Genomic DNA, 56,148 nt, shown 5'->3' with positions numbered 1-56,148 from the left:
TTGAAGGTCCCTGGCGGTCTGGGGCAACGCCACGGTGCTCTGTCGGCCTGCAACGGACACACCGATTGCAGCCGCCCGAACAATGGTTCCCATGGCGCTGGCGCGATTGTTGTTGTGTTCGCCTGGCTGACGATAGCCCAAGGGGATAGGGGCGGGCGGACACTGCTCAGGGTGGTGAAGCAGGACCGCAGGGCGTTTCAGCGAAGCGGACTGACCGTGGAGCGCCGAGTGCGGGTAGCAGGCGGGACGGCAGGGCTGGGTAAGCGTTGCCCGAGTATAGCTATCGGGTTGCCGTCCATACCAGTACCTTGCTGGCGCAATTGTCTTCAGTTTCAAGGATTTCCAGGCGATAGCGGCCGATTTTCAGGCACACCGCACTTTCCGGGATGCTTTCCAGCGCTTCGGTCACCAGGCCGTTAAGGGTCTTAGGCCCGCCATCGCACGGCAGATGCCAGCCCAGGCTACGGTTGATCTCCCGCAGCGAGGCCGTGCCATCAATGACATAGGTACCGTCAGGCTGCTTGTGGACATGGGGGTTGCCCAGGCTCTGGTCATCTTCGAACTCGCCGACGATTTCCTCGAGGATGTCCTCCAAGGTGACGATCCCCAGTACTTCACCGTACTCATCTACCACCACGCCCAGGCGCCGCTGCTGCTTGTGGAAATTGAGCAACTGCAGGTTCAAGGGCGTGCTTTCGGGCACGAAATAGGGCTCGTAGCACGCCTGGCGCAGAGCTTCGAGGGTCAGCGCGGCCTGGGGCAACAAGTGGCTGATCAGCTTGGTGTTGAGGATGGCTTCGACCTGGTTGATGTCGCTGTGGTACACCGGCAAGCGGGTGTGACGGCTGACGATCAGTTGCTCGATGATGCGCTCGATCGGCTCGTCGAGGTTGATGCCATCGACCTCGTTGCGCGGCACCAGAATGTCGTTGACGGTGATCTTGTCCAGGGACTGGATGCCGTCGAGCAACCCCCGTCGTGGGGTTTCCGGGTGCTCGTCGTCCTCGAAATCGTCGGCTTGCTCGGGGTGCAGGGCGACTGCGGCAGGCTGCTTGCGCAGTGGGCGTAGTAACAGCTTGGCGCAGCCGTCGAGTATACCGGCCAGCGGTTGCAGCAGTACCAGTGGAGGCTTGAGCAGCGCACCCAGGCTGACGAAGACCTGTGGGTTGCGTCTGGCCAGGCGACGAGGCAGGTACTCGGCGAACACCAAAAGAGCAGCAGCGGCAGCCAGGCCTGCCTGCCACAGGCCAGCGTCACCACCGTGACGCAGCCCGATCAGGCAGGCCAGCGCCAGTACCAGCCATTTGCCCAGGCTGGCGCCCAGGACCAGGGCAGGGCCCGAAAGCTTGGGTTGGCTGTCCTTCTCGCCGCCCGACACCATCGTGTGCAGGCGTGCGGTCTCGATGGCGGTGAGCAGTGCAGACCACAGCAGGGCAATTGCCGAGGTGCCGAGAAGCGGTGCGTACGGCAGGATGTTCATGAAAGGCCGTCAGATGTGCAGAATGAATTCGCGAACCAGCTTGCTGCCGAAATAGGCCAGCATCAGCAGGCAGAAGCCTGCCAAGGTCCAGCGGATGGCCTTGTGGCCCCGCCAACCCAGGCGGGTACGCCCCCACAACAGTACGCTGAACACGACCCAGGCCACGCAAGCCAGCAACGTCTTGTGCACCAGGTGCTGGGCGAACAGGTTGTCGAGGAACAGCCAGCCGGACACCAGCGACAGCGACAGCAGGCACCAGCCTGCCCAGAGGAAACCGAACAGCAGGCTTTCCATGGTTTGCAGTGGCGGGAAGTTTCGAATCAGGCCAGAGGGGTGCTTGTGCTTGAGTTGATGGTCCTGCACCAGCAACAGCAACGACTGGAACACGGCGATGGTGAACAGGCCGTAGGCCAGGATCGACAGAAGGATGTGAGCAAGGATGCCCGGTTCCTCATCGATCAGCGGCACGGTGCCGGGCGGCGCGAATTGGGCCAGCAGCGCGGTGACCGCACCGAGTGGGAACAATAGCACCAGCAGGTTCTCCACAGGGATGCGCAGGCATGCCAGCAAGGTCAGGGCGATGACGGCTACGGCGATCAGGCTGGCGGCACTGAAGAAATCCAGGCTCAGGCCAAGCGGGGTGATCAGCTGAAAGAACAGCGCACCGCCCTGGGCTATCACCGCAATGGTGCCCAACAGACCGGGGAGCCGTTTGTCGATCTTGCGGCCCTTGGCCAGGGATGAACCCTGGTAGACGGCTGCGACGATGTAGAGCGCAGCGGCAATCAGGTTGGGGATGAGGCTGGGAGAGGAGACCATAAGTCCTGGTGGGCGAGCCTTAAAGAGACAGAGTTTGGCATAAACCGCGCCGCTCTAGGAAGACTGACGGGCGCGCAAGGCGGCGGCGGTGCAGGCACCGGGCAAACCCCGTCGCGACCGGCGAGTGCCGCTTAAGGTGTGCGCGGTCGCTTCACTTCGCTATAATCGCCGCCTTGCTGTGCCTGGCGGGTGTGCATTTCCCCGCGGGCGCCTGACAACCTCGGCTTTTACTGGGCCAGAAAGGATCATCATGTTCGAAAACCTGACCGACCGCCTGTCACAGACGCTGCGCCATGTCACCGGCAAGGCCAAGCTGACCGAAGACAACATCAAGGACACGCTGCGCGAAGTGCGCATGGCCCTGCTCGAGGCCGACGTTGCCCTGCCGGTGGTGAAGGATTTCGTCAACAGCGTCAAGGAACGTGCCGTCGGCACCGAAGTGTCGCGCAGCCTCACCCCAGGCCAGGCCTTCGTCAAGATCGTCCAGGCCGAACTCGAAAGCCTCATGGGTGCGGCCAACGAAGATCTGGCGCTCAATGCCGCCCCGCCTGCCGTGGTGCTGATGGCCGGCCTGCAAGGTGCGGGCAAGACCACCACTGCCGGCAAGCTGGCGCGCTTCCTTAAAGAGCGCAAGAAAAAGAGCGTGATGGTGGTGTCTGCCGACGTCTATCGTCCGGCGGCTATCAAGCAGCTCGAGACCCTGGCCAACGACATCGGCGTCACCTTTTTCCCGTCTGACATCAGCCAGAAGCCGGTCGCCATCGCCGAAGCCGCCATCCGCGAAGCCAAACTCAAGTTCATCGATGTGGTGATCGTCGATACCGCAGGCCGTCTGCACATCGACGCCGACATGATGGATGAGATCAAGGCCCTGCACGCCGCGGTCAAGCCCATCGAAACGCTGTTCGTGGTCGATGCCATGACCGGTCAGGACGCCGCCAACACCGCCAAGGCGTTCGGCGAAGCCCTGCCGTTGACCGGCGTTGTGCTGACCAAGGTCGATGGTGATGCGCGTGGCGGTGCGGCGCTGTCGGTGCGCGCCATCACCGGCAAGCCGATCAAGTTCATCGGCATGGGCGAGAAGAGCGAAGCGCTCGAACCGTTCCACCCCGACCGGGTGGCCTCGCGCATCCTGGGCATGGGCGACGTGCTCAGCCTGATCGAGCAGGCCGAGCAGACCATCGACAAGGCCAAAGCCGACAAACTCGCCAAGAAACTGAAGAAAGGCAAGGGCTTCGACCTCGAGGACTTCCGTGACCAGCTTCAGCAGATGAAGAACATGGGCGGCCTGGGCGGGCTGATGGACAAGCTGCCGAGCATTGGCGGCGTTAACCTGTCGCAGATGGGCAATGCCCAAGGCGCCGCCGAGAAGCAGTTCAAGCAGATGGAGGCGATCATCAACTCCATGACCCCGGCCGAGCGCCGCGATCCCGACCTGATCAGCGGCTCGCGCAAACGCCGCATCGCCTTGGGTTCCGGCACTCAGGTGCAGGACATCGGCCGGCTGATCAAGCAGCACAAGCAGATGCAGAAAATGATGAAGAAGTTCTCCAGCAAGGGCGGCATGGCCAAGATGATGCGTGGGCTCGGCGGCATGCTGCCGGGCGGTGGCATGCCCAAGCTGTGAAGTTTTCCGGGGCAGGTCATTTTTGGGCCGGCCCCTCACCCCGCGCAAGCGGGACAACGGTCGCGATTTTCGCGGCTTACGCAGCAAGTCTGGACGGTCGGGCAAGTGCCGACCGAAAAAGTCATTTGCAAATGTCCGTGTATTCCTTGAGAATATGCGGCCTTTTGGGCACCCGTGTGCCTATTTGGCATTCAGATTTGCAGTACCAACTGCAGCACCGACTATAGGAACGATGTTCACATGGTAACCATTCGTCTGGCCCGTGGCGGCTCGAAAAAGCGCCCTTTCTACCACCTGACCGTGACCAACTCGCGTAACGCCCGTGACGGCCGTTTCGTTGAGCGCGTAGGTTTCTTCAACCCGATCGCTGCTGGCGCCGAAGTTAAGCTGTCAGTCAACCAAGAGCGCGTCACCTACTGGCTGAGCCAGGGTGCACAGCCGTCTGAGCGTGTTGCTCAGCTGCTGAAGGACGCTGCCAAGGCTGCCGCCTGAGCAATATGAACGCGACGCCAGAAAAGGCTGACGACCTCATCGTCGTTGGCAAGATTTTTTCGGTTCACGGCGTTCGCGGCGAGGTGAAGGTGTATTCCTTTACCGATCCGATTGAAAACCTGTTGGATTATCCAAGCTGGACGCTTCGGCACGAAGGCAAGGTAAAGCAGGTCGAGCTGGTCAGCGGTCGTGGCTCCCAAAAGGGCCTGGTCGTAAAACTGAAAGGTCTCGAGGATCGTGACGAAGCCCGTCTTCTGAGCGGTTACGAAATCTGCATTGCGCGGAGCCTTTTGCCCAACCTGGCCGCCGATGAGTACTACTGGTACCAGTTGGTAGGTCTGAAGGTCATCAACCAGGACGAACACCTGTTCGGCAAGGTCGATCACCTGTTGGAGACCGGTGCGAACGATGTAATGGTGGTCAAGCCGTGTGCAGGCAGCCTGGATGATCGCGAGCGTTTGTTGCCCTACACGGCGCAATGCGTGCTCGATATCGACCTGGATGCAGGCGTGATGCGGGTTGAGTGGGACGCGGACTTCTAACCGATGGGTAACCTTCGCGTAGACGTCATCACGTTGTTCCCCGAGATGTTTTCGGCCATCACGGAGTACGGCATTACCAGCCGCGCGGTGAAACAGGGGTTGCTCCAGGTAACGTGCTGGAACCCGCGGGACTACACCACAGATCGTCACCATACGGTAGATGATCGGCCGTTTGGCGGTGGTCCTGGCATGGTGATGAAAATCAAGCCTCTGGAAGATGCCCTGGTCAACGCCAGGCAGGCAACCGGAGCTGCGGCGAAGGTGATCTACCTCTCGCCACAAGGCCGCAAGCTGACTCAGCAGGCGGTCAAAGGCCTGGCCGAACAGGAATCATTGATCCTGATCGCCGGTCGTTATGAAGGCATTGACGAGCGTTTCATTGAAGCTCATGTCGATGAGGAGTGGTCGATTGGCGACTATGTGCTTTCCGGTGGCGAGCTACCGGCCATGGTACTGATCGATGCGGTTACACGGCTGCTGCCCGGAGCTTTAGGGCATGTGGACTCGGCGGAGGAAGATTCTTTCACCGATGGTCTGCTTGATTGCCCGCACTACACCCGACCTGAGGTGTATGCGGATCAGCGTGTTCCCGACGTGTTGCTCAGTGGCAACCATGCACACATCCGGCGTTGGAGAATGAAGCAGTCCCTTGGTAGGACCTTCGAACGACGCGCCGATCTTCTGGAAAGTCGCTCGCTTTCTGGAGAAGAGAAGAAGCTGCTCGAGGAATACCTCCGCGAGCGGGACGATAGTTAAACGTATCGATGGTGGATCACGATCCATCTTAGGAGCACAGCATGACCAACAAGATCATCCAGCAGCTCGAAGCCGAGCAGATGAGCAAGGAAATCCCGACCTTCGCACCCGGCGACACCGTTGTCGTCCAGGTTAAAGTGAAGGAAGGTGAGCGTTCCCGTCTGCAGGCGTTCGAAGGCGTCGTTATCGCCAAGCGCAACCGTGGTCTGAACAGCGCCTTCACCGTGCGCAAGATCTCCAGCGGCGTTGGTGTAGAGCGTACCTTCCAGACCTTCAGCCCACAGATCGACAGCCTGGCCGTGAAACGTCGTGGTGACGTGCGTAAAGCCAAGCTGTACTACCTGCGCGATCTGTCCGGCAAAGCCGCTCGCATCAAGGAAAAACTGTCCTGAGTACAGTTTGCCCGGCGGCCCAGGTCGCTTAGCGAGAAAGAAGCAGCCTTCGGGCTGCTTTTTTGCGTTTTGAACTCCGTACAGGTGACAGCCATGACCACCCGAGACCAGGAAATCCAGCGCCGCACCGAGCTTTCGGTCACCCGCGTGACCAAGGCGGTGTTCCCCAACACCACCAACCATCACAACACCTTGTTCGGTGGCACGGCCCTGGCGTGGATGGACGAAGTGTCCTTCATCGCGGCCACGCGTTTCTGCCGCTTGCCGTTGGTGACCGTTTCCACCGATCGCATCGACTTCAAGCACCCAATCCCGGCGGGCTCGATCGTCGAGCTGGTGGGTACGGTAATCAAGGTAGGCAACACGAGCTTGCAGGTACAGGTGGATGTCTTCGTCGAAAACATGTACCTCGATGGCCGAGAGCGGGCGATTCACGGCGTCTTCAGCTTCGTTGCCATCGACGAAGACAAGCGTCCCGTGCCGGTGCTGGAAGCATCGAAACCCCAAAAGTGAACGGATGTCCAACATTTGGGGCGCAGCTCAAAAGCTGGGGCCGCTGCGCGGCCCATCGCGGCACTAGGCCGCTCCTACACGAAATTCGCTAGCCTTCACGCCGTTGCCGTTGCCGTTGCCGTTGCCGTTGCCGTTGCCGTTGCCGTTGCCGTTGCTTTTGCTTCTAAGCGCGCGGTAGTCCAGGCGCCGCAGATTGCGACTTCAGGAGGCCGAGCGCAGGGCTTGCGGAGGGAGGTGACGGGCATGGATGCCCGTCAAGCGCTGGGCCCCAGGATGGGGCCTGCAGCGCGGTCCTCCCGGGAGCAAGCCCGCAGCGAGGGAACCCCGGAGCGCAGCGCAGGGGCCGGATGATAGGAGCAGGCGGTTTTTGCTCACTTTTTGACAAGACAAAAAGTGAGCCGCCGTAAGGGCGGAAAGGTGACTGTGCGCCACCCTCGCCAACGAATACCAACTTGCCATACGCGCCCACACCCTCGTCCCAGCGTCCCAGCGTCCCAGCGTCCCAGCGTCCCAGCGTCCCAGCGCCCAGCCAATCAGGTGTTCAGCCGATCACAGCGAATGCCTGAACTCACCACCCAGCCCTTCACCGCCGCGGCCCATAAAAACTCACGAGCCTCGATAAGCAATCCAGGGTAGCCCACCCAGCTACAGACAACCCGCCAACCGCTATGAAACACTACGCCCCCCAAAGCCGCCAACAGCTCCCAGCATGCCCGCCCTGGACCACCCGCTCATCGACCAATTCCTGGACGCCCTGTGGCTCGAAAAGGGATTGTCCGACAATACCCGCACCTCATATCGCAGCGACCTGGCCCTGTTCAACGGCTGGCTCCAAGCCCGCTCGGTCAACCTCCCAGACGCCGGCCGCGAACTGATTCTCGACCACCTGGCCTGGCGCCTGGACCAGGGCTACAAGCCGCGCTCGACCGCGCGATTCCTGTCCGGGCTACGCGGTTTCTTCCGCTACCTGCTGCGCGAAAAGCTCATTGCCATCGACCCGACACTCCAGGTGGACATGCCCCAACTGGGCAAGCCGCTACCCAAATCGCTGTCCGAGGCCGACGTGGAAGCCTTGTTGCAAGCCCCGGAGCTTGGCGAGGCTATCGGCCAGCGTGACCGCGCCATGCTCGAAGTACTGTATGCCTGCGGCCTGCGCGTGACCGAGCTGGTCAGCCTCACGCTCGATCAGGTCAATCTGCGCCAAGGCGTACTCAGGGTGATGGGCAAAGGGAGCAAGGAGCGGCTGGTGCCCATGGGCGAGGAGGCGGTGGTGTGGCTGGAGCGCTACCTGCGTAACGGCCGTGCCGAGTTGCTCAACGGCCGCCCCAGTGACGTGCTGTTCCCCAGCCTGCGCGGCGAGCAGATGACGCGGCAGACCTTCTGGCACCGCATCAAGCACCATGCCCAGGTGGCGGGCATCGACAAAGCCTTGTCGCCGCATACCCTGCGACACGCGTTCGCCACGCACCTGCTCAACCACGGTGCGGACCTTCGCGTGGTGCAGCTGTTGCTGGGCCACAGCGACTTGTCGACCACGCAGATCTACACCCACGTGGCAAAAGCACGGTTGCAGCAACTGCACGCCGAGCACCATCCGCGCGGATGAATGTTTTTCATGTTCGGCCAACCGACAGTCTGCGGCGGCTTCAAGCCAGGCGTGATGTGGTAGGCTTGGGCGGTTAGCACCAAGGGCCGCCCAGTCACCTCGTCGTTTTGCTCAGGTGACGCTCTGCGGCCCCTGTCCGCCCTCAGGAGTATCCATGCGCGTGACCCCGTTTTTCGCCGCCGCCGCCTTGGCGCTGGCCAGCACCTTTGCCGTGGCTGCGGCGCCCGATACACCCGTCGGCGCAGAGCAGGCCATTCGCAAGTCATTGCAGAACCTGTCCCTGGAAGTGCCCGTTGAAAGCGTGGCCAGCAGCCCGGTCAGCGGCCTGTACGAAGTCAAGCTGCAAGGCGGGCGCGTGCTGTACGCCAGCGCCGATGGCCAGTTCGTGATGCAGGGTTATCTGTTCCAGATCCAGGACGGCAAGCCCGTCAACCTGACCGAGAAAGCCGAGCGCCTGGGCATTGCCAAGCTCATCAACGGCATTCCGGCAGGTGAGATGGTGGTGTATCCGGCCAAGGGCGAAACCAAGTCCCACATCACCGTCTTTACCGACACCACGTGCCCGTACTGCCACAAGCTGCATGCCGAAGTACCCGAACTCAACCGCCGCGGTATCGAAGTGCGTTACGTCGCCTTCCCACGCCAAGGCCTGGGCTCGGCCGGCGACCAGCAATTGCAGGCGGTGTGGTGCTCCAGCGACCGCCGCAAGGCCATGGACAAAATGGTCGAGGGTGATGAAATCAAGGCAGCCAAGTGCACCAACCCGGTCAGCAAGCAGTTCCAGTTGGGGCAGTCGATCGGCGTCAACGGTACGCCGGCCATCGTGCTCGAAAACGGCCAGGTGATTCCGGGTTACCAGCCTGCACCGCAGGTCGCCAAGCTGGCGCTTGCCAAGTAATACAGTTCAATACGCCGTCGTCATGGGGTGACGGCATGTTTCACGGTCGGCAAAGGTGTCGGCCGTTCAATGGGGAGTTCACAGTGAAACCGGTCAAAGTAGGCATCTGTGGGTTGGGGACCGTCGGTGGCGGAACCTTCAATGTACTTCAGCGCAACGCCGAGGAGATTGCCCGCCGTGCCGGGCGCGGTATTGAAGTGGCCCAGATCGCCATGCGCTCGCAGAACCCGAACTGCCAGATTACCGGTACCCCCATTACCGCTGATGTGTTCGAAGTCGCGAGCAACCCCGAGATCGATATCGTCATCGAGCTCATTGGCGGCTACACCGTAGCCCGCGACCTGGTGCTCAAGGCCATCGAAAACGGCAAGCACGTGGTCACCGCCAACAAGGCGTTGATCGCCGTGCATGGCAACGAAATCTTCGCCAGAGCCCGTGAAAAGGGCGTGATCGTCGCCTTCGAAGCGGCGGTGGCCGGTGGCATTCCGGTGATCAAGGCCATTCGCGAGGGCCTGTCGGCTAACCGTATCAACTGGCTGGCCGGGATCATCAACGGTACTGGCAACTTCATCCTCACCGAAATGCGCGAGAAAGGTCGCGCCTTCCCGGATGTGCTGGCCGAAGCCCAGGCGCTTGGCTACGCCGAGGCCGATCCGACGTTCGACGTCGAGGGCATCGACGCGGCGCACAAGCTGACCATCCTGGCGTCGATCGCGTTCGGCATTCCGCTGCAATTCGACAAAGCCTATACCGAAGGCATCACCCAGCTGACCACGGCCGACGTGAACTACGCCGAAGCCTTGGGCTACCGCATCAAGCACCTGGGCATGGCACGCCGTACCGCCGAAGGTATCGAGTTGCGCGTGCACCCGACGCTGATTCCGGCTGACCGCCTGATCGCCAACGTCAATGGGGTGATGAATGCCGTGATGGTCAACGGCGACGCCGCCGGCTCGACGTTGTACTACGGCGCAGGCGCAGGAATGGAACCGACCGCTTCCTCGGTGGTAGGCGACCTGGTGGATGTGGTCCGTGCCATGACCTCTGACCCGGAAAACCGTGTGCCCCATTTGGCGTTCCAGCCCGATTCGCTGTCGGCGCACCCGATCCTGCCAATCGAAGCCTGCGAGAGCGCTTATTACCTGCGTATCCAGGCCAAGGACCACCCAGGTGTGCTGGCCCAGGTGGCGAGCATTCTGTCCGAGCGCGGCATCAACATCGAATCGATCATGCAAAAGGAAGCCGAAGAGCAAGACGGCCTGGTGCCGATGATCCTGTTGACCCACCGCGTGGTGGAGCAGGGCATCAACGACGCCATCGTCGCCCTCGAGGCCCTGCAGGATGTGGTGGGCCAGGTCGTGCGCATTCGCGTCGAGCAGCTCAACTAGGGTTGGCCTGAACAGCCTTGTGACGAGCGTCCGGCAAGGCTGTTTGCGTACCTGCGTGACCAAGTACCAGGGCTTGTTGCACAGAGCCCCAGCGACACCCTCGACGCTGCAGCTAGATGCAGCGTAGGGGCTTTAGAACACCCTATAGTCACGGCAAGCCAAGGCATGCCGCCCAGGTTCGAGGCCACTGGCCCTTTCCTGCTGCGGGCAAACGAGGCTTGCCGCTCAAACCAAAGGTTTGTCCCATGCGCTATATCAGTACCCGCGGCCAGGCACCGGCCCTGAACTTCGAAGACGTATTGCTCGCCGGCCTGGCTACCGACGGTGGCCTGTACGTCCCGGAAAACCTGCCACGTTTCACCCAGGAAGAAATCGCATCCTGGGCGGGCCTGCCGTACCACGAGCTGGCATTCCGAGTCATGCGCCCGTTCGTCGAGGGCAGCATCGCCGATGCCGACTTCAAGAAGATCCTCGAAGAAACCTACGGCGAATTCGCCCACGCTGCCGTTGCCCCGCTGCGTCAGCTCGACAGTAACGAGTGGGTGCTTGAGCTGTTCCACGGGCCGACCCTGGCATTCAAAGATTTCGCTCTGCAACTGCTTGGTCGCTTGCTCGACCATGTGCTGGTCAAGCGCAACGAGCGCGTGGTGATCATCGGTGCCACCAGCGGCGACACCGGCTCCGCCGCCATCGAGGGCTGCCGTCGGTGCGACAACGTCGACATCTTTATCCTGCACCCGCACCAGCGGGTCTCGGAAGTGCAGCGTCGGCAGATGACGACGATCTTCGGCGAGAACATCCACAACATCGCCATCGAAGGCAACTTCGATGACTGCCAGGAAATGGTCAAGGCGAGCTTCGCCGACCAGTCGTTCCTCAAGGGCACCCGTCTGGTGGCCGTCAACTCGATCAACTGGGCGCGGATCATGGCCCAGATCGTCTACTACTTCCATGCCGCCCTGCAGTTGGGCGGCCCGGCCCGTTCGGTGGCCTTCTCGGTGCCAACCGGCAACTTCGGCGATATCTTCGCAGGCTACCTGGCACGCAACATGGGCCTGCCGATCAGCCAACTGGTGGTGGCCACCAACCGCAACGACATCCTGCACCGCTTCATGAGCGGCAACCAGTACGTCAAGGAGCAGTTGCACGCCACCCTGTCGCCGTCGATGGACATCATGGTCTCGTCCAACTTCGAGCGCCTGCTGTTCGATCTGCACGGTCGTAACGGTGCATCGATCGCCGAGTTGATGGCCAACTTCCGCCAGGGCGGCGGCTTTAGCGTCGAACAGGACCGCTGGACCGAGGCACGCAAGCTCTTCGATTCGCTGGCCGTCACCGATGAACAGACCTGCCAGACCATCGCCGAGGTGTTTGAGGCGACCGGCGAGGTGCTGGACCCGCACACGGCCATCGGCGTCAAAGCCGGTCGCGAGTGCCGCCGTAGCCTGGATACGCCCATGGTCGTGCTGGGTACTGCACACCCGGTCAAGTTCCCCGAGGCGGTCGAGCAGGCGGGCGTTGGCAAGGCGCTTGAATTGCCCGTGCACATGAGCGACCTGTTTAGCCGCGAAGAGCGTTGCACCGTATTGCCCAATGACCTCAAGGCAGTACAAAGCTTCGTCAGCCAGCACGGCAATCGCGGCAAGCCGCTCTGACCTTGCAGGCTCCGGGTCGGACCGATCCGGAGCCTCAGCGGTTTCGATGGTTTAATTCAGACAAATCCTATTCTGGCCGATCGTCTTCGCGCCTAGATTAGCCGGTCCTCCCAGCAGGAGCGGCTCATGCAACAGCCCCATGTACTGATTCATCACGTGCGCCCGTCCCACCAGATCCTTCTGCACCAGGCCCTCAATGCCCAGGGCGTGTTTCAGGTGCGGATCTGTCAGGACAAGGCCGAGCTCGACGCGTGCCTTTCGAGCGCATTCTCCCCGGATTTATTGATCTTCGACCATGCCATGCCCACCCGCACGGGGACTGCGATGCTCAAGCGGTTACCGCCCACCTGCCCGGTGCTGTTCGTAGGCCAGGCAGGCGCCCGGCGGCGCAACCTGGCTGAACAGGCCCGCAGTTTTGGCTTGCACGTCATCGCGGAGTTGCCATGGCCACTGTCTTCCCCAGCCCTGCAAAGGGCGTTGCAAATACTGCCCAGCCCGTCCGAACGTGAAAGGTCGCAGCCCATGGAAGCACTGACGGCGCATTGAACAGCATGGAAGGTTAGAACTTTCCGCTTCGCTTGCAGGTCTGCTCCTTACAACTCATCAAGCAAGCGAGTAATCCGGATGGAACGAATCTGCAGACTGCTCAACCAAGCCCTCACCCCTTACCAGGCGCACTTGGGTCTGGCCGATAGCCACGGTAACCGGCAGTTGACCGTCCACGACCACCTGGCCAGGGTGGTATTGCAACGCACGGTCAGCGAGCGTCAATTGCAGGAGCAACGCCTGCTGGTGGATATGGTCGATGGTCTGCACCGTGATCTGCAGATCGCCGAAGGGCGGCTGCAGCCTTGCGTGATTGCTGCGTTGCAGCAGCGTCAGCAACCTCAGGGAACCTTTGCCTGAGCGAGTCATCAGATTGATCAGTACAGCCGGCCACTGCTTTGCTCCCGCATGGCCACTGCTGTCGCTGGAAGCTCAAGGGCTTTCGCTTGACCCCGGACGTTCTTCCCCAGCGTCCGGGGTTTCTTTTTATCTGGGTTGAGGGTTTGGAAGGTCGATCGACCCAGCGGCGTGGCGCTCGTCCTGTTCAGGGCGTTCGGGGTGTGCCGCCGCGTGGTCGTTGAAGAAGGCTCGGCTGTGTTCGAGGTAGTCCGCCTGCTGGGCGGGGTCGAGCCAATGCGCATATAGTTTTGGTAGCACCGTCTGGCGCAGCTGGGTCAAGACCTGATCGATGTGGGCCATGGCGGCTTGTCCCTGCGGGCTGGCCGAGCAGCCCACATGCAGGAATTGGTAGGGTTTCACACCCTGTACCGGGTGAAATTGGTAGTCAGCCGGCGATCCGCCTTGTTGCTGGATCAGATAGCGAACTTCCGGCCAGTAGCCGAGCACCAGGCGCAGTCGGCCCAAGCGTTGCATCTGCAGCAGGTTGGCGGTGGCCTGGGTGCCGTAGTGCCGGCTGACGGCGGCATCTGGCAGGTTGCTCAGCGTAGCGTCGATCACAGCCCCATAACTGCGCTCTGCCACTACACCGAGGCGTAGCGATGGGTCGCTCAGCAGGCCTTGAAGATCGACCTCATCACCGTCGAGGTGGGGCGCCACCAAGGCATGGTTCTGCTTGCGCACGACCAGGCCGCTGGTTTGCACGCCCAGCAACGGGATGGAAAAGCGTACATAGCGGGCGCGCTCGGCGGTCCATAGCAGCATCGGGTCACAGGTCAGGCTGCTGCTGTCCTGCAGCATCTGCAAGCCACGCGCACGATTGACCCGCACGATGCTGTGCGCATATTCGGGCATCTGCTGGATCAGCTGCGGTAACAGCTGGTCGATCACCCCATGACCTTTTTCCGGGCCGTCGGATACGCTGAACGGTGGCAGATCACGCACCAGCCACAGCAGCCGCTCCTGAGCGCTTGAGGGCACGCTGAGCAGTGCAGCCAGCACGGCGCCCGTCCATGCCAACCTGGCGGGGCGCAGGCAATGGGATAGCGACAGGCTCAGACAGCGCCCGCCTGGCGCAGGGCAGCGATGGCGGCCGCATCATAGCCCAGCTGGCCCAGCAGCTCGTCGGTGTGTTCGCCCAGTGCCGGCCCGACCCAGTCGGCAGAGCCCGGGGTGCCGGACAGCTTGGGGACGATGCCCGGCATGCGGAACGCCTTGCCATCGGGCAGGCGCGCCTGCAGGAACATCTCGCGCGCCAGGTACTGAGGGTCGCTGAACATGTCTTCAGCCGAGTAGATGCGGCTGGCCGGCACCTGGGCTGCGGTCAGGGCCTGCATCAGCTGTTCCAGCGGCAATCCGTTGGCCCAGCGATCGATGACCCCGTACAGCTCATCGCGGCGCAGGTCTCGCCCGTCATTGGTGGCCAGGCTCGAATCCTCGGCCAGGTCGCTACGGCCGAGAGCCACCATCAGACGCTTGAAGATCGCATCGCCATTGGCGCCGATCTGCACATGCTTGCCGTCCGCGCTGGTATGGATGGAGGAGGGCGTGATGCCCGGCATGATATTGCCCGTGCGCTCGCGGATGAAACCGAAGACGTCGAACTCCGGCACCATGCTCTCCATCATGGCGAAGATGGCCTCGTACAGCGCCACGTCGACCACCTGGCCAAGCCCCCCGTTGACCTCGCGATGACGCAGGGCCATCAGTGCGCCGATCACCGCCCACAACGCTGCAATGGAGTCGCCGATGGAAATACCGGTGCGCACGGGCGGGCGATCCTCGAACCCCGTGATGTAGCGCAAACCACCCATGGACTCGCCCACTGCGCCGAAGCCCGGCTGCTCCTTCATCGGCCCGGTCTGACCGAAGCCTGATAGACGCACCATGACCAGCCGCGGGTTGAGCGCATGCAGCACGTCCCAGCCAAAGCCAAGCTTTTCAAGCACGCCCGGACGGAAGTTTTCGATCAGGATATCCGCCTCGGCAAGCAGCTTGCGCAGGACCTCGCGCCCGTCGGGGTGCTTGAGATTGAGGGTAAGCGAGCGCTTGTTGCGCGCCTGCACGAACCACCACAGCGAGGTGCCCTCGTAAAGTTTGCGCCACTTGCGCAACGGGTCGCCGCCGTCGGGCGATTCCACCTTGACCACCTCGGCGCCGAATTCGGCGCAGATGCGCGCCGCGAATGGCCCGGCGATCAAGGTGCCGAGCTCGACCACTTTAAGGCCGGCGAGGGGTTTGCTTGACGTCGACATGGGGCATCCGTGGCAGCTGTAAAGAGCGGTGTTTTTATCACAGCTGCGATGCGGCAGATACTGCCGCGGCGCAACCGGGGACTGGATCGGTTAGACTGTGCGACTTTTCTTCAGGCAAGAAGCACCCCGACCATGGCCCAGCCGTCCACCACCTACAAATTCGAACTGAACCTGACCGACCTCGACCGCAATGTGTACGAGAACGTCAAGCAGACCATCGCGCGGCACCCTTCGGAAACCGAGGAGCGTATGGCGGTTCGTCTGTTGGCCTATGCGCTTTGGTACAACGAAAACCTGACATTCGGTCGGGGCCTGTCGGACGTCGATGAGCCGGCGCTGTGGGAAAAAAGCCTGGACGACCGTGTGCTGCATTGGATCGAAGTAGGCCAGCCAGATGCCGATCGCCTGACCTGGTGCTCGCGCCGTACCGAACGCACCAGCCTGCTGGCCTACGGTAGCCTGCGGGTGTGGGAAGGCAAGGTGGTGAGCGCGGTGAAGAACCTCAAGAACCTCAGCATCGCGGCCGTGCCCCAGGAGGTGCTCGAAACCCTGGCCACCGACATGCCCCGCAGCATCAAATGGGATGTGATGATCAGCGAAGGCACGGTGTTCGTGACCGATGACCGTGGCCAGCACGAAGTGCAATTGCAGTGGCTGCTGGGGGAGCGCGGCTGAACCTTCCCATGCGTATCGAACCCCGCCCGCTGCCCCCGACCCTGCCGTTTCTTGGCAACCTGCCACCCTTGCTGACGCGCCTGTACGCCGCCCGTGGCGTGCAAAGCGAGGCCGAACTGGACAAAAGCCTGGCGCGCCTGCTGCCCTACCAGCAGCTCAAAGGCATCGACGCGGGCGTCGACCTGCTGCTGCAGGCCATCGACCAAGGCCAGCGCATTCTGATCGTCGGTGACTTCGATGCCGATGGCGCCACGGCCAGTACCGTCGGCGTGCTGGGTTTGCGCCTGCTCGGTGCGGCCCACGTGGATTACCTGGTGCCCAACCGCTTCGAGTACGGATACGGCCTCACGCCGGAAATCGTCGAAGTGGCATTGCAGCGCCAACCACAGCTGCTGGTCACGGTAGACAACGGGATCTCCAGCGTCGACGGCGTCGCGGCGGCGAAGGCGGCTGGCCTCAAGGTGCTGGTGACCGACCACCACCTGCCCGGCGAGGCGCTGCCGGACGCCGATGCCATCATCAACCCCAACCAGCCAGGCTGCCCGTTTCCGAGCAAGTCGCTGGCAGGGGTCGGGGTGATTTTCTACGTCCTCATGGCCCTGCGCGCGCGCTTGCGCAGCCTGGGCCGCTACGACACCCAGCCGCAGCCGAACATTGGTGAACTGCTGGACCTGGTTGCCCTGGGCAGTGTTGCCGACGTGGTGCCGCTGGACGCCAACAATCGCATCCTGGTGCATCAGGGTCTGGAGCGCATTCGTGCCGGACGCGCCCGGCCTGGCCTCAAGGCGATTCTGGAGGTGGCCAAGCGCGACCACCGGCGCATCACCTCCACCGACCTGGGTTTCATTCTGGGCCCGCGGTTGAACGCCGCAGGGCGCCTGGACGACATGAGCCTGGGTATCGAGTGCCTGCTCTGCGAGGATCCTGCCCTGGCGTTGGACATGGCCCAGCAATTGGACGGCCTGAACCAGGACCGCAAGTCTATCGAGCAGGGCATGCAGCGCGAGGCGCTGGCCCAGTTGCGGGACTTGCCGGTCGAGTCGATGCCCTATGGGCTGTGCCTGTTCGATGCAGAGTGGCACCAGGGCGTCATTGGCATCCTCGCCTCTCGCCTCAAGGAACGCTATCACCGCCCGACCATCGCCTTCGCCGATGCCGGCGACGGCATGCTCAAGGGCTCTGCGCGCTCAGTGCCGGGGTTTCACATCCGCGATGCGCTCGATGCGGTGGCCGCGCGCCATCCACAGCTAATCAGCAAGTTCGGTGGCCATGCCATGGCGGCAGGGCTGTCCTTGCCCGAAGCCAACTACCCCGCGTTCGCCGAGGCTTTCGACCAGGAGGTGCGCCGCCAGCTGTGCGAGGACGACCTCACCGGGCGGCTGCTGTCCGATGGTAGCCTGGCGGTGGAAGAATTCCACCTGGACCTGGCCAAGGCGCTGCGCCAAGCCGGGCCTTGGGGGCAGCATTTTCCGGAGCCGCTGTTCCACGGCGTGTTCCAGCTGGTCGAACAACGCGTGGTGGGTGAGCGTCATTTGAAAGTCGTGCTCAAGAGTGAGTGCGGCACGGTGCGCCTGGACGGCATCGCCTTCGGTATCGACCGCGAGGTTTGGCCCAACCCGACCGTGCGCTGGGTGGAGCTGGCCTACAAGCTGGATGTGAACGAGTTTCGCGGCAATGAAAGCGTGCAACTGATGATCGCCCACATGGAGCCGCGCTGAGCCAGGAGCTGTGTGAAAAAAATTCGAAAAGAGGTCAGGCTGTATTCAACGCAGCCTCACCGCGTATCAAGGCTTTTTACGCAACGCCCAGGGCATCGCGGCCAAACCCCATGGAACCTTCCCCCTACCTAATCTGGTCTAGTCTGAACACAGACCGGTACCGGGCCAGGGATGCGTGGTTGACTGCCCGGGCCGGATCACTTTGCAGCCATTGGGAGGTGCCCTCATGAGCATGCTGCTCGAGCCTTACACCCTGCGTCAGCTGACCCTGCCGAACCGCATCGCCGTATCACCGATGTGCCAGTATTCCTCGGTCGATGGCCTGGCCAACGACTGGCACCTCGTGCATCTGGGCAGCCGTGCCGTCGGCGGGGCGGGCCTGGTCGTCACCGAGGCCGTGGCAGTCACGGCCGACGGTCGTATCACCGCTGAAGACCTTGGCCTGTGGGACGACGCGCAGATCGCCCCCTTGCAGCGCATCACCCGTTTCATCACCGCCCAAGGGTCAATCCCGGGTATCCAGCTCGCCCATGCCGGGCGCAAGGCCAGTACCTACCGCCCGTGGCTAGGCAAGCATGGCAGCGTCACGTTGGAGGAGGGCGGCTGGCAGCCGGTGGGGCCGTCGAAGATCGCGTTCGATCCTGAACACACCGTGCCCAGTGAGCTGACCCATGCGCAGATCCAGGAAGTAGTGCAGGCCTTTGTCGCCTCGGCCAAGCGCGCGCTGGAGGCGGGTTTCAAAGTGGTCGAAGTGCACGCGGCCCACGGTTACCTGCTGCACCAGTTCCTGTCGCCGCTTAGCAATCAGCGTCAGGATGAATACGGCAGCTGTTTCGACAACCGCATCCGCCTGACCTTGCAGGTGGTCGAAGCGGTTCGTGCGGTCTGGCCGGCCGAGTTGCCATTGTTCGTGCGGGTGTCGGCCACCGACTGGGTCGAAGATGGTTGGAACCCGGACGAAACCGTCGAGCTGGCCCGACGCCTGCGTATGCTTGGGGTGGACCTGATCGATGTGTCTTCGGGCGGCACGTCCAGCAATGCCGAGATCCCGACCGGCCCTGGCTACCAGACCCGCTTTGCCGAGCGCGTGCGCAAGGAGTCGGAAATGGCCACGGGCACCGTGGGCATGATCACCGAGCCGGCCCAGGCCGAGCACATTCTGCGCACAGGCCAGGCCGACCTGATTTTCCTGGCCCGGGAGCTGCTGCGCGATCCGTACTGGCCGCTGCATGCAGACGACGACCTGGGCGGCCACCAGGCCACCTGGCCGGCGCAATATCAGCGGGCCACCAGCCGGTCGAGCCCCATTCACGAATCGGACCTGCGCGACTAAGCGGCCCTGGATGCCGGCGGCGGGCCTCTAGGCACCGGCAAGCCGCCGCCGGCCTGCGACGATGCAACATCTGGAAGCAAATCCTCTGTGGCGTGATGTGGGGCAAGTCTTACTCTGGCTGCTGACTTCCCTGATGTGGAGATGCGCATGATGAATACCCGGGGTTTGCTTGATCAATTGCTCAAATCCGGCCAGCAACTGCTAGAGAAGCAGGCGGGCGGGGCCAAGACGGGTACAGGCGCCGGCGGGCTCGGCGGGTTGCTGTCAGGCGCAGGTGGCGGCCTGCTTGGCGGCGGTGCGCTGGGCGTGTTGCTCGGCAGCAAGAAAGCCCGCAAGTTTGGCGGCAAGGCGCTCACCTACGGGGGCCTGGCCGCGCTTGGCGTGCTTGCCTACAAGGCCTATGGCAACTGGCAGGCCCAGCAGGCCAACCAACAGGCCCCTACACCAGAGCCGCAGACGGTGGACCGCGTACCTGCGGCCCAGGTGGAGCAGCACAGCCAGGCGGTGCTGCGCGCACTGGTCGCTGCGGCCAAGGCGGACGGTCATGTGGATGAGCGCGAGCGTGCGCTGATCGAGGGTGAGTTCACCCGCCTGGACGGTGACCGTGAAGTGCAGCAGTGGCTGCACGCGGAGCTCGACAAGCCGCTGGACCCGGCCGAGGTGGCCCGGGCCGCCCAGACGCCGGAAATCGCTGCCGAGATGTACTTGGCCAGCGTGATGATGGTCGATCAGGAAAACTACATGGAGCGTGCTTACCTGGACGAACTGGCGCGCCAGCTGGGGTTGGCCCACGGGTTGCGCGAGGAGCTGGAAAAGCAGGCGCGGCAGGGATAAGCCGCGCGTGCAGCTTGGCCCAATCGGGAGGATCACTGCGGTGGCGGGGCGTTCTGTCAGAATTTGACGCGCAATTCTGTAGGACGCCTGGGCTATACTTCGGCGATTTTTCCTGCTCGTAGTGAATCCCTGAGGGCTGAATGTGAAGAACTGGACGTTGCGCCAACGGATCCTGGCAAGTTTCGCCGTGATCATCGCCATCATGCTGCTGATGATCGTGGCGGCCTATTCACGCCTGGTGACCATCGAATCTGCCGAGCAGGAAGTTGGGGCCGACAGCATTCCGGGGGTCTACTACAGCTCGATGATCCGCAGCGCATGGGTGGACAGTTACGTCACCAGCCAGCAGTTGGTCGGGCTTTCTGACCGGCGCGAGATCAGCTCAGCCGACATCGAACTCTTCAAGAGTTTCGAAGACCGGCTCAAGCAACACATGGCCAGTTACCAGACCACCATTCGCGATGGCGAGGACCAGGCCCGCTTCGACGCCTTCGTGAAGCTCGAACAAGCCTACATGCAGAACGTCAATCAGGTGCTCGATGCGTATCGAGAACGCAATTATGCCGAAGCCCAGCGCTTGATCGCCCAAGTGCTGACCCCCACCTGGGTCGAAGGGCGCAAGCACCTGAACGAGGTGATCGAACAGAATCGCTTGGCCGCCGACGCCGCCACCCGGGAAATCGTCAGCGCGGTGAACACGGCCAAGGGCAGCATGGTCGTGTCGCTGTTGCTGGCCATCGTGGCTGCCGGTATCTGTGGCCTGCTACTGCTGCGCGCCATTACCTCGCCCATGAGCCTCATCGTGACTGCGCTGGACAGGCTTCGCTCCGGTGACCTGAGCATGCGCCTGAACCTGGACCGCCAGGACGAGTTCGGTGCGGTTCAGGGCGGTTTCAATGAAATGGCCGAGGCCCTGGCCAATCTTGTGGCACAGGCGCAGCGCTCGTCGGTGCAGGTCACCACCTCGGTGACGGAAATCGCGGCCACCTCCAAGCAGCAGCAGGCTACCGCCACCGAGACGGCTGCGACCACGACCGAAATCGGTGCCACGTCGCGTGAAATCGCCGCCACGTCCCGCGACCTGGTGCGCACCATGACCGAAGTCACCTCGGCCGCCGATCAGGCGTCGAGCCTGGCCGGCTCCGGCCAGCAGGGGCTGGCGCGCATGGAAGAAACCATGCACCAGGTCATGGGTGCGGCCGACCTGGTCAACGCCAAGCTGGGCATTCTCAACGAGAAGGCCAGCAACATCACCCAGATGGTCGTCACCATCGTCAAGGTGGCCGACCAGACCAACCTGCTGTCGCTCAACGCGGCCATCGAAGCCGAGAAGGCCGGGGAATATGGCCGCGGTTTCGCCGTAGTGGCCACCGAAGTGCGCCGCCTGGCCGACCAGACGGCGGTGGCGACCTATGACATCGAGCAGATGGTGCGTGAGATCCAGTCGGCCGTGTCGGCCGGGGTCATGGGCATGGACAAGTTTTCCGAAGAGGTGCGCCGCGGCATGTTCGAGGTTCAGCAGGTCGGTGAGCAACTGAGCCAGATCATCCATCAGGTCCAGGCACTGGCGCCGCGGGTACTGATGGTCAACGAGGGCATGCAGGCCCAGGCCACCGGTGCCGAGCAGATCAACCAGGCGCTGGCGCAATTGAGCGACGCCAGTACCCAGACTGTGGAGTCGCTGCGCCAGGCCAGTTTTGCCATCGACGAGCTGAGCCAGGTCGCCGCCGGCCTGCGCGGCGGCGTGTCGCGCTTCAAAGTCTGAAGACGATGATCGACATGCAACCGCGCGCCGTGCCGGCAGGCCACGACAACGGCGCGCTGTACCTGCAGTTTCACCTGGGTGACCAGCGTTTTGCCCTGTCCGTGCAGGAGGTAATCAAGGTGCTGCCCCGTCAGCCTCTCAAGCCAGTGCTGCAAGCGCCGCATTGGGTGGCGGGCATTCTTGCCCACCGTGGCCAGTTGGTGCCGGTGGTGGACTTGGCTGCCTTGTGCATAGGGCGGCCGGCGCTGCAACGTACCAGTACCCGCCTGGTGCTGGTGCGCTATCGCAGCGCACTGCAACTGGGCCTGATTCTGGAGCACGCCACCGAAACCCTGCGCTGCCGTGCTGATGAATTCAAACCCTATGGCGTGGACAATGACCCCGCACCTTACCTGGGGCCGGTCCGCCAGGATGCCCAGGGGCTGGTGCAGCGCATCGAGGTCGACCAGGTGCTGCCCGAGGCCGTGCACCGTGTGCTGTACCCTGACGCACAGGGCGGGACCTGCGCATGAACGAGCGGCATTTCTTTCATTTTCTGCGTGAGCGCATAGGTTTGGACGTCGAGTCGGTGGGCGCATCGATGGTCGAGCGTGCCCTGCGTCAGCGCAGCGCGGCGCTGGGTGCCAGCGGTCTGGACGACTACTGGCTGCGCCTGCAGCAATCGCCGGCCGAGCAACAGGCGCTGATCGAAGCGGTCATCGTGCCGGAGACATGGTTCTTCCGCTACCGCGAGTCCTTCACTGCCCTGGCAAGCCTTGCGCACAAACGCCTGGCCGAATTGGCCGCCGCTCGCCCTCTGCGCTTGCTCAGCCTGCCTTGTTCGACAGGGGAAGAGCCCTATTCGCTGGCGATGGCGCTGCTCGATGCCGGCATCGCCCCGGCATCCTTCCTGATCGACGGTATGGACATCAGCCCTGCCTCTGTGGCCAAGGCCAGCCAGGGTCTTTACGGGCGCAACGCGTTTCGTGGCGACGACCTGGGTTTTCGCGAACGGTACTTCGATGCCATCGACGAGGGCCATCGTGTGCATGACCGTGTGCGCCAGCAAGTGACCCTGCACGTCGGCAATGTCCTTGATCCGGCATTGGCCAGCCGGGAGGGCCTCTACGACTTCGTGTTCTGCCGCAACCTGCTGATTTATTTCGATGTACCCACCCAGCAACGGGTGTTCGAAACCCTCAAGCGCCTGCTTCACCCCCAAGGCGTGCTGTTCATCGGGCCCGCCGAAGGCAGCCTGCTGGCTCGCCTTGGTATGCGTCCGGTGGGCATTGCCCAGTCTTTTGCCTATGTGCGCCAAGACGATATGGCTCAGCAACGACCGGCGCCGGCCGTGCCGATTCAACGCGAACCCATCAAGCCGTTGACCGGCTACCGGCCGACCAATGTCCCCCTGCCACGCATGCGCGGGTCTCTTGGGCCTGTGCCTGACCGGCAGGCCGTCGAAGCTACCGGGCTCGGTGCCCGCGAATTGCTGGCAAGCATTGCCGAGCATGCCAATGCCGGCAACAGCCAGCAGGCGCGTGATGCCTGCCAGCGTTACCTGCGCCAGTACCCCCCGTCGGCCCAGGTGTACTATTGGTTGGGTCTGCTCAGCGACACCGAAGGTGATTTGCAACAAGCGCAGGTTCACTACCGCAAGGCGCTGTACCTTGAGCCGCAGCACCCCGAAGCGCTCGTTCACCTGGCCGCGCTCTTGCAGGCCCAGGGTGACCAGGCCGGGGCCCAGCGTCTGCAAAGCCGTGCCATGCGTGCGGGTCGGGAGGCCGACCGATGAACGATGAGGCTGTGACCGACCTGCTCGCCGAAACCGATGTGCGCATCGATGACTGCTGGAATCGCATCGGCGTGCATGGCAACAAGCAATGCCCGCTGCTTGAGCGTCATGTCCATTGTCGCAACTGCGAGGTGTACGCCGCCGCGGCCACGCGTCTGCTGGACCGCTACGCACTGGTGCAGGACACCGACGCACAGCCGGACCTGGAAGCGGTCGAGCAGGCCTGTACAGGGCGCTCGATGCTGTTGTTCCGCCTGGGGGAGGAGTGGCTGGCGTTGCCTACGGCATGCCTGGCCGAAATCGCGCCCTTGCAGGCCGTGCATTCGCTACCCCATCAGCGCTCGCGCGTGCTGTTGGGCGTTGCCAATGTGCGGGGTGCCCTGGTGCCGTGCCTGTCGTTGCAGGAGCTGCTGGGTACCCCTGGCGGTGCGACTGAACAGCGCAACAATCGGGGCTTGCCACGCATGCTGATCCTGGCAGCCGAGGGTGGCCCGGTGGTCATGGCCGTCGAGGAAATCGATGGTATCCACCGGCTTGATCGGCCCACGGACCTTGCTCACGACGCCATGCGCTTCACGGCAGCGGTGCTGCAATGGCGCGGGCGCAGCGTGCGTGTGCTGGATGAGCAACAGCTGTTGTCTGCCGTACAGCGGAGCCTGTCATGACCCCTGAGCAAATGCGCGACGCCTCGTTGCTCGAACTGTTCAGCCTTGAAGCCGAGGCCCAGACGCAGGTACTCAGCGCCGGGCTTCTGGCCCTGGAGCGCAACCCTACCCAGGCCGACCAGCTGGAAGCCTGCATGCGCGCAGCCCATTCCCTTAAAGGGGCTGCACGCATCGTTGGCGTGGATGCCGGTGTCAGCGTTGCGCACGTGATGGAGGACTGCCTGGTGGCGGCCCAGGAAGGCCGCCTGCGCCTGAGCGCTGAGCACATCGACGCGCTGCTGCAGGGCACCGACCTGTTGATGCGCATTGCAACGCCCAGCGACACAGCCGCCCAGGACGATGTGCCTGGCTTCCTGGTGCTGATGGCCGCCGTATTGGAGCCCGGCAGGCCGAGCGCTGCACCTGCCGCCCCCGCGCAGGCCCGTCCACCCATGGCGCCGCCGCCGGTTGCGAGCCAGACACCGACCGCGCCGCCTGCACCGGCGTCTGAGCCGCCCGCCGATGCCGAGCCTGCGCCACGTCGCAAGGCCGGCAAGCGCACGGTCGAAGGGGGCGAGCGGGTACTGCGAGTGACCGCCGACAGGCTCAACAGCCTGCTCGACCTGTCCAGCAAGTCCCTGGTTGAAACCCAGCGTCTCAAGCCCTACCTGGCCACCTTGCAGCGCCTCAAGCGCATGCATGGCCAGGGCATGCAGGCGCTCGATGGCTTGCGCCTGCAACTCGAAGACAGCGGCCAGGGGAACGAGGTACTCGAAGCCTTGGCCCAGACTCAACGCTTGTTGGCCGAGACCCAGCAGATCCTGCGTCAGCAAGCGGCCGATCTGGACGAATTCGGCTGGCAGGCCAGCCAGCGCGCGCAACTGCTCTACGACACCGCCCTGGCCTGCCGCATGCGCCCGTTTGCCGATGTGCTGGCCGGGCAGAGCCGCATGGTGCGCGACCTGGGGCGCGCCCTGGGCAAACCGGTGCGCCTGGTCATCGAAGGCGAGAAAACCCAGGTCGATCGTGACGTGCTGGAAAAGCTCGAGGCTCCGCTGACCCACTTGCTGCGTAACGCGGTCGATCATGGCATCGAACTGCCAAACAGGCGGCTGTTGGCGGGCAAGCCCGAAGAGGGGCTGATCCGCCTGCGCGTCTCGCACCATGCCGGGATGCTGAGCCTTGAGCTGATGGACGACGGTGCCGGTGTGGACCTGGATCGCCTGCGTGCCAGCATTGTCGAGCGTGCCCTGTCTCCAGCCGAAACCGTCGCGCGCATGAGTGACGATGAATTGCTCACGTTCCTCTTCCTGCCAGGCTTCAGCCTGCGGGACACGGTGACCGAAGTGTCCGGGCGGGGTGTAGGGCTTGACGCCGTGCAGCACATGATTCGCGAATTGCGCGGGGCGATCGAACTGACCCAGACGCCCGGGCTGGGGTGCCGCTTCCACCTGCAGGTACCGCAGACCTTGTCGGTCGTGCGCAGCCTGGTCGTGGAAGTCGGCGGGGAAGCCTATGCCTTCCCCCTGGCGCATATCGAACACACCCTGGCGGTGGATGCCAACGACATCGTGCAGATTGAAGGGCGGCAGCATTTCTGGCATGACGGCCAGCACATCGGTCTCGTAGCGGCCAGCCAGTTGCTGCACCGGCCGGCCGGGCAAACCGACCAGGACAGCCTGCGGGTCGTGGTCATCCGCGAGCGCGAGCGCTTGTACGGCGTGGCCGTCGAGCGCCTGATCGGTGAGCGGGTGCTGGTGGTGATGCCGCTCGATCCGCGTCTGGGCAAAGTGCAGGACATTTCTTCAGGGGCGCTGCTGGACGACGGTTCGGTGGTGCTGATCGTCGATGTGGAGGACATTCTGCGCTCGGTCGACAAACTGCTCAGCACCGGCACGCTCGAGCGCGTCGAGCGCGGCGGTGCCGGCGTCTCTGGTCTGGCGCGCAAACGCGTACTGGTCGTCGACGACTCGCTGACGGTGCGCGAGCTGCAGCGCAAGCTGCTGGGCAATCGCGGCTACGACGTCGCAGTGGCGGTCGATGGCATGGATGGCTGGAATGCCCTGCGCGGCGACGATTTCGACTTGCTGATCACCGACATCGACATGCCGCGCATGGACGGCATTGAATTGGTCACCCTGGTGCGCCGTGACCAGCGCCTGCAATCGCTGCCTGTCATGGTGGTTTCCTACAAGGATCGGGAGGAAGACCGACGGCGTGGCCTGGATGCCGGGGCCGACTACTATTTGGCTAAAGCCAGTTTCCACGACGATGCGTTGCTCGATGCTGTAGTCGAACTGATCGGAGGTGCTCACGGATGAAGATCGCCATCGTCAATGACATGCCCATGGCAGTGGAGGCCTTGCGCCGCGCCGTCGCGCTGGAACCTGCCCATGAAGTGGTGTGGGTAGCCAGCAACGGTGCCGAAGCCGTGCAACGCTGCCAGGAACAGCAGCCGGACCTGATCCTGATGGACTTGATCATGCCGGTGATGGATGGCGTGGAAGCGACTCGCCGGATCATGGCCGATACCCCGTGCGCCATCGTCATCGTCACGGTCGATCGCAAGCAGAATGTGCACCGGGTATTCGAAGCCATGGGGCATGGCGCACTGGATGTGGTCGATACACCGACGCTGGGCGCTGGCGACGCCCGTGAAGCCGCCGCGCCATTGCTGCGCAAGATTCTCAACATCAGCTGGCTGATTGGCCAGCAGCGCCCGCCGACGCCTAGGCCGGTTGCCGCACCGCTGCGTGAAGCAAGCCAGCGACGAGGGTTGGTGGCTATCGGTTCATCAGCAGGTGGCCCGGCGGCCCTGGAGGTACTGCTCAAAGGGGTGCCAGCAGGGTTTCCGGCCGCGATCGTGCTGGTTCAGCATGTGGATCAGGTCTTTGCCGCCGGCATGGCCGAATGGCTCAGCAGTGCAGCCGGGCTGCCAGTGCGCCTGGCACGCGAAGGGGAGCCACCGCAACCTGGCCAGGTGCTGTTGGCCGGAACCAACCACCATCTGCGTCTGCTACAGAACGGGCAACTGGCCTACACTGCCGAACCGGTCAATGAAATCTACCGCCCTTCGATCGACGTCTTCTTCGAAAGCGTGGTGCGCTACTGGTCAGGCGAGGCAGTGGGGGTGCTGCTCACCGGCATGGGGCGCGACGGAGCACAGGGGCTCAAGATGATGCGCCAACGGGGTTTTCTGACCATTGCCCAGGACCAGGCCAGCAGTGCTGTCTATGGCATGCCCAAGGCTGCTGCGGCGATCGATGCCGCAGTGGAAATCCGCCCGCTTGAAGGCATAGCCGGGCGTCTGACGGAAGTTTTTGCACAATGACGAAGTGTAACGAATCATGCCGCCTGGCCGACCGTGTTCAGGTGACCAGCCATGAATGAGCTCCCCATCGAAGGGTTCGCCGCCGCCGATGAAAACTCGGCGATGGTGCTGCTGGTAGACGATCAGGCCATGATCGGCGAAGCCGTGCGGCGGGGCCTGGCCGATGAAGACAACATCGATTTTCATTTTTGCGCCGACCCGCACCAAGCGGTGCAGCAGGCCATGCGCATCAAGCCCACGGTAATTCTGCAGGACCTGATCATGCCTGGGCTCGATGGCCTGACGCTGGTGCGTGAGTACCGCAGCAACCCGGCCACCCAGGACATCCCGATCATCGTGCTGTCGACCAAGGAAGACCCGCTGGTCAAGCGCGCCGCGTTCGCGGCCGGGGCCAACGATTACCTGGTCAAACTGCCCGATACCATCGAGCTGGTGGCGCGCATTCGCTATCACTCGCGCTCCTACCTCACCTTGCTGCAGCGCGACGAGGCTTACCGCGCCCTGCGTGTCAGCCAGCAGCAGTTGCTCGATTCGAACCTGATGCTGCAACGGCTGATGAACTCCGATGGCTTGACGGGGCTGTCCAATCGACGCCATTTCGATGAGTACCTGGAGCTTGAGTGGCGACGGGCGATGCGCGAGCAGCAACAGTTGTCGTTGTTGATGATCGACGTCGATTATTTCAAGGCCTACAACGATACCTTTGGCCACCTGGCCGGAGACGAAGCGCTGCGGCGCGTGGCAGAGGCCATCCGTGGGTCGTGCTCGCGGCCCAGCGACCTTCCGGCCCGCTATGGCGGCGAGGAGTTTGCCCTGGTGTTGCCCAACACCTCCCCAGGTGGCGCCAGGCTGGTCGCCGAGAAACTGCGCCAGAGCGTGCTGGGCCTGGCGATCGAGCACATGGCACCGTCTGCCGGGTCGCACCTGACCGTCAGCGTGGGCTTGGCCACGCAGGTTCCGCCCATCGGCAGCCACTGCCGGCAATTGATCTCGGCGGCGGACAAGGGGCTGTACCAGGCCAAGAACGGTGGCCGCAACCAAGTGGGTGTCGCCTAGCAAGCCGGGGCAGGGGTGCACCTTTCTCGGCTGGCTGCACCCGGCGTCTGGTCGTCGACGACTGTCAGGCGGGTCTGCCGCCACGCGGCCGACTCGGTTATACTCGCAGGCTTTTCACCGAATTCGCACGAGTAGCCTGCCCATGGAAATCCAACCGATCCTGAACACCATCAAGGACCTCTCCGACCGCTCCCAGTCCATTCGGGGGTATCTTTGACTACGATCTCAAGCATGACCGCCTGATCGAAGTCAATCGCGAGCTGGAAGACCCCAACGTCTGGAACAAGCCTGAGTACGCCCAGGCCCTGGGCCGTGAGCGGTCCATGCTGGCGCAGGTCGTCGAGACCCTGGACAAACTGTCCAACGGGTTGGCTGACTGCAAGGACCTGCTGGACATGGCCGTCGAAGAGGGCGACGAAGGCGCTGTCGGCGACGTCGTGACCGAACTGCAAGGCCTGGAAGAACACCTGGCCCAGCTCGAGTTCCGTCGCATGTTCAGCGGCGAGATGGACATGAACAACGCCTACCTCGACATCCAGGCCGGCTCCGGCGGGACCGAGGCGCAGGACTGGGCCAACATCCTGTTGCGCATGTACCTGCGCTGGGCCGACAAGCGTGGCTTCGACGCTACCATCATCGAACTCTCCGAGGGCGAGGTGGCTGGCATCAAGGGCGCCACCGTGCACATCAAGGGCGAGTACGCCTTCGGCTGGCTGCGCACCGAGATCGGCGTGCACCGCCTGGTGCGCAAGAGCCCGTTCGACTCTGGTGCCCGCCGCCACACCTCGTTCTCGGCCGTGTTCGTCTCGCCCGAAATCGACGACAAGGTCGAAATCGAGATCAACCCATCGGACTTGCGCATCGATACCTACCGCTCCTCGGGCGCCGGTGGCCAGCACGTCAACACCACCGACTCGGCAGTGCGTATCACCCACGTGCCGACCAACACCGTGGTGGCGTGCCAGAACGAACGCTCCCAGCATGCCAACAAGGACACCGCCATGAAAATGCTGCGGGCCAAGTTGTACGAGCTGGAGATGCAGAAACGCAATGCGGCCTCGCAGGCGCTGGAAGACAGCAAGTCGGACATTGGCTGGGGCCACCAGATCCGCTCCTACGTGCTGGACGACTCGCGCATCAAGGACCTGCGTACCGGCGTCGAACGCAGCGACTGCCAGAAAGTGCTGGACGGTGACCTTGACCAGTACCTGGAAGCGAGCCTCAAGCAGGGGCTGTAAGCCACACCCTATCGCCGCGCCACCGGCCCCTTGCCGGTAGCGCGCGCCCTGCCCGCCAAGGGCAACGAATACCTGATGGAAACAAAGACGACATGAGCGACCTGAAGACCGAATCGCAAGACCTGCAACAGGAAGAGAACGCCCTTATCGCCCTGCGCAAGGAAAAGCTTGCCGCAGAACGCGCCAAGGGCAATGCCTTCCCCAACGACTTCCGTCGCGACAGCTACTGCAACGACCTGCAGAAACAGTACGCGGACAAGACCAAGGAAGAGCTGGAAGCAGCCGCGATCCCGGTCAAGGTAGCGGGCCGTATCATGCTCAACCGTGGCTCGTTCATGGTCATCCAGGACATGACCGGCCGTATCCAGGTCTATGTCAACCGCAAGACCCTGCCCGAAGAAACCCTGGCTGCGGTCAAGACCTGGGACCTGGGCGACATCATCAGCGCCGAGGGCACCCTGGCCCGCTCGGGCAAGGGTGACTTGTACGTCGAGATGACCCAGGTGCGCCTGCTGACCAAGTCGCTGCGCCCGCTGCCCGACAAGCACCACGGCCTGACCGACACCGAGCAGCGCTACCGCCAGCGCTACGTCGACCTGATGGTCAACGAAGAAACACGCCACACCTTCCGCGTGCGCTCGCAGGTCATCTCGCACATTCGCAAGTTCCTCATCGAACGCGACTTCCTCGAAGTCGAGACGCCGATGTTGCAGACCATCCCGGGCGGCGCAGCGGCCAAGCCGTTCGAAACCCACCACAACGCCCTGGACATGGCCATGTTCCTGCGTATCGCGCCTGAGCTGTACCTCAAGCGTCTGGTCGTCGGTGGCTTCGAGAAGGTCTTCGAAATCAACCGCAACTTCCGCAACGAAGGGGTTTCGACGCGCCACAACCCTGAGTTCACCATGCTTGAGTTCTACCAGGCCTACGCCGACTACCGCGACAACATGGACCTCACCGAGGAACTGTTCCGCGAGCTGGCGCAGCTGGTGCTGGGCTCTACCGATGTGCCGTACGGCGACAAGGTCTTCCACTTCGGCGAGCCGTTCGTGCGCCTGTCGGTGTTCGACTCGATCCTCAAGTACAACCCCGAGCTGACCGCTGCCGACCTGCAGGATGTCGACCGCGCCCGCGACATCGCCCGCAAGGCAGGGGCCAAGGTGCTGGGCCATGAAGGCCTGGGCAAGCTGCAGGTGATGATTTTCGAAGAGCTGGTCGAGCACAAGCTGGAGCAGCCGCACTTCATTACCGAGTACCCGTTCGAGGTTTCGCCGCTGGCCCGTCGCAACGATGAGAACCCTGCGGTGACCGACCGTTTCGAACTGTTCATCGGCGGGCGCGAAATTGCCAACGCCTACTCCGAGCTCAACGATGCCGAAGACCAGGCCGAGCGCTTCCTGGCCCAGGTGGCCGAGAAGGATGCCGGTGACGACGAGGCCATGCACTACGACGCCGATTTCGTGCGCGCGCTGGAATATGGCATGCCGCCAACGGCGGGCGAGGGCATCGGCATCGACCGCCTGGTGATGCTGCTGACCAACTCGCCATCGATCCGCGATGTGATCCTGTTCCCGCACATGCGTCCGCAGGCCTGAGTGAAGTCGAAAAAGCCGCCTTTTCAGGCGGCTTTTTCTTGCCCGAAGCTTTATGTTGTCATCACCGGCCCGCTCGCGATTCAATCCCTGGCCAAGTGAATCTACGATTCCAATGCCTGGGGCCAGATCGGACGCGAACGGGCATGCTCCGACCAGACACCGTACATGAGGTACTCCATGACAACCGCCATGGCTCAACAAGGGGCTGCCGGCATCGCCACCGCCGTTGCCGAAAGCGTGCGTTACCAGGGTCGCAAGACGGCCCGGCAAGGCAGCGAACAGCGCCGCCAACTGATTCTGGACGCCGCCATGCGCATCGTGGTGCGCGATGGCGTTCGGGGCGTGCGACACCGTGCCGTCGCCGCAGAGGCAGGGGTACCGCTGTCGGCCACCACCTACTACTTCAAGGATATCGAGGACCTGCTCACCGACACGTTCGCCCAGTACGTCGAGCGCAGCGCCGCCTACATGGCCAAGCTCTGGCTCAACACCGAAGCGGTGCTGCGCCAACTGCTGGCCCAGGGCGACGGCAGTCCCCAGGCACGGGCAAAACTGGCCGATGAAGTGGCGCGCATGATGGCCGATTATGTGCAGCGCCAACTGCTCACCCGCCGCGATTTCATGATGGCCGAGCAGGCGTTTCGCCAGGAAGCGCTGTTGTGCCCGCGCCTGGCCGAGCTGGTGTGTGCCCACGAGCAGATTCTGCTGCACGGTACGCGCCAGCTGCTGCAAGTCGTTGGCTCGCGGCAGCCGGAACAGGATGCACAGATGTTGACGGCGATTATCGAGCAGATGGAATATCAGGGCCTGCTCAAGCACGCCGAGGCGCAGGCCGATGGGCCGATGCTGGCAATGCTTACCCGATACCTGCAGTTGGTGCTGGCGTCGGATTGAGCCCGACCTTTTCGAGGAAGAAAACCTGATGAAAGCCTGGCGTGTGGTGCTGTTGACGCTGTCATTCCTGATGCTGGGCGGTTGTCTGGTGACGTTTTCCGAACCGCTGCCAGGCAAGTCCTCGGCACCCAGGGGGCTTGTGGGCAGCTGGATCACCAAGGGCGCCTGGGGCGAGCCGCTGAAGCTGGTCATCACGCGTGCCGACGCAGGGGCCTACAAGGCGGTAGCTACACCCAAGGGCAAATCTGCTCAAACCTATGTGTTCAACGTGGCCCAGCAGGGTAATCGCTGGTACCTGTCGGCGCGGGTGCCGGGCGAATTTGGGGGCAACTACGTGATCGGTGGTTTCGATATCGTCGATGGCAAGGAGCTGGTGGTCTATAACCTCGATGTGCAGCAAGTGCAGCAGGCCTTGGGCAGCAAGGAATTGAGCGGGCACAGCACCGAAGTGGCGCAGGACAACGGCGAGGGTGTGCTGGTCGACAGCCCGCCAGAGCGAGTCCTGGTCTACCTCAACGACCCCGCGAATTCGGACCTGTTCGTGGAGGCGGTGCGTTTCAAACGCGCTGGCAAGTGACAGGGCAGGTCTCGGGTGATTCGCGGGTGCGTCAACGGCGCGCGCCCACCCAGGCTGCTCGACACCTGAGTGGCCCGACACGAGCGGACATGGCTTGGCCTGACGGCCGATAAGGATTTCTTTGTGGACGAGTACCAGCAAACCATTCGCGCCCTGTCCGACCGTATCGTGGCCGCGCAAACGCCGATTCGCGTGCTCGATGCAGTCAAGTGGGACGATGGCATCCGCCGCGGCTTCTTCGAGGCCAAGGGCAAGGTGCCGCCTGCCGTGGACCGCGCCTATTATCAGGCGCGCTCACTGGGGTTCGACTCCAGCGCAGTGAAAGCGGAGTTCCAGGCCATCGAGCGTGACATCATCCGCCAGCTTGGCCAGTTCAGCCCCGTGGGGCAGATCATGAAACGCATGTGCCGCGAGTACCGCATGGTAGTGCGCATGCTCGAGGCCAGGGGCACGGAAGATTTCGGTCTGATTTCCCAGGAGCTGTACGGCGCTGCCTCCGACGTTTTCCATGCCGGTGACCCGACCCTGGCCGACCTTGGCCTGATGCTGTCGGACTACCTGAACAACATCGATGGGCGCGGCGACCTCAAGGACGAGCCGAAGAACCTGACGGCCAAGCAAGCGGTGGATATTCTCCAGTGCCGGTTGAACAAGGTGTTCGGCGAAGCCGAAGGGACCATCCGCGTGTTCGAGTCCGACGGCATCGTGGCCGATGCCGCCGCCGGTGCCGACTACATCAAGGTGCGTGCCGATGCCATGTTCAACGCGCGTGATGTACGGGCCTTGGAAGTCCACGAGGGGCTGGTGCATGTGGGCACCACACTCAACGGCCTGAACCAGCCCATCTGTACGTTCCTGGCCAAGGGCCCGCCTTCCTCGACGGTGACCCAGGAAGGCCTGGCCATCCTGATGGAAGTCATCGCTTTCGCCTCCTACCCCAGCCGCCTGCGCAAACTGACCAACCGGACCCGCGCCATACACATGGTCGAGGACGGTGCAGACTTCATGCAGGTGTACCAGTTCTTCCAGGAACAGGGCTTCGACATGGGGCAGAGCTACAGCAACGCCAGCCGGGTATTCCGTGGGTCGGTGCCCAATGGCTTGCCATTTACCAAGGACTTGTCCTACCTCAAGGGCTTCATCATGGTTTACAACTACATTCAGTTGGCCGTGAAGAAGGGCAAGCTGGAGCAGATACCACTGCTGTTCTGCGGCAAGACCACCCTCGAAGACATGCGCACCCTGCGCCAGCTCGTCGAGGAGGGCCTGGTGGAGCCGCCCAAGTACCTGCCTGAGCAATTCCGCGACCTGAACGCCTTGTCGGCCTGGATGTGCTTTTCCAACTTCCTCAACCACCTGAGCCTGGACCGTATTGAAACCGACTACGCGAACATCCTTTAACGGGCTGCGCCTGCTGACGGCAGGCATGCTGCTGGTGCTGCTGGGCGGGTGCAGCGGCTTGCTGTTCTACCCTGAGCGAGGCCAGGCGTTCACGCCTGAGCGGGCCAGGCTCGCCTACAGCGATGTCACCCTGGTTGCCGCCGACGGTGTGCGCCTGCACGCCTGGTGGCTGCCGGCCAAGCAAGGTGTGGCGGTCAAGGGCACGGTGCTGCACCTGCACGGCAATGGGGGCAATCTGCCCGGTCACCTGGGCGGCAGCTACTGGTTGCCGGAGCAAGGTTACCAGGTGCTGATGATCGACTACCGAGGCTACGGACTGTCCGAGGGCAAGCCGCGGCTACCTGAGGTCTATCAGGATATCGCTGCCGCCATGGCCTGGCTCGATCAGTCCCCGCAGGTCAAGGGCAAGCCTCTGGTGTTGCTGGGGCAGAGTCTGGGCGGTGCCATGGCCATCCACTACCTGGCGGCCCATCCCGAGCAGCGCGAACGCTTCAGCGCTCTGGTGTTCGACGGCGTTCCTGCCAGCTACCGAGCGGTGGGCCAGTACGCCTTGAGTACCTCGTGGATGACCTGGCCACTTCAGGTGCCCTTGTCCTGGCTGGTGCCCGATGCCGATAGCGCCATCGAGTCCGTCGGGCAGCTGACCAGCCCGCCCAAGCTCTTTTTCCACAGCATCGATGATGACCTGGTGCCGATGAACAATGTCATCCGCCTGTATCAGCAGGCGCCGCCGCCTCGAGTGCTGCAGTTGACCCGAGGTGGGCATGTGCAGACGTTCGCCGACCCCACCTGGCGCCAAGTGATGCTGCGTTTTCTGGATGATCCCAGCCATTTCACCGGCCTGCGGCGGCTTGCCGAAGTGCCCAATGCCAATGACGAGAAAAACCCGCAATGAGCGAAGAACGCAACGCCATACCGCTGATTCTGACAGGAGTCGGCAGCATCATCATGACGGTGGGGGCCCTGTGGTACTACGGTTACCTGCACTTCGCCAAGCCTGAGGATGCCTTGTTGCTCCAAGACTTCACCATGCTCAAGACGGTACCGGGCGAAGACTACAAGGTGTCATTGGAGCCGGCAGCGCAGGTGGCCCAGTGCGCCGAGGGTGTGCTGGTCCTGTTCGACACCCAGCAAAAAGGCCTCAGTGGCGTGCTGGTCGACAGTCGTAAGCGCGCCGTGCGCTGTGTGGGCGCAGATACGCCGCAGCAGGTGCGATAGGTCTTCGTGGCTAACCGGTAGCAGCAAAAAAGAACCCCGCGCTGGAGGAACGCTCCAGCGCGGGGTTCTTCGTCCTGCCGTGCGGCGTTACTTCATCGAAGAACGCGGTGCAACAGGCTGGTTGTCGTTGGAGATGGTGACTTCCACGCGACGGTTTTGGGCGCGGCCCGAGTTGCTGGAGTTATCCGCTACCGGATACTCCTTGCCGTAGCCTTGGGCAACGATGCGAGCTGGGTCTACGCCTGCGCGGACCAATGCCATGCGCACGCTGCCGGCGCGACGCTCGGACAGGGACTGGTTGTAGCTGGCCGAGCCGACGCTGTCGGTGTAACCCTCGACGATCACCTTGCGCTCAGGGTTTTCCTGAAGGAACTGAGCCAGCTTGGTGATGTTCGGGTAAGCGTTGCTCTTGAGCTCAGCCTTGTTGAAGTCGAACAGCACGTCGCCGAAGGTCACCAGGGTGCCGCGGTCGGTCTGCTTGGCGTTCAGGCTCTGCTGCAGCTTGGCGATCTGGGCGTCACGGGCGTCCAGCTTGGCCTGCGCGCGCAGCGCGGCGGCGTTTTTCAGGTCGCCTTCGGCAGTGCGCAGGGCGATGGTCTGCTTGGCCACTTCAACGCGCTGGTTGGTCAGGTAGGCCAGTTGGTCGACCTTCTGCTCGTCTTCACGGTCCATGTAGGCCTTGTCGGCCTTGTTCAGCCAGTCCTGGGCGTCCTTGGTTTCAAGGGCAGCCACTTTGCTGGCCTGCGGATCGCTCTGCAGGGAGGAGAAGTTGGTACGAGCCGCTTCCAGGTTGGCGTTCGGGTCGTGCGAGCAGGCAGCGAGACCGACGCTCAGGGCCAGGAGGGCGGGAATCATGACGTGTTTGCGCATAGTGTTCATCCTTTGATCGAGTGCGAAGGCTAAGGGAGACAGGGCAGGGCTCACTGAGCGCTGCGCAGGCCTTCCTCACGTACGTCCTGGGCGCCTTGACGGGCGTCCTGTACGGCCTTCTGGGCCTTGGCCGCCTGGGCCTTACGTTCGGCGAGACGCGCGTCCCATTCGGCCTGTTCGGCCAGACGCTTGGCTTCGTCGTACTTCTTGTCATGCATGGCGATTTCGGCCTGCTTGAACTTGTCCTGAGCGGCTTTCATTTCGACAGCAGCGTACTCGGTGCCGCCTGCGCTGACGGCAGAGTTCACGGCGGACTGGGTCACAGCGTACTGTTCGGTAGGCGGGTTGCCTGCACAGCCAGCCAGGACCAGGCTACTGCCCAGGGCCAGCGCGGCCAGCTTGAACCCGCGCACGTAAGTGGATGAAGGTTTGACAGTGCGGGTTTTCATGGTGGTCAGCTCCATTGGATCACTCCTGATAATGACGATGTCCGTAGCAGTCCATCGCTCATCCCCCGGACCGTTTTCATGCGCTTGAGCTCGATGGCGCACAAGTACCGGTGTGCAGGGTTTTAGCGTGATGGCTATTGGCTCCGACTGGAAGAATTTTCGAATAGTTCAGTAAAAAGTCCAGATTACGAGTAACTCTTTCTGACTAATCGGTCAGCTGCAATCCAGCGGAACTTTTGCCCGCCCAAGCGGTTTTGGTCCTGATCGGCACCCGAAATCGTGGCCATGCGAAGATCATTTCTCATCGTTCTCAGCTTCAGTCAGGGCATGCAGATGCTGACGTGAAAGGGCGAGAAAACGAGGTGTGGGCCCTACGTCCTCGTACAGGGGATCGCCTTCCTCATCGGTGGCGATGACCTGATGCCCCTGCACGTAGGGGAAGCTTGCCTCCAGCTCCTCCAGCGCCGCTCCGACCAATTCGCCAAGCAGCGCTTCGGCAGTGCGCTTGGGGTACATGTCGATGAGCGCCGCCAGGCGCGCTTCGGACTCCAGATCAAGGTGCAACACATGTTCGGTACGGCTGAGGGTGCCGGCCGCGTTCTGTTCCCAGTGCTGGGCGAGTTCACGAATTTTCATGATGACCTCTGTTAGCGCCTGCTAGGGCATGCAAGGCATGAGAGTGGTGACCATCAACATTAGTTTGCTTTGGCTGCGCATGGCTTGCCATCGCCGCCTTGCTCTTGGCACTCTGGCAAGAGGTCGCGGCCTCATAGGCGGCGCGATGAGCCTAACAAGGCATGCCAGGCGCTCGAGCTGCGCCACGGAGAGGGCCAATGACCGATATCGATGTGCGTTTGCGTGAAGATGTCCATGTGCTGGGAGAGCTGCTAGGCGAGACTGTTCGTCATCAATATGGCGATGAGTTTTTGCAGAAGATCGAGGACATTCGCCACAGTGCGAAAGCTGATCGACGCAGTTCAGGCGAAGAACTCAGCTCGACCCTGGGTGACTTGGATGATGATGAGCTGTTGCCGGTGGCCAGGGCGTTCAACCAGTTCCTCAACCTGGCCAACATGGCCGAGCAATACCACCTGATACGGCGTCGCGATGCCGATCAGCCCGAGCCTTTCGAGGCGCGCGTGCTGCCTGAGCTGCTGGCCCGCCTCAAGCAGGCCGGCCATGACGATCAGGCCCTGGCGCAGCAGCTGGCTGACCTGGATATCCAGCTGGTGCTCACCGCGCACCCTACCGAAGTCTCGCGACGTACCCTGATCCAGAAGTACGACGCCATCGCCGCCCAGCTGGCCGCCCAGGATCATCGCGACCTGACGCCTGCCGAAACCGCGCAAATCCGCGAGCGCTTGCGCCGTCTCATTGCCGAGGCCTGGCATACCGAAGAGATACGCCGTACGCGCCCAACGCCCGTGGATGAGGCCAAGTGGGGCTTCGCCGTGATCGAGCACTCGTTGTGGCAGGCCATCCCCAACCACCTGCGCAAAGTCGATCATGCCTTGCACGAGGCGACCGGCCAGCGTCTGCCACTGACGGCAGCCCCCATCCGCTTCGCTTCGTGGATGGGCGGTGACCGGGACGGCAACCCCAATGTCACCGCCAAGGTCACCCGAGAAGTCCTGCTGCTGGCGCGCTGGATGGCAGCGGACCTGTTCCTGCGCGACATCGATGCACTGGCGGCAGAACTTTCCATGCAACAGGCCAGTGCTGCCTTGCGCGAGCACGTGGGCGACAGTCCGGAGCCTTACCGTGCGCTGCTCAAGCAACTGCGCGACCGCTTGCGGGCAACACGCAGTTGGGCGCATTCGGCTCTGTCTGCCAGCGTACCGCCTGGGCCTGACGTGCTGGTGGACAACCGCGAGCTGGTTGCACCGTTGCAGTTGTGTCACCAGTCGCTGCATGACTGCGGCATGGGCATCATTGCCGATGGCCCGCTGCTGGACTGCCTGCGCCGGGCCGTGACCTTCGGCCTGTTCCTGGTCAGGCTGGACGTGCGCCAGGATGCCGCGCGCCACCGTGATGCGTTGAGCGAAATCACCGAGTACCTGGGCATGGGCCGGTATGCCGACTGGGATGAGGAACAGCGTATCGGCTTCCTGCAACAGGAGCTGGCCAACCGCAGGCCACTGCTGCCAGCCCACTTCGAGCCTCAGGACGAGACGGCCGAGGTTCTGGCCACCTGCCGGGAAATCGCCGCTGCGCCAGGCGCCTCGCTGGGCTCGTATGTGATTTCAATGGCAGGTGCCGCGTCGGACGTGCTGGCGGTGCAATTGCTGCTCAAGGAGACCGGCCTGGCCCGCCCGATGCGGGTGGTGCCGCTGTTCGAAACCCTGGCCGACCTGGATAACGCGGGCCCTGTGATGCAGCGGCTGTTGGCGCTGCCCAGTTATCGCGCCGGGCTGCACGGCCCTCAGGAGGTCATGATCGGCTACTCCGACTCGGCCAAGGATGCGGGCACCACGGCCGCTGCCTGGGCCCAATACCGCGCGCAGGAAAGCCTGGTGCGCATTTGCGCCGAGCACCAGGTCGAGTTGCTATTGTTCCATGGCCGGGGCGGTACGGTGGGGCGCGGCGGCGGCCCGGCTCACGCCGCCATTTTGTCGCAACCTCCGGGTTCGGTGGCGGGGCGATTCCGCACCACCGAACAAGGGGAGATGATCCGCTTCAAATTCGGCTTGCCCGGCATAGCCGAGCAGAACCTCAACCTCTACCTGGCCGCCGTGCTCGAAGCCACGCTGCTGCCACCGCCGCCCCCGCAGCCGGCGTGGCGCGACCTCATGGACCAGATGGCTGCCGATGGGGTCAAGGCTTACCGCGACGTGGTGCGTGAGCACCCGGATTTCGTCGAGTACTTCCGCCAGTCGACCCCCGAGCAGGAGTTGGGGCGCCTGCCGTTGGGCAGTCGCCCGGCCAAGCGACGTGCCGGCGGTATCGAAAGCCTGCGCGCCATACCCTGGATCTTCGGCTGGACCCAGACCCGACTGATGCTGCCAGCCTGGCTGGGTTGGGAAACGGCACTGAGCAATGCGCTGGCCGCCGGGCAGGGCCCGTTGCTTGCGCAGATGCGCGAGCATTGGCCGTTTTTCCGCACGCGCATCGACATGCTGGAGATGGTCCTGGCCAAAGCCGATGCACAAATTGCAGAGGCCTACGACCAACGTCTGGTGCAACCGCACCTGCTGCCTTTAGGTGCGCAACTGCGCGACCTATTGTCGCAGTCGTGCCAGGTGGTGCTGAACCTGACTGGGCAGCAGGTGCTACTGGCGCATAGCCCTGAAACGCTGGAATTCATCCGCCTGCGCAACACGTACCTGGACCCGCTGCATCGGCTACAGGCAGAACTGCTGGCCCGTTCGCGTAACCGCCAGGCCGCTCTGGACAGCCCGCTGGAGCAGGCATTGCTGGTGACCATCGCCGGTATTGCCGCAGGGCTGCGCAACACCGGTTGAGGGGAGGGGGCAGGTCTGCTCCAGAACGGCGCAGGGGGGCACCGAACAGCTGCGGTACGGGGGTTGCGCTGGGCGCAACCACTTGCCCGCTCGACCTGAAGTGGTGCATTCATGCAACTTTGGGACGCTTGTCGGGCTGGCAGGCGCTGTGTATCTTGAGCAGCCTTCTGACCGATTCATGGTCATACCGAATTTCCGGACTTGGCCCTGGTTGCCGAATCCATTGAATTGCATACAAAAATTTGAGGAGCACAAGATGCGCGTAATTCTGCTGGGAGCTCCCGGGGCCGGTAAAGGTACTCAGGCAAAGTTCATCACCGAAAAGTTCGGTATTCCACAGATCTCCACCGGTGACATGCTGCGTGCTGCGGTCAAGGCCGGCACGCCCCTGGGCCTTGAGCTGAAAAAAGTCATGGATGCCGGCCAGCTGGTCTCCGACGAGTTGATCATCAGCTTGGTCAAAGAGCGCATCGCCCAGCCTGATTGCGCCAACGGTTGCCTGTTCGACGGGTTCCCGCGCACCATCCCGCAGGCAGAGGCCATGGTCGCTGCAGGCGTGGATATCGATGCCGTGGTCGAGATCGCCGTGGACGACGAAGAAATCGTTGGCCGCATGGCAGGCCGCCGTGTGCACCTGCCCTCGGGCCGTACCTACCATATCCAGTACAACCCGCCGAAGGTCGAAGGCAAGGACGATGCCACCGGCGAAGACCTGATCCAGCGCGATGACGACAAGGAAGAAACCGTTCGCCATCGCCTGTCGGTCTACCACAGCCAGACCAAGCCACTGGTGGACTTCTACCAGAAGCTGTCGGCTGCCAACGGTGGCAAGCCCAAGTACAGCCACATCGAAGGTGTGGGCTCGGTGGAGGCGATCACTGCCAAGGTGCTGGCCGCGCTGAGCTGATCGGCACGTTGTCATTGAACGACGGCCCGCTTGCGGGCCGTCGTCGTTTTTGGCCTCGTGCGATGCTGTGGTATCCCTGGCGGCCCACACGGCGGGCCTTTGGGACACGAAGGCGCCGCTGCTCTATACTCCCGCTTTTTTCCACTCACACCTGGATACCTGTTCGATGACCACCTTGTTGGCCCTGGATACCGCTACCGAAGCCTGTTCCGTTGCACTGCTGCATAACGGCGAGGTAACCAGCCACTACGAGGTGATCCCGCGCATGCATGCCCAGAAGTTGCTGCCGATGATCAAGCAGCTGCTGGCCGAATCCGGCGTCGCCCTGGGCACGGTCGATGCCATTGCGTTCGGCCGTGGCCCGGGTGCGTTCACTGGCGTGCGCATTGCCATCGGCGTGGTACAAGGGCTGGCTTTCGCCCTGGAGCGGCCCGTATTGCCGGTGTCCAACCTCGCCGCGCTGGCCCAGGGCGCATTGCGTCAACAGGGTGCCCAGCAAGTGGCCGCCGCCATCGACGCGCGTATGGACGAGGTGTACTGGGGCTGCTATCAGGCCGTAGCGGGGGAAATGCGCCTGCAAGGCGATGAAGCGGTACTGCCACCTGAACGCGTGGCGTTGTCAGCCGGGGCACAAGGACCTTGGTTTGGGGCAGGCACGGGCTGGGGCTATGCCGAGCGCCTGGCGGTCACTGTTGGCGCAAGCGACCCCTCTGCCTTGCCCAGCGCCCTTGATGTACTGAGTCTGGCCCGCTTTGCCTGGGATCGGGGTGAGGCCATCGCAGCCGAGCAGGCCCAGCCGATCTACCTGCGTGACAACGTGGCCACGCCCAAAAAACAGTGAGGCTGTTCGTCGGGCGCTCTCGATAGTGCTACAACCTTTTGCACAAACTGTGGTCAAGTTCTCAATCGAGCGTTAGCGGCGGGCCATCAATGCTGCTAAATTGCCATCATTGGTCCCGGGTGCTCATGCCATGCGTGTCGACGGTTTCTCATCACAGTCCTTTCCGATCAAGCGTACGCCGCGCAAGGCGGCCGTGCATGATGACGTGGCCGATGATGTCGAACTGGTAGAAGAGGCTGCCATGGCACCTCAGGAGCCTGCTGCTCGTCGCCGTGCCAGCACGCTGCCAGCCCGTCAGCAAGACATGGTGTTCCCCCGCGCCCGTGACCGGCGCACCGCCTCGGCCCTTGCCAGTTACCTGAGCACAGCAGGCTTTACTGACTGGGACATGGAAGTACTGGGGCTCGACCTGTACATTTGACGGATGAGCCTGCCGTCCATCCCCTATTTCATTGGTTGCCCGTCGTGGAGCGAAAACGCCTGGCGAGAGTACCTGTACCCTGCTGACGCCAGCGCCGCGCAGATGCTTGGGCTGTACAGCCAGGTATTCAATGCCGTCGAAGGCAACACAACGTTCTATGCCAGGCCATCACCTGCCACGGTGGCCCGGTGGGCGGCAACGATGCCGGCGCATTTTCGCTTCACGGCCAAGTTCCCCCGCGACATCAGCCACGGTGGCGACCTGCGCGACCATCTCGAACCTGCCTTTGACTTCATTCGCCTGATGGCGCCGCTCGGGGCACGCGTGTCTCCTTACTGGCTGCAGTTGCCCGCTTTGTATGGGCCGGGGCGACTGGAAGAGCTGAGCCAGTTTCTGGAGCAGGTGGGCGTGAGCGTGGCGGTGGAAGTGCGTCACCCGGCGTTCTTCGCCAAAGGTGAGGAAGAACGCGCGCTCAACCGGCTGCTGGCCAAGTTGGGCGTCGAGCGGGTATGTCTCGACCCGAGAGCGTTGTTCAGCTGCACTTCCACGGACCCTGCCATCGTGCACGCCCAGTCCAAGAAACCCAATGTTCCACCACGACCAGCTGCTTTCACTCAGCATCCGCAGGTGCGCTTCATCGGCCATCCGGCGCTTGAATACAACGAACCCTTCCTGACCCCTTGGGTGGACAAGCTGGCCGCATGGATCGAGGAGGGGCGCAGCCCGTACATCTTCTTGCATACGGCTGACAACCGCCTGGCGGCCGCGTTGGCTCAGCGTTTCCACCAGCGGCTCATGCAGCGCCTGCCTGGGCTGGCCGCACTGCCGGAATTGCCGCGAGCGCCGGAGGTCAAACAGCTGGGTCTACTTTGATTTCTTCCCGACTGCCGGAGTGCTTGATCATGGATGTGCAAACCCTGCGAGCCGAAGCCTTCAAGGCCTTGCATCAACGCGATGGCGTCTTCGTCATGCCCAACCCCTGGGACGCAGGTTCAGCCAAGCTGCTGGCCAGCCTGGGTTTCGAGGCCTTGGCCAGCACCAGCGCCGGGCTTGCCTTCAGCCTGGGGCGGCCGGATGCCGAAGGGGCGCTGAGCCTCGATGACGTGCTGGACAACGCAGGCGAAATCGTCGACGCCACCGCGTTGCCGGTCGCTGCGGACCTTGAGAACGGCTTCGGGGATTCGCCCGAGGATTGCGCCCAGGCCATCCTGCGCGCTGCAGAGGCGGGGCTGGTCGGTGGCTCCATCGAGGACGCCAGTGGCCGCGCCGCGACGCCCATCTATGAACGGGGCCTTGCGGTGGAGCGTGTCCGTGCTGCCGTGCAGGCGGCGCGCAGCCTGCCGTTTCCCTTCACTTTGTGCGCGCGCGCGGAAAACCTGCTGCACGGTCGCCAGGACCTGGACGACACCATCGAGCGCCTGCAAGCGTTCGCCGAGGCGGGCGCCGACGTGCTCTACGCCCCTGGCCTGCGTACGGCCGAGGAAGTGCGGGCAGTGGTGCAGGCGCTGGCCCCGCGCCCGGTGAACGTGCTGATGGGCATGGCGGGGGTGCCGTTGTGCGTCAACCAGCTTCAGGACCTGGGTGTACGGCGCATCAGCGTGGGTTCGTCGATGGCGCGTGTGGCCTTTGGCGCCTTGCAGCGTGCAGCGCAGGAAATCCGTGAGCAGGGTACTTTCGGCTACGCCGAAGAGGCCTTGCCGTTCGACCAGCTCAATGACCTGTTCCGTCGCGGATGAAGGTCGTTCTGGCGCTTCTGGGCGTACTGGTGCTGGCGGCCGGCCAGGCGTGGCATCTGGGCTGGCGCCCGCCTGCGCAGTGGAACCCGCTGGCCCCCTTGGACGTTAGCCAGCCACCCAACTGGCTGACTGGCTTCAAGCTCAAGCGCCTGCGCGACGACCCGGCGCTTTGCCAGCAGGCGCTTCAGAGCAGTCAACTGCGCTACCGGGCGCAGGCTGACAGCCCTGCTTCGGCCAAATGCCCGCTGAGCAATGTCTGGCGTATCGAGGGTGGCCAGGCCCGCCTGAGCAGCAGTTTCCTGGCCAGTTGCCCGCTGGCGGTCGCCTACGCCTTGTTCGAGCGCCATGGCCTGCAGCCGGTGGCTCAGCGCGTGCTGGGCCAGCCGGTGGTGCAGGTCGATCACCTGGGCAGCTTTGCCTGCCGCAACGTCTACAACCGCAAGGCAGGGCGCTTGAGCCAGCATGCCAGCGCCAACGCTCTGGACATTGCCGGGTTTCGTCTGCGCGACGGCCAACGTATCGTTCTGGCGCGCGACTGGCAGGGGAGCGGGGACAAGGCGGTGTTCCTGCGTGAGGTACGTCAGGCAGCGTGCGAGCACTTCAGCACGGTTCTGGGGCCGGAGTACAACGCCGCGCACCGCGATCACTTTCACGTGGACATGGGTCGTTGGCAGGTGTGCCGTTAGCCTCAGGCGTAGGCGCGCACATTGTTCAACACCACTGGGCGCGCCCAGTGCATGTCGAAGGCCAGGTCGTGCTGCTGGCGTGCCAGGGTCGGCTCATCGAACGGTTCGGGGGCCGGGTCCAGCAGGGTGCTGTCGAATTCGGCGATCGGCAGGAACAGCGGCCGTGGCGCAGGGCCGGGACCCGGCTCGGCGACCGGTTGGCCCTGGCGGGCGACCACGGGCCGAACCCAACTGTTGTCGATATCGAGCTGACGCTGCTGCTCGATCATTTCCAGCGCACCGAACGGCTCAGGGGCAGGCGGCAGCAGGTTGGCCTCCAGTTCGGCCTTGGGCAGGAACAACGGCTCGGGCGGCGCGACCACCGTGTCTTGCACCGGGCAGGCGCGTTGTGCGTCGATCAGCGCCAAGGCACGCGCACCGCCAACAGGTTCTCCGCTGTCCTGGTCGTACTGCACGAATGACTGGCTGACGCTGTCGACGGGCGTTTCAGGCTGCTCGGCCATTGCCCGGGCGAAGAAATCCTGCCACAGGTGGCTGACGCCCCCCAGTGCCTGGGTATTGTGCTGACTGTAGTTGTCGACAGGCGACAGGTAGGTCAAGCCGATAGGAAGAATTTCTGACATGGCAGTCGCGCGCGTTGTGCTCTGGCAGAATAGCGGGATATTGCCTGTATCGGCCGTGGCTGCTGATTCATTAAGGCTTGGTTTGATTTTTAGGTGTAGACGATGGAAGAGCAAGGTGCGGGTATCAGGGTCGAGGCGATGTCGGCTGAGTACGCGGAGCAGGCCAAGGGTTGGGCTGAACGCCTAGGCCTGCCGCTACAGGACGAGAGCGCCGGCTTCGCCGTGCAGATCGGCGCTGACGGCTTGCAGATCCAGCAGCTGGGGCCGCAGGCCCCGGGGCCGGTGCGGGTCGACTTCGTCGAAGGCCAGGCCGCGCACCGGCGCCAGTTTGGCGGTGGCAACGGGCAGATGATCGCCAAGGCGGTGGGCATCGCCCAAGGCATACGGCCGCAGGTGCTGGATGCCACGGCGGGGCTGGGCAAGGATGCGTTCGTGCTGGCCAGCCTGGGCTGCCAGATAACCCTGATCGAGCGCCAGCCGCTGATCGCCGCGTTGCTGGAAGATGGCCTGGCGCGCGCCCGTGCGGATGAAGAGGTGGGCCCGATTGTCGGGCGCATGCGCCTGCTGGCCGGCAACGCCATCGAGCGTATGCGCGCCTGGGAAGGCGAGGCACCACAGGTCATCTACCTCGACCCGATGTTCCCGCACCGCGACAAGAGCGCTCTGGTGAAAAAGGAAATGCGCGTGTTCCGGCCCTTGGTGGGTGATGACCTGGATGCCCCGGCCCTGCTTGAAGCTGCCCTGGCGCTGGCCAGCCACCGGGTGGTGGTGAAGCGCCCGCGCAAGGCACCGATCATCGACGGGCCGAAGCCGAGCCATAGCCTGGAGGGCAAGTCGAGCCGGTATGACATTTACCCCAAGAAGGCGTTGAAAGCTTAAAAGGAAATGTATCGGCCAGTGTGATCATTCCCGAAGTCTGCGGAGATCTTCCCGTAGTGCATCCATGATTGCATCCTCGTTTTCCTCATAGAATGCGAGACTAACTTGGGAGTCGACGGAAGGTCGGCGACTTGGACTTGGACTTGAACTTGGACCTGGAGGCGGGGTTTGGGAGTCTGGTACCAGAGCCAGGCTGACGGCCACCTCGTTCCGCGTATATCGCCATTTTGACGAGCGTGTAGCCGAATACATGTCGTATAGCATTTTTTCTTTATCAAGCCTCTCGATAATATGATTTGCGTGCTGGATCTTCTCTGTGCGCCCCCGATCGGTCGCATCACTCAGCATAGTCCTTGCACCTGATAGGCGTTTCTTTAGCGATTTGCCGAGCGCCATGTGTTCGTTAGCGGACAAGCTGGAGTTGGGGGTGTATAGCTTGGGTGAAAGCTTTTGATAGGAGTATCCGCCTTTTCGCCACTTGAAGAACGAAGTATATCGGCCACTTGGGTCCGACCGGTTAATCGGGTCATTGCTGCAGTAGGCGTAAGCATTGATTCCCCCTTTTCCAAATGGTGACAAGCTGTCCACACTGTAAAAGCGCATCAGCTCTGGATTGAACAGGCGGTGACCATTACCCAGCAAGTAGCCTATGGCGGCGGGTAACCAACTCTGGCCTGTGAATCGAGATAACAAGGGATTGTCAGGCGGGCTACTGTCATTGCCGTAGGGGCCGTAGTTAATGGTCGTCTGGCTTTCTGAGACAATGTTGACGGTCGACGATTGTGCGTCTGTAGCCAGGAGGCTCGCTTGCGAAGGTAGGCTTGTCGTTTCGCATAGGTTCTGGCTATTGGCGCTGAGCACTGTCTGGTGAGTACTGCCTGTATACAAAGTCGAAAGCTTATTGCCTTTGTAAAAGATCTTCAGTGTTCGCGCTTTCATGGGGGTGTGCTCATAGTCGTAGAGGATACGAGCTTGTTGAAGAGTTTCAGGGTTGACTACTGGCAATAATGCCAGTAGTCATGGGCGTGTTGGTTAAACAGGCTCTGGCCAATTGGCGAGCGTGGTCCGCGCAGGATCGGCCTTGTATCGCGAAAGGGCTGCAAGGCAGCCCGTGATTCCAGCGTTGTCGCGAATATTGCTGGGGCTCTACGGCCTTTTCGCGACACAAGGCCGCACACAAAGGCCCGTTTACGCCTCAGGGTTTGAATGCCCGCAAGAATACCCCCACCACCTCGCGTACATGCACCTCGGCCTCATCCTCCTCCAGCGGCGCTGCGCACCCCAGCAATAACCGGTAATCCGGTGCCCCCTTGACCAGGCAGAAGAAGTGCTCTGCCGCACGCAGCGGGTTGTCTATGCGCAGTAGCCCGCGCTCATGGGCCGCACGCAGCAGCGCTTCCATTCCGGCCAGCACGCGCTTGGGCCCGGCTTCGTAAAAGTATTCGCCAAAGCTCGGGTCCAGGCTGCCCTGGGCCATGATCAGGCGGCTGAGCTTGACCGCTTCGTCACTGCTGATCAGTGCCTGGAAACCACGGGCAATTGTCAGCAGTACCTCTTCTACTGGTACACCTTCGGGGTACTCGAACAACAGGTCAGGCAGCTGGATCTGGCAGGTGGCCATGACCGCCGAGCAGAAAAGCGTCTGCTTGTCGGTGAAGTGGCTGTACACCGTAAGCTTCGATACACCTGCTGCTGCCGCGACCGCATCCATGCTGGTGCTTGCGTAACCCAGGCTCAGAAACAACGACTTGGCCGCTTCGAGAATGGCCTGGCGCTTGGCAAGGTCCTTTGGGCGGCCTGGGCCGCTGGAGACGTCATTGGACATTGGGATCTGCATCTACCTAGAAGGTTGCCTATCTTATACGGCTTGAGCTGGGCTCGCTGTCCTTGACCGCAATACCGTGAAAACGCTCCAAAAAAACTCGGGACGCTCTTCCCGCGCTCTGACGGCTGACTTACTATACCGGCCGGTTCAAATATTCGATCAGCATTTTGCGAAGGGATTCCCGATGTTGCACCGTGCCCTCAGCCTTGCCCTGCCCGTGGTCTTGTTGATGCTCACGGCGTGTAATCAGGAACCCGCCTCACCTGCGGTGGTCCGCCCCGCATTGGTGGTTAAGCCGCAGCCAGCCGAGGCGGTGGCGGATACTTATCCAGGCGAAGTCAGGGCGCGACTGGAACCGGAACTGGCTTTTCGCATCGGTGGCAAGGTCAGCAAGCGGCTTGTGGAAGAAGGGCAACGGGTCAAGCTCAATCAGCCGCTGGCCGAACTGGACCCGCAGGATGTGCGCCTTCAGTTGGAGGCTAACCGCGCGCAATTAGCCGGTGCCGAGGCCAACCTGGCGCTGGTGCGCACCGAGCGTGACCGTTACCAGAAACTGCTCGACAAGCAGATGATCAGCCACTCTCAGTACGACAACGCCGAAAACCTCTACCGCGCTGGAATCGCTCGGCTCAAGCAGGCCAAGGCTGAGTTCGACGTGGCCGGCAACCAGGCAGACTACGCGGTGTTGCGTGCGCCCCAGGCAGGGGTGATAGCCAGGCGCCAGGTCGAGGTCGGTCAAGTCGTCGCTGCAGGGCAGACGGTATTCACCTTGGCAGCTGACGGCGAGCGCGAAGTGGCCATCGCCGTTCCCGAGCAGCAATACGCCCGCTTCGCCGTGGGCCAGCCTGTCACCGTGGAGCTGTGGTCGCACCCGGGGCAGCGCTTCGAAGGGCGGATCCGCGAGCTGTCGCCGGCCGCTGATCCTCGCTCCAGAACCTACGCGGCTCGGGTTGCCTTTACCTCCGCCGACGTGCCGGCGACCCTGGGTCAGAGCGCCAGGGTGTTCATCGCCCATCCAGGTCAGGCGGCGCTGTCGGTTCCCCTGTCGGCCGTCACGGCTGAAGCCGGCCAGGCGTACGTCTGGCGGGTCACTGGCGAGCACCGTGTGCAGCGGGTCACGGTGCAGCTTGGCGCCTACGGTACTGACAGCGTGCCTGTGCTGGCGGGGCTTACGGCTGACGACTGGGTGGTGGCAGCCGGCGGCCATGTACTGCGCGAAGGCCAGCAGGTGCGACCCGTGGACCGCGCCAACCGTGCCGTCGCCCTGACGGGCAAGGAGTAACTCACGATGGGTTTCAACCTCTCTGCCTGGGCGCTGCGCAACCGCCAGATCGTGCTGTTCCTGATGATAGTGCTCGCAGGCGTTGGTGCGCTGTCCTACACCAAGCTGGGTCAGAGCGAAGACCCGCCCTTCACCTTCAAGGCCATGGTCATCCGCACCTTATGGCCCGGGGCCACCGCTGAGGAAGTGTCGCGCCAGGTCACAGAGCGCATCGAGAAAAAGCTCATGGAAACCGGCGAGTACGAAAAGATCGTCTCGTTCTCGCGCCCGGGTGAATCGCAGGTGACCTTCATGGCCCGCGATTCCTTGCACTCAGCCGATATCCCGACATTGTGGTACCAGATACGCAAGAAGGTCGCCGACATCCGCCACACCCTCCCGCCCGAGGTGCGGGGCCCGTTCTTCAACGATGAATTCGGCACCACGTTCGGCAACATCTATGCGCTGACAGGGCCGGGTTTCGACTACGCGGTGCTCAAGGACTATGCAGACCGTATTCAGATCCAGCTGCAGCGGGTCAGGGATGTGGGCAAGGTCGAGCTGATCGGTTTGCAGGACGAAAAGATCTGGATCGAGCTGTCCAACGTCAAGCTGGCCACCCTAGGCATCCCCTTGCAGGCGGTGCAGCAGGCGTTGCAGGAGCAGAATGCGGTAAGCACGGCCGGGTTCTTCGAAACGCCCAGCGAGCGTGTGCAACTGCGGGTCAGTGGGCGGTTCGACAGTGTCGAGCAGATTCGCCAGTTGCCGCTGCGCGTGGGGGAGCGCACGTTTCGCCTGGGCGACGTGGCGCACGTGTACCGGGGCTACAACGATCCGCCTGCGCCACGGATGCGCTTCATGGGCGAAGACGCCATCGGCCTGGCGGTGTCGATGAGGGACGGGGGTGACATCCTGACCCTGGGCAAGGCCCTGGAAACGGAATTCGAACGCCTGGCCCGCGGCTTGCCGGCCGGCATGTCGCTGCACAAGGTGTCTGACCAGCCCGCTGCGGTGAAGGCAGGGGTTGGTGAATTCGTCCAGGTGCTGTGCGAGGCGCTGGTGATCGTCCTGTTGGTCAGTTTCTTTTCGCTGGGCCTGCGCACGGGGTTGGTGGTGGCCCTGGCCATCCCCCTGGTGCTGGCCATGACCTTCGCCGCCATGTACTACTTTGGCATCGGCCTGCACAAGATCTCGCTGGGTGCGCTGGTGCTCGCCCTGGGGTTGCTGGTCGATGACGCCATCATTGCCGTGGAGATGATGGCGATCAAGATGGAACAGGGCTTGGACCGCCTCAAAGCGGCAAGCTATGCCTGGACCAGCACGGCCTTCCCCATGCTGACCGGCACCCTGATCACTGCAGCTGGGTTTCTGCCCATTGCCACGGCTGCCTCCAGCACCGGCGAGTACACACGTTCGATCTTCCAGGTGGTGACCATTGCGTTGCTCACCTCCTGGGTGGCCGCCGTGCTCTTCGTACCCTACCTGGGCGAGCGGTTGCTGCCGGACCTGGCCAAGCGACACGCCGCTCGCCACGGTAACGGCGGCGCTGCACCGGACCCGTATGCCACGCCCTTCTACCAGCGCGTGCGCCGCGTGGTGACATGGTGCGTACGGCGCCGCAAGACCGTCATCGTGCTGACCATTGCCGCGTTCGTGGGCAGCGTGTTCCTGTTTCGCTTCGTGCCGCAGCAGTTCTTCCCGGCCTCTGGGCGTCCTGAGCTGATGGTCGACCTTAAACTTGCCGAAGGCGCATCGCTGGTCAACACGGACGAGAAAGTCCGGCAACTGGAGCAGTTGCTCAAGCAGCAACAGGGCATCGTCAACTATGTCGCCTATGTCGGCTCAGGGTCGCCGCGCTTTTATCTGCCCCTGGATCAGCAACTGCCTGCCGCCAGCTTCGCCCAATTCGTGGTGCTGGCCGACTCCATGCAGGCACGCGAAAACTTGCGCAGTTGGTTGATCAACACGGTCGAGCAGCAGTTCCCTGATCTGCGCGCGCGCATCACTCGGCTGGAGAACGGTCCACCGGTGGGCTACCCCGTGCAGTTTCGGGTGACAGGCGAGCATATCGAACAGGCCCGCGCCCTGGCCCGGGAGGTGGCAGAAAAGGTGCGGGAGAACCCCCATGTGGTCAACGTGCACCTGGACTGGGAAGAACCCAGCAAGGCCGTGTTCGTGGAAATCGATCAGGACCGCGCCCGCGCCCTGGGCGTCAGCACCCGCCAGTTGTCCAGTTTCCTGCAAAGCTCGCTGACGGGCACCGCGGTCAGCCAGTACCGAGAAGACGATGAACTGATCGAAATCCTGCTGCGAGGCACCTCACAGGAACGCAACGACCTCAGCCAGCTTGCAAGCTTGTCGCTGCCCACGGACAACGGGCGTAGCGTGGCTCTGTCACAGGTGGCCACGCTGGCCTACGGCTTCGAGGAAGGCATCATCTGGCACCGCGACCGTTTGCCGACGGTGACCGTGCGCGCCGATATCTATGACAAGGTGCAGCCGGCCACGGTGGTCGGGCAGGTACAGCCTACCTTGCAGGGCATCCGGGCCAAGTTGCCCGATGGTTACCTGCTGGAGGTGGGCGGCACGGTGGAAGATGCCGAGCGGGGGCAGAAATCGGTGAATGCCGGCATGCCGTTGTTCATCGTGGTCGTGTTGAGCCTGCTGATGATTCAGCTGCGCAGTTTCTCGCGCACGATCATGGTCTTTATGACAGCGCCGCTGGGCCTGATTGGCGTGACCCTGTTCCTGCTGGTGTTCAACCAGCCGTTCGGGTTCGTCGCCATGCTGGGGACCATCGCCCTGGCAGGCATGATCATGCGCAATTCGGTCATTCTGGTGGACCAGATCGAGCAGGATATCGCCTCTGGGCTGGTGCGCTGGCAAGCCATTGTCGAAGCCACCGTGCGCCGTTTCCGGCCCATCGTGCTGACCGCCTTGGCGGCTGTGCTGGCCATGATCCCGTTGTCGCGCAGCGTGTTCTACGGGCCAATGGCCGTGGCGATCATGGGCGGGCTGATCGTCGCTACCGCCCTGACCCTGTTGTTTCTCCCGGCGTTGTATGCCGCTTGGTTCAAGGTCAGGGAGAGCGACTAGCGGCTTTGTTGCTTCGATGTAAAAGGGGCGCACTTCACGAAGGAGCCCCTCGCAGGGTGCGATCAGAGTGCGCCAAACACTTTCTTGGCCAGGCTCGTGGCGGCCTGGGCAGGGTTCTGCCGAATGCTCTGCTCCTGTTTGGCGATCATCTCGAACAAACCGTCCATGGCCTTTTCCGTCACGTAGCTTTCGATGTTGGCGTCGTTCTTGATCAGCCCCAGGCCTTTGGCCTGTGCGGCAAAGGCGTTGTACTGCTGGGCCACGCCGACCTGGTCGGTCGCGTGCTTGACGATCGGCAGGAATTTGGCACGGATCTGCTCACGGCTGCTTTTGTTCAGGTACTGGGTCGCCGAATCCTGACCGCCGCCAAGGATGCCCTTGGCATCGGTCACGGTCATGTTTCTCACGGCGTTGACGAGAATGGCCTGGGCCTGCGGCACAGCCGCTTCGGCGGCCTTGTTCATGCCGGCTTCGAGCGCGTCCACCTGCTCGCCTTTGCCGAACATTTTCATGGCCTTGGCCGCCTTGCCCAGGTTGCCGGGCAGCTCGATACGCACGTCCGGGTTGTTGCTGAAGCCGCCCGGCGTGCTTAGCTGCTTGACGGCCAGTTGCGCGCCTTGGGTCAGTGCGTCTTTCAGGCCACCGGTGGCGTCCTTTTGGCTGAGGTCGCCAAGCGACAGGGCAAAGGCACTGGCCGACAGCAGCAGGCCGGCGCACAGGGTGGTCAGACGCAGGGAGGAGCGGGTCATGGCAGTGTCCTTGTAATCAGAAAAGGGGTCATAGGGTCGCTGTTGCCAGGCCGTCATCCCGGTGCAGGGCAACCTGGCGGATCGACAAGCGCAGCTCGGCCGACAGCACGCGCTTGGCCACGCCTTCGGCCAAACCGCCTAGCTTGTTGCTGTAGCTCAGTTTGCCGTGTGCATTGACGCGCAGCACACCTTGGTCGATCAGCGTCTGGATAAAGTGGCGGAACAGGCTTTTGTCGAAAAATTCCGGTGCGTTCAGACCATGCAAAATAGAAAGGCGCTGGGCCATCGTCACGCACAGCGCTTCGAGCGCTTCGGCGCTCAGGGTACCTTGGCCGCTGTTGAGCAGCAGCGAAGTCGCCATGTAGAAGCGCTGCAGGGTCTGGGTGATGCTGCGCGCCAGTAGGGTCAGCAGCACGAACTGACGAGAACTGGGCGCGGCACGGACAAAGATGTCATTGTCCTGGCGAAGCAAGCCTTGCTCCACCAAGGCGCCCAGCCATTGGTCGATCACCTCGTCGAGCTGCTCAGGTTCCCAGCACAGGAACAGCTCTGCCTGCAAGTAGGGGTACAAGGCATGGACATATTGGCCTAGCAACGCGCGGCTCATGCGTGAGCTGCTGAGGAAGAAGCTTGCCAGCAGGGCCGGCAGGGCAAAGATGTGCAGGACATTGTTGCGGTAATAGGTCATCAGTACCGCGTTGTTTTCATCCAGGTACAGAATGCGCCCGAGCGCGTCTTTCTGCTCTGCCACCAGATCCATCCCGCGCACATGCTCGATCAGGGCCTGACCGTCGCCTTCGGGCAATGTGGTATGGGCGGAGTAGGGCACCTGGCGCATCAACGCCAGGTACAGGTCGAGCACGCGCACCAGCGCACGTTCGTCCAGGGCCAGCTTGCTGGTGGAGAGCAGGGCCAGCGCCACCAGGTTGACCGGGTTGATGGCCGCTGCGCCGTTCAAGTGCCTGGCCACGGTATCGCCCAGGCGCGTCGTGGTTTCGCTGAGCCAAGCCGGGCGGTACTGCGGCCCGTGGTCCTGGTCTCGCCAGCCGGGTTGCTGCTGGTCGAGAAAGTCGGCCAGGCGGATAGGTTCGCCGAAGTTGACGTAGACCTGGCCAAAGCGTTGCTTGAGCGCACCCAGCACTTTGAAAATATCGAAAATGGATTCTTTCTTCTTGCTCGCCCCGCGCAACTCACCCAGGTAGGTGCGCCCTTCGAGGACGCGCTCGTACCCGATGTAGACAGGCACGAACACGATTGGCGTGCGCGAGGAACGCAGGAAGCTGCGCAGGGTGATGGCCAGCATTCCCGTGCGTGGCTGCAGCATGCGCCCGGTACGCGAACGACCACCCTCGACGAAGTACTCCACCGGGAAGCCTTTGGTGTACAGCGTGTGCAGGTATTCGTTGAACACGGCGGTGTAGAGCGGGTTGCCCTTGAACGAGCGGCGCATGAAGAAGGCGCCACCGCGGCGCAGCAGGTTGCCCACCACGGGCATGTTCAGGTTGATGCCGGCCGCCACATGCGGGGGTGTCAGGCCATTCTTGAACAGCAGGTACGACAACAGCAGGTAGTCGATGTGGCTGCGGTGGCAAGGGACGTAGATCACCTCGTGGCCCGGGGCGATGCCCTGCACCTGCTCGATGTGGTTGACCTTGATGCCGTCGTAGATCTTGTGCCAGAACCAGCTGAGCACCACTTCGAGGAAGCGAATGGCCGTGTAGGTGTAGTCCGAGGCGATTTCATTGCCGTAATGGCGGGCCTGTGCCTCGGCCTTGGCTTGGGGCACGTGCTCGCGCTCGGCGTGCTCGGCGATGGCCTGGCGCACCAACGGCGCATGGATCAAGCCTTTGACCAGGTTGCGTCGGTGGGAGATGTCCGGCCCGATGACCGCTGTCTTGAGGTTGCGCAAGTGCACGCGCATCAGGCGCTGGGCCATGCGCACGGTGCGGGCGTGGCCCTTGTTGTGCTGCACCAGTTCGCGCAGGTGGATCGGGGTGGAGAACTGCACCCGGGTCTTGCGCCCCAGGATCAGTACGGTCAGCAAGCGGCGCAAGCGCCCGGTCACCGCCCAGCTGTCGGCGAACAGCAGCTTCCACGGGCTCGACTCGCTGTCAGGCGACTGTCCCCAGAACACGCTGACTGGAATGATCTGCGCATCTTCCTCGGCATGCTGGCCGAGCACCTCTACCAGACGCTCCAGGGTAGGCGGGGCGCCGCTTTTGTCATGGCGCCCCAGCCAGTCCGGATCAGGGGTGAGATAGAAGAACGCAGCCGCCTCGTGCAGGGGGCCGACGACCACTGGCAGTACCGGGCGTGGCAGCCCTGCCTTGGTGCATTCGTGGTCGAGCACCGCCAGGTCCGTGAGCGCAGGCGAAGGCAAGGCATAGAAAACAGGGCGACTGCGGTCGAGCTTGAGGGTCAGGGCCGACTGATTGATGGTTTCGGAGCGCACCCACAGGTACAACAATCGGCGCAGAACACCGAATACCAAGCGGTGCAGGGGGGAACGGGTCATGAAGAGGGGCCCTGGTTGACGGTGAGGAATGCTGGGCGCAGCGATCGCTGCGCGGTTGGCCCATACTGGCCAGTCGTTCGCGTTGCGCCTAGCTTGCCGTGCACCTCGCCGGTCTTCAAATTTTTTATGCGCCAGCACCGTTCAGGCCTGCCGCTTGCAGGAGATTTACGCACGCGGCGCTGATTCGGGGCGATTGTCTCGTGTCGGCAAGGCGATTTTCACAATAAAAATCCGGAGTAGTGCAGATGTCGTCTCGTGAGACTGGGAACGTGAAGTGGTTCAACGATGCCAAGGGCTATGGCTTCATTCAACGGGAAGGGGGCGCGGATGTCTTCGTCCACTACCGGGCCATCCGGGGTGAGGGGCATCGCAGCCTGGTCGAGGGCCAACAGGTCGAGTATGCCTGCGTGC

General features: G+C 62.9%; 54 protein-coding genes (2 of these 54 running past the window's edge). 41 read left to right on the top strand and 13 right to left on the bottom strand.

Annotation, left to right across the window (positions count from 1 at the left end):
* The 3 genes from ACF8GB_RS12430 to ACF8GB_RS12420 all read right to left on the bottom strand — a co-directional run.
* Position 1: a 1-nt sliver of an MFS transporter gene (locus ACF8GB_RS12430; RefSeq protein ID WP_196186680.1), read on the bottom strand. Its footprint begins 1,298 nt before the window's first position; only 1 of the gene's 1,299 nt is visible here; the start codon is cut by the window's left edge — 1 of its three bases falls inside, at position 1; its stop codon lies off the left edge, out of view.
* A 279-nt stretch (positions 2-280) separates the two neighbouring features.
* Positions 281-1,480, bottom strand: a complete 1,200-nt coding sequence (locus ACF8GB_RS12425; RefSeq protein ID WP_058637440.1) for a transporter associated domain-containing protein — start codon at positions 1,478-1,480, stop codon at positions 281-283.
* Between the two features lie 9 nt (positions 1,481-1,489).
* Complete coding sequence (locus ACF8GB_RS12420; RefSeq protein WP_392475473.1) at positions 1,490-2,299, bottom strand: inner membrane protein YpjD; 810 nt, start codon at positions 2,297-2,299, stop codon at positions 1,490-1,492.
* Between the two features lie 250 nt (positions 2,300-2,549).
* On the opposite strand from ACF8GB_RS12420, the gene ffh reads away from it, so the two are divergent.
* From ffh to ACF8GB_RS12360, 12 genes are all read left to right on the top strand, one after another.
* The gene (gene ffh, locus ACF8GB_RS12415) at positions 2,550-3,926 is read left to right on the top strand and encodes a signal recognition particle protein (RefSeq protein WP_023533651.1); all 1,377 of its coding nucleotides are present in this window, start codon (positions 2,550-2,552) and stop codon (positions 3,924-3,926) included.
* 240 nt (positions 3,927-4,166) lie between these two features.
* Positions 4,167-4,418: a 30S ribosomal protein S16 gene (gene rpsP / locus ACF8GB_RS12410; RefSeq protein ID WP_023533649.1), complete on the top strand. Its 252-nt coding sequence runs from the start codon at positions 4,167-4,169 to the stop codon at positions 4,416-4,418.
* Between the two features lie 5 nt (positions 4,419-4,423).
* Positions 4,424-4,960: a ribosome maturation factor RimM gene (gene rimM, locus ACF8GB_RS12405; RefSeq protein WP_027913820.1), complete on the top strand. Its 537-nt coding sequence runs from the start codon at positions 4,424-4,426 to the stop codon at positions 4,958-4,960.
* Positions 4,961-4,963: 3 nt separating this feature from the next.
* Positions 4,964-5,716: a tRNA (guanosine(37)-N1)-methyltransferase TrmD gene (trmD, locus tag ACF8GB_RS12400; protein WP_028634846.1), complete on the top strand. Its 753-nt coding sequence runs from the start codon at positions 4,964-4,966 to the stop codon at positions 5,714-5,716.
* A 41-nt stretch (positions 5,717-5,757) separates the two neighbouring features.
* Positions 5,758-6,108 carry a 50S ribosomal protein L19 gene (gene rplS / locus ACF8GB_RS12395; protein ID WP_023533640.1) on the top strand — a complete coding sequence of 117 codons (351 nt, stop codon included), beginning with the start codon at positions 5,758-5,760 and terminating at the stop codon, positions 6,106-6,108.
* A 93-nt stretch (positions 6,109-6,201) separates the two neighbouring features.
* The gene (locus tag ACF8GB_RS12390; protein WP_058637442.1) at positions 6,202-6,621 is read left to right on the top strand and encodes an acyl-CoA thioesterase; all 420 of its coding nucleotides are present in this window, start codon (positions 6,202-6,204) and stop codon (positions 6,619-6,621) included.
* 709 nt (positions 6,622-7,330) lie between these two features.
* Complete coding sequence (xerD, locus tag ACF8GB_RS12385; protein WP_196121691.1) at positions 7,331-8,227, top strand: site-specific tyrosine recombinase XerD; 897 nt, start codon at positions 7,331-7,333, stop codon at positions 8,225-8,227.
* Between the two features lie 154 nt (positions 8,228-8,381).
* Entirely contained in the window at positions 8,382-9,125 is a 744-nt protein-coding gene (locus tag ACF8GB_RS12380) for a thioredoxin fold domain-containing protein (RefSeq protein WP_027913823.1), read from the top strand.
* Positions 9,126-9,208: 83 nt separating this feature from the next.
* Complete coding sequence (locus ACF8GB_RS12375; RefSeq protein ID WP_023534107.1) at positions 9,209-10,513, top strand: homoserine dehydrogenase; 1,305 nt, start codon at positions 9,209-9,211, stop codon at positions 10,511-10,513.
* A gap of 245 nt (positions 10,514-10,758) precedes the next feature.
* Complete coding sequence (gene thrC / locus ACF8GB_RS12370; protein WP_058603765.1) at positions 10,759-12,168, top strand: threonine synthase; 1,410 nt, start codon at positions 10,759-10,761, stop codon at positions 12,166-12,168.
* A 126-nt stretch (positions 12,169-12,294) separates the two neighbouring features.
* Positions 12,295-12,714: a response regulator gene (locus tag ACF8GB_RS12365; protein WP_058603764.1), complete on the top strand. Its 420-nt coding sequence runs from the start codon at positions 12,295-12,297 to the stop codon at positions 12,712-12,714.
* Between the two features lie 78 nt (positions 12,715-12,792).
* Positions 12,793-13,074 carry a DUF3509 domain-containing protein gene (locus ACF8GB_RS12360; protein ID WP_023534040.1) on the top strand — a complete coding sequence of 94 codons (282 nt, stop codon included), beginning with the start codon at positions 12,793-12,795 and terminating at the stop codon, positions 13,072-13,074.
* Between the two features lie 126 nt (positions 13,075-13,200).
* Here the strand turns inward: ACF8GB_RS12360 and ACF8GB_RS12355 are convergent, their stop codons facing one another.
* Together ACF8GB_RS12355 and ACF8GB_RS12350 are read right to left on the bottom strand one after the other, a co-directional pair.
* Positions 13,201-14,163 carry a TIGR02285 family protein gene (locus ACF8GB_RS12355; RefSeq protein WP_392515074.1) on the bottom strand — a complete coding sequence of 321 codons (963 nt, stop codon included), beginning with the start codon at positions 14,161-14,163 and terminating at the stop codon, positions 13,201-13,203.
* Positions 14,164-14,165: 2 nt separating this feature from the next.
* A complete protein-coding gene (locus tag ACF8GB_RS12350) occupies positions 14,166-15,365 on the bottom strand; it encodes a CaiB/BaiF CoA-transferase family protein (RefSeq protein WP_197843869.1) in 1,200 nt (399 codons plus the stop codon).
* A 132-nt stretch (positions 15,366-15,497) separates the two neighbouring features.
* Here ACF8GB_RS12350 and ACF8GB_RS12345 point away from each other — a divergent pair, with 132 nt between their 5' ends.
* The 18 genes from ACF8GB_RS12345 to ACF8GB_RS12260 all read left to right on the top strand — a co-directional run bounded on the left by ACF8GB_RS12345 (position 15,498) and on the right by ACF8GB_RS12260 (position 35,418).
* Positions 15,498-16,040 carry a YaeQ family protein gene (locus ACF8GB_RS12345; RefSeq protein ID WP_023534041.1) on the top strand — a complete coding sequence of 181 codons (543 nt, stop codon included), beginning with the start codon at positions 15,498-15,500 and terminating at the stop codon, positions 16,038-16,040.
* Between the two features lie 8 nt (positions 16,041-16,048).
* Positions 16,049-17,758, top strand: coding sequence for a single-stranded-DNA-specific exonuclease RecJ (gene recJ, locus ACF8GB_RS12340; RefSeq protein ID WP_058639559.1), 1,710 nt, complete (start codon positions 16,049-16,051; stop codon positions 17,756-17,758).
* Between the two features lie 226 nt (positions 17,759-17,984).
* Positions 17,985-19,091 (top strand): NADH:flavin oxidoreductase/NADH oxidase, encoded by a 1,107-nt coding sequence (locus ACF8GB_RS12335; protein WP_392515067.1) that lies wholly within the window; start codon positions 17,985-17,987, stop codon positions 19,089-19,091.
* 150 nt (positions 19,092-19,241) lie between these two features.
* Positions 19,242-19,925, top strand: a complete 684-nt coding sequence (locus tag ACF8GB_RS12330; RefSeq protein ID WP_078479446.1) for a tellurite resistance TerB family protein — start codon at positions 19,242-19,244, stop codon at positions 19,923-19,925.
* Positions 19,926-20,067: 142 nt separating this feature from the next.
* Complete coding sequence (locus ACF8GB_RS12325; protein WP_058639557.1) at positions 20,068-21,690, top strand: methyl-accepting chemotaxis protein; 1,623 nt, start codon at positions 20,068-20,070, stop codon at positions 21,688-21,690.
* A 5-nt stretch (positions 21,691-21,695) separates the two neighbouring features.
* Positions 21,696-22,202, top strand: coding sequence for a chemotaxis protein CheW (locus tag ACF8GB_RS12320; RefSeq protein WP_058603759.1), 507 nt, complete (start codon positions 21,696-21,698; stop codon positions 22,200-22,202).
* Positions 22,199-23,464, top strand: a complete 1,266-nt coding sequence (locus ACF8GB_RS12315) for a protein-glutamate O-methyltransferase CheR (RefSeq protein ID WP_058639556.1) — start codon at positions 22,199-22,201, stop codon at positions 23,462-23,464. Before ACF8GB_RS12320 ends, ACF8GB_RS12315 begins: the two co-directional genes overlap by 4 nt.
* Complete coding sequence (locus ACF8GB_RS12310) at positions 23,461-24,129, top strand: chemotaxis protein CheW (protein WP_100852121.1); 669 nt, start codon at positions 23,461-23,463, stop codon at positions 24,127-24,129. The genes ACF8GB_RS12315 and ACF8GB_RS12310 overlap by 4 nt, the downstream gene beginning before the upstream one ends.
* Positions 24,126-26,429 (top strand): hybrid sensor histidine kinase/response regulator, encoded by a 2,304-nt coding sequence (locus ACF8GB_RS12305; protein WP_392527106.1) that lies wholly within the window; start codon positions 24,126-24,128, stop codon positions 26,427-26,429. The genes ACF8GB_RS12310 and ACF8GB_RS12305 overlap by 4 nt, the downstream gene beginning before the upstream one ends.
* Entirely contained in the window at positions 26,426-27,439 is a 1,014-nt protein-coding gene (locus tag ACF8GB_RS12300; RefSeq protein WP_392527104.1) for a chemotaxis response regulator protein-glutamate methylesterase, read from the top strand. Before ACF8GB_RS12305 ends, ACF8GB_RS12300 begins: the two co-directional genes overlap by 4 nt.
* 51 nt (positions 27,440-27,490) lie before the next feature.
* Positions 27,491-28,495, top strand: a complete 1,005-nt coding sequence (locus tag ACF8GB_RS12295) for a PleD family two-component system response regulator (RefSeq protein WP_058639552.1) — start codon at positions 27,491-27,493, stop codon at positions 28,493-28,495.
* A gap of 142 nt (positions 28,496-28,637) precedes the next feature.
* Positions 28,638-29,733, top strand: a protein-coding gene (gene prfB / locus ACF8GB_RS12290) for a peptide chain release factor 2 (protein ID WP_100852119.1) whose coding sequence is annotated in 2 segments (ribosomal slippage) — positions 28,638-28,709 and positions 28,711-29,733 — 1,095 coding nt in all. Because the reading frame shifts where the segments join, the coding sequence is not laid out codon by codon here.
* A 92-nt stretch (positions 29,734-29,825) separates the two neighbouring features.
* On the top strand, positions 29,826-31,328 hold the full coding sequence (gene lysS / locus ACF8GB_RS12285) for a lysine--tRNA ligase (protein WP_058639551.1): 1,503 nt from the start codon (positions 29,826-29,828) through the stop codon (positions 31,326-31,328).
* A gap of 189 nt (positions 31,329-31,517) precedes the next feature.
* The gene (locus ACF8GB_RS12280; protein ID WP_058639564.1) at positions 31,518-32,222 is read left to right on the top strand and encodes a TetR/AcrR family transcriptional regulator; all 705 of its coding nucleotides are present in this window, start codon (positions 31,518-31,520) and stop codon (positions 32,220-32,222) included.
* 28 nt (positions 32,223-32,250) lie between these two features.
* Entirely contained in the window at positions 32,251-32,799 is a 549-nt protein-coding gene (locus ACF8GB_RS12275) for a hypothetical protein (protein WP_392527101.1), read from the top strand.
* A gap of 123 nt (positions 32,800-32,922) precedes the next feature.
* On the top strand, positions 32,923-34,200 hold the full coding sequence (locus ACF8GB_RS12270; protein ID WP_144965239.1) for a flavohemoglobin expression-modulating QEGLA motif protein: 1,278 nt from the start codon (positions 32,923-32,925) through the stop codon (positions 34,198-34,200).
* Positions 34,172-35,095 (top strand): alpha/beta hydrolase, encoded by a 924-nt coding sequence (locus tag ACF8GB_RS12265; RefSeq protein WP_392527099.1) that lies wholly within the window; start codon positions 34,172-34,174, stop codon positions 35,093-35,095. The genes ACF8GB_RS12270 and ACF8GB_RS12265 overlap by 29 nt, the downstream gene beginning before the upstream one ends.
* A complete protein-coding gene (locus ACF8GB_RS12260; RefSeq protein ID WP_392527097.1) occupies positions 35,092-35,418 on the top strand; it encodes a hypothetical protein in 327 nt (108 codons plus the stop codon). Before ACF8GB_RS12265 ends, ACF8GB_RS12260 begins: the two co-directional genes overlap by 4 nt.
* Before the next feature lie 87 nt (positions 35,419-35,505).
* Here the strand turns inward: ACF8GB_RS12260 and ACF8GB_RS12255 are convergent, their stop codons facing one another.
* From ACF8GB_RS12255 to ACF8GB_RS12245, 3 genes are all read right to left on the bottom strand, one after another.
* A complete protein-coding gene (locus ACF8GB_RS12255; protein WP_058639546.1) occupies positions 35,506-36,288 on the bottom strand; it encodes an OmpA family protein in 783 nt (260 codons plus the stop codon).
* Between the two features lie 50 nt (positions 36,289-36,338).
* Entirely contained in the window at positions 36,339-36,752 is a 414-nt protein-coding gene (locus tag ACF8GB_RS12250; protein WP_023534068.1) for a DUF4398 domain-containing protein, read from the bottom strand.
* 279 nt (positions 36,753-37,031) lie between these two features.
* Positions 37,032-37,373, bottom strand: a complete 342-nt coding sequence (locus ACF8GB_RS12245) for a hypothetical protein (RefSeq protein ID WP_058639545.1) — start codon at positions 37,371-37,373, stop codon at positions 37,032-37,034.
* Positions 37,374-37,570: 197 nt separating this feature from the next.
* Between ACF8GB_RS12245 and ppc the strand changes: the two genes are divergently transcribed.
* The 7 genes from ppc (at position 37,571) to ACF8GB_RS12210 (ending at position 44,789) form a co-directional block, all read left to right on the top strand.
* Positions 37,571-40,198, top strand: a complete 2,628-nt coding sequence (ppc, locus tag ACF8GB_RS12240; RefSeq protein WP_392527096.1) for a phosphoenolpyruvate carboxylase — start codon at positions 37,571-37,573, stop codon at positions 40,196-40,198.
* A gap of 256 nt (positions 40,199-40,454) precedes the next feature.
* Positions 40,455-41,105 (top strand): adenylate kinase, encoded by a 651-nt coding sequence (gene adk / locus ACF8GB_RS12235; protein ID WP_392527095.1) that lies wholly within the window; start codon positions 40,455-40,457, stop codon positions 41,103-41,105.
* Positions 41,106-41,271: 166 nt separating this feature from the next.
* Entirely contained in the window at positions 41,272-41,946 is a 675-nt protein-coding gene (tsaB, locus tag ACF8GB_RS12230; protein WP_392527094.1) for a tRNA (adenosine(37)-N6)-threonylcarbamoyltransferase complex dimerization subunit type 1 TsaB, read from the top strand.
* A gap of 130 nt (positions 41,947-42,076) precedes the next feature.
* Positions 42,077-42,367 (top strand): hypothetical protein, encoded by a 291-nt coding sequence (locus tag ACF8GB_RS12225; RefSeq protein ID WP_058639542.1) that lies wholly within the window; start codon positions 42,077-42,079, stop codon positions 42,365-42,367.
* 3 nt (positions 42,368-42,370) lie between these two features.
* Positions 42,371-43,240, top strand: coding sequence for a DUF72 domain-containing protein (locus ACF8GB_RS12220; protein WP_058639541.1), 870 nt, complete (start codon positions 42,371-42,373; stop codon positions 43,238-43,240).
* 29 nt (positions 43,241-43,269) lie between these two features.
* Positions 43,270-44,103, top strand: a complete 834-nt coding sequence (locus ACF8GB_RS12215; RefSeq protein WP_058639540.1) for an oxaloacetate decarboxylase — start codon at positions 43,270-43,272, stop codon at positions 44,101-44,103.
* Positions 44,100-44,789 carry an extensin family protein gene (locus ACF8GB_RS12210; protein ID WP_058639539.1) on the top strand — a complete coding sequence of 230 codons (690 nt, stop codon included), beginning with the start codon at positions 44,100-44,102 and terminating at the stop codon, positions 44,787-44,789. The genes ACF8GB_RS12215 and ACF8GB_RS12210 overlap by 4 nt, the downstream gene beginning before the upstream one ends.
* A gap of 2 nt (positions 44,790-44,791) precedes the next feature.
* Here ACF8GB_RS12210 and ACF8GB_RS12205 read toward each other — a convergent pair whose 3' ends face one another.
* Positions 44,792-45,412, bottom strand: coding sequence for a hypothetical protein (locus ACF8GB_RS12205; protein WP_058603739.1), 621 nt, complete (start codon positions 45,410-45,412; stop codon positions 44,792-44,794).
* Positions 45,413-45,514: 102 nt separating this feature from the next.
* Here ACF8GB_RS12205 and ACF8GB_RS12200 point away from each other — a divergent pair, with 102 nt between their 5' ends.
* Entirely contained in the window at positions 45,515-46,291 is a 777-nt protein-coding gene (locus tag ACF8GB_RS12200; RefSeq protein ID WP_058639538.1) for a class I SAM-dependent methyltransferase, read from the top strand.
* A 24-nt stretch (positions 46,292-46,315) separates the two neighbouring features.
* On the opposite strand, the gene ACF8GB_RS12195 is transcribed toward ACF8GB_RS12200, so the two are convergent.
* Together ACF8GB_RS12195 and ACF8GB_RS12190 are read right to left on the bottom strand one after the other, a co-directional pair.
* On the bottom strand, positions 46,316-47,230 hold the full coding sequence (locus ACF8GB_RS12195; protein WP_078478996.1) for an RHS repeat-associated core domain-containing protein: 915 nt from the start codon (positions 47,228-47,230) through the stop codon (positions 46,316-46,318).
* Positions 47,231-47,486: 256 nt separating this feature from the next.
* Positions 47,487-48,128 (bottom strand): TetR/AcrR family transcriptional regulator C-terminal domain-containing protein, encoded by a 642-nt coding sequence (locus ACF8GB_RS12190; RefSeq protein WP_145256214.1) that lies wholly within the window; start codon positions 48,126-48,128, stop codon positions 47,487-47,489.
* A 172-nt stretch (positions 48,129-48,300) separates the two neighbouring features.
* Here ACF8GB_RS12190 and ACF8GB_RS12185 point away from each other — a divergent pair, with 172 nt between their 5' ends.
* Both ACF8GB_RS12185 and ACF8GB_RS12180 read left to right on the top strand, forming a co-directional pair.
* Positions 48,301-49,398 carry an efflux RND transporter periplasmic adaptor subunit gene (locus ACF8GB_RS12185; RefSeq protein WP_392527093.1) on the top strand — a complete coding sequence of 366 codons (1,098 nt, stop codon included), beginning with the start codon at positions 48,301-48,303 and terminating at the stop codon, positions 49,396-49,398.
* 6 nt (positions 49,399-49,404) lie between these two features.
* Positions 49,405-52,473, top strand: a complete 3,069-nt coding sequence (locus ACF8GB_RS12180) for an efflux RND transporter permease subunit (protein WP_078478994.1) — start codon at positions 49,405-49,407, stop codon at positions 52,471-52,473.
* Positions 52,474-52,535: 62 nt separating this feature from the next.
* Here ACF8GB_RS12180 and ACF8GB_RS12175 read toward each other — a convergent pair whose 3' ends face one another.
* On the bottom strand, positions 52,536-53,222 hold the full coding sequence (locus tag ACF8GB_RS12175; protein WP_058639534.1) for a DUF4197 domain-containing protein: 687 nt from the start codon (positions 53,220-53,222) through the stop codon (positions 52,536-52,538).
* A gap of 28 nt (positions 53,223-53,250) precedes the next feature.
* The gene (gene plsB, locus ACF8GB_RS12170; RefSeq protein WP_058639533.1) at positions 53,251-55,737 is read right to left on the bottom strand and encodes a glycerol-3-phosphate 1-O-acyltransferase PlsB; all 2,487 of its coding nucleotides are present in this window, start codon (positions 55,735-55,737) and stop codon (positions 53,251-53,253) included.
* Positions 55,738-55,982: 245 nt separating this feature from the next.
* Between plsB and ACF8GB_RS12165 the strand changes: the two genes are divergently transcribed.
* Positions 55,983-56,148, top strand: the 5' portion of a protein-coding gene (locus tag ACF8GB_RS12165; protein WP_023534051.1) for a cold-shock protein. The gene runs 44 nt beyond the window's last position; only the first 166 of its 210 coding nucleotides appear in the window; the start codon lies at positions 55,983-55,985; its stop codon lies beyond the right edge, outside the window.

Source organism: Pseudomonas sp. xss_4, assembly GCF_043104125.1.
Taxonomy (GTDB): Bacteria; Pseudomonadota; Gammaproteobacteria; order Pseudomonadales; family Pseudomonadaceae; genus Aquipseudomonas; species Aquipseudomonas parafulva_B.
This window is presented reverse-complemented; position numbering and strand designations above follow the sequence as displayed.

Bases quoted from the DNA above. Each gene is read 5' to 3' on its own strand.
- ACF8GB_RS12425 (WP_058637440.1), bottom strand. From the start codon at position 1,480: ATGAACATCCTGCCGTACGCACCGCTTCTCGGCACCTCGGCAATTGCC.
- ACF8GB_RS12420 (WP_392475473.1), bottom strand. From the start codon at position 2,299: ATGGTCTCCTCTCCCAGCCTCATCCCCAACCTGATTGCCGCTGCGCTC.
- ffh (WP_023533651.1), top strand. From the start codon at position 2,550: ATGTTCGAAAACCTGACCGACCGCCTGTCACAGACGCTGCGCCATGTC.
- rpsP (WP_023533649.1), top strand. From the start codon at position 4,167: ATGGTAACCATTCGTCTGGCCCGTGGCGGCTCGAAAAAGCGCCCTTTC.
- rimM (WP_027913820.1), top strand. From the start codon at position 4,424: ATGAACGCGACGCCAGAAAAGGCTGACGACCTCATCGTCGTTGGCAAG.
- trmD (WP_028634846.1), top strand. From the start codon at position 4,964: ATGGGTAACCTTCGCGTAGACGTCATCACGTTGTTCCCCGAGATGTTT.
- rplS (WP_023533640.1), top strand. From the start codon at position 5,758: ATGACCAACAAGATCATCCAGCAGCTCGAAGCCGAGCAGATGAGCAAG.
- ACF8GB_RS12390 (WP_058637442.1), top strand. From the start codon at position 6,202: ATGACCACCCGAGACCAGGAAATCCAGCGCCGCACCGAGCTTTCGGTC.
- xerD (WP_196121691.1), top strand. From the start codon at position 7,331: ATGCCCGCCCTGGACCACCCGCTCATCGACCAATTCCTGGACGCCCTG.
- ACF8GB_RS12380 (WP_027913823.1), top strand. From the start codon at position 8,382: ATGCGCGTGACCCCGTTTTTCGCCGCCGCCGCCTTGGCGCTGGCCAGC.
- thrC (WP_058603765.1), top strand. From the start codon at position 10,759: ATGCGCTATATCAGTACCCGCGGCCAGGCACCGGCCCTGAACTTCGAA.
- ACF8GB_RS12365 (WP_058603764.1), top strand. From the start codon at position 12,295: ATGCAACAGCCCCATGTACTGATTCATCACGTGCGCCCGTCCCACCAG.
- ACF8GB_RS12360 (WP_023534040.1), top strand. From the start codon at position 12,793: ATGGAACGAATCTGCAGACTGCTCAACCAAGCCCTCACCCCTTACCAG.
- ACF8GB_RS12350 (WP_197843869.1), bottom strand. From the start codon at position 15,365: ATGTCGACGTCAAGCAAACCCCTCGCCGGCCTTAAAGTGGTCGAGCTC.
- ACF8GB_RS12345 (WP_023534041.1), top strand. From the start codon at position 15,498: ATGGCCCAGCCGTCCACCACCTACAAATTCGAACTGAACCTGACCGAC.
- recJ (WP_058639559.1), top strand. From the start codon at position 16,049: ATGCGTATCGAACCCCGCCCGCTGCCCCCGACCCTGCCGTTTCTTGGC.
- ACF8GB_RS12335 (WP_392515067.1), top strand. From the start codon at position 17,985: ATGAGCATGCTGCTCGAGCCTTACACCCTGCGTCAGCTGACCCTGCCG.
- ACF8GB_RS12330 (WP_078479446.1), top strand. From the start codon at position 19,242: ATGAATACCCGGGGTTTGCTTGATCAATTGCTCAAATCCGGCCAGCAA.
- ACF8GB_RS12320 (WP_058603759.1), top strand. From the start codon at position 21,696: ATGATCGACATGCAACCGCGCGCCGTGCCGGCAGGCCACGACAACGGC.
- ACF8GB_RS12315 (WP_058639556.1), top strand. From the start codon at position 22,199: ATGAACGAGCGGCATTTCTTTCATTTTCTGCGTGAGCGCATAGGTTTG.
- ACF8GB_RS12310 (WP_100852121.1), top strand. From the start codon at position 23,461: ATGAACGATGAGGCTGTGACCGACCTGCTCGCCGAAACCGATGTGCGC.
- ACF8GB_RS12305 (WP_392527106.1), top strand. From the start codon at position 24,126: ATGACCCCTGAGCAAATGCGCGACGCCTCGTTGCTCGAACTGTTCAGC.
- ACF8GB_RS12300 (WP_392527104.1), top strand. From the start codon at position 26,426: ATGAAGATCGCCATCGTCAATGACATGCCCATGGCAGTGGAGGCCTTG.
- ACF8GB_RS12295 (WP_058639552.1), top strand. From the start codon at position 27,491: ATGAATGAGCTCCCCATCGAAGGGTTCGCCGCCGCCGATGAAAACTCG.
- lysS (WP_058639551.1), top strand. From the start codon at position 29,826: ATGAGCGACCTGAAGACCGAATCGCAAGACCTGCAACAGGAAGAGAAC.
- ACF8GB_RS12280 (WP_058639564.1), top strand. From the start codon at position 31,518: ATGGCTCAACAAGGGGCTGCCGGCATCGCCACCGCCGTTGCCGAAAGC.
- ACF8GB_RS12275 (WP_392527101.1), top strand. From the start codon at position 32,251: ATGAAAGCCTGGCGTGTGGTGCTGTTGACGCTGTCATTCCTGATGCTG.
- ACF8GB_RS12260 (WP_392527097.1), top strand. From the start codon at position 35,092: ATGAGCGAAGAACGCAACGCCATACCGCTGATTCTGACAGGAGTCGGC.
- ACF8GB_RS12255 (WP_058639546.1), bottom strand. From the start codon at position 36,288: ATGCGCAAACACGTCATGATTCCCGCCCTCCTGGCCCTGAGCGTCGGT.
- ACF8GB_RS12250 (WP_023534068.1), bottom strand. From the start codon at position 36,752: ATGGAGCTGACCACCATGAAAACCCGCACTGTCAAACCTTCATCCACT.
- ACF8GB_RS12245 (WP_058639545.1), bottom strand. From the start codon at position 37,373: ATGAAAATTCGTGAACTCGCCCAGCACTGGGAACAGAACGCGGCCGGC.
- ppc (WP_392527096.1), top strand. From the start codon at position 37,571: ATGACCGATATCGATGTGCGTTTGCGTGAAGATGTCCATGTGCTGGGA.
- adk (WP_392527095.1), top strand. From the start codon at position 40,455: ATGCGCGTAATTCTGCTGGGAGCTCCCGGGGCCGGTAAAGGTACTCAG.
- tsaB (WP_392527094.1), top strand. From the start codon at position 41,272: ATGACCACCTTGTTGGCCCTGGATACCGCTACCGAAGCCTGTTCCGTT.
- ACF8GB_RS12225 (WP_058639542.1), top strand. From the start codon at position 42,077: ATGCGTGTCGACGGTTTCTCATCACAGTCCTTTCCGATCAAGCGTACG.
- ACF8GB_RS12220 (WP_058639541.1), top strand. From the start codon at position 42,371: ATGAGCCTGCCGTCCATCCCCTATTTCATTGGTTGCCCGTCGTGGAGC.
- ACF8GB_RS12215 (WP_058639540.1), top strand. From the start codon at position 43,270: ATGGATGTGCAAACCCTGCGAGCCGAAGCCTTCAAGGCCTTGCATCAA.
- ACF8GB_RS12210 (WP_058639539.1), top strand. From the start codon at position 44,100: ATGAAGGTCGTTCTGGCGCTTCTGGGCGTACTGGTGCTGGCGGCCGGC.
- ACF8GB_RS12205 (WP_058603739.1), bottom strand. From the start codon at position 45,412: ATGTCAGAAATTCTTCCTATCGGCTTGACCTACCTGTCGCCTGTCGAC.
- ACF8GB_RS12200 (WP_058639538.1), top strand. From the start codon at position 45,515: ATGGAAGAGCAAGGTGCGGGTATCAGGGTCGAGGCGATGTCGGCTGAG.
- ACF8GB_RS12195 (WP_078478996.1), bottom strand. From the start codon at position 47,230: ATGAAAGCGCGAACACTGAAGATCTTTTACAAAGGCAATAAGCTTTCG.
- ACF8GB_RS12190 (WP_145256214.1), bottom strand. From the start codon at position 48,128: ATGCAGATCCCAATGTCCAATGACGTCTCCAGCGGCCCAGGCCGCCCA.
- ACF8GB_RS12185 (WP_392527093.1), top strand. From the start codon at position 48,301: ATGTTGCACCGTGCCCTCAGCCTTGCCCTGCCCGTGGTCTTGTTGATG.
- ACF8GB_RS12180 (WP_078478994.1), top strand. From the start codon at position 49,405: ATGGGTTTCAACCTCTCTGCCTGGGCGCTGCGCAACCGCCAGATCGTG.
- ACF8GB_RS12175 (WP_058639534.1), bottom strand. From the start codon at position 53,222: ATGACCCGCTCCTCCCTGCGTCTGACCACCCTGTGCGCCGGCCTGCTG.
- plsB (WP_058639533.1), bottom strand. From the start codon at position 55,737: ATGACCCGTTCCCCCCTGCACCGCTTGGTATTCGGTGTTCTGCGCCGA.